General features: G+C 62.0%; 59 protein-coding genes, 1 tRNA gene, 2 pseudogenes and 1 riboswitch (1 of these 63 running past the window's edge). Of the genes and pseudogenes, 23 read left to right on the forward strand and 39 right to left on the reverse strand.

Translation table 11 applies throughout. From position 1 onward, the window contains the following. The first annotated feature begins 231 nt into the window (after window positions 1–231). The 4 genes from ACWTU9_RS14800 to ACWTU9_RS14815 all read left to right on the forward strand — a co-directional run bounded on the left by ACWTU9_RS14800 (window position 232) and on the right by ACWTU9_RS14815 (window position 1,524). Window positions 232–513 (forward strand): helix-turn-helix domain-containing protein, encoded by a 282-nt coding sequence (locus tag ACWTU9_RS14800; protein ID WP_455858918.1) that lies wholly within the window; start codon window positions 232–234, stop codon window positions 511–513. Between the two features lie 164 nt (window positions 514–677). Beyond that, entirely contained in the window at window positions 678–800 is a 123-nt protein-coding gene (locus ACWTU9_RS14805) for a hypothetical protein (RefSeq protein WP_455858919.1), read from the forward strand. A gap of 228 nt (window positions 801–1,028) precedes the next feature. Beyond that, window positions 1,029–1,280 carry a hypothetical protein gene (locus ACWTU9_RS14810; RefSeq protein ID WP_455858920.1) on the forward strand — a complete coding sequence of 84 codons (252 nt, stop codon included), beginning with the start codon at window positions 1,029–1,031 and terminating at the stop codon, window positions 1,278–1,280. A 10-nt stretch (window positions 1,281–1,290) separates the two neighbouring features. After that, complete coding sequence (locus tag ACWTU9_RS14815; RefSeq protein ID WP_455858921.1) at window positions 1,291–1,524, forward strand: hypothetical protein; 234 nt, start codon at window positions 1,291–1,293, stop codon at window positions 1,522–1,524. Window positions 1,525–1,561: 37 nt separating this feature from the next. Here ACWTU9_RS14815 and ACWTU9_RS14820 read toward each other — a convergent pair whose 3' ends face one another. The 4 genes from ACWTU9_RS14820 to ACWTU9_RS14835 all read right to left on the reverse strand — a co-directional run bounded on the left by ACWTU9_RS14820 (window position 1,562) and on the right by ACWTU9_RS14835 (window position 4,641). After that, window positions 1,562–2,623, reverse strand: a complete 1,062-nt coding sequence (locus ACWTU9_RS14820) for a glycosyltransferase family 2 protein (RefSeq protein WP_455858922.1) — start codon at window positions 2,621–2,623, stop codon at window positions 1,562–1,564. Continuing rightward, the gene (locus tag ACWTU9_RS14825; protein WP_455858923.1) at window positions 2,617–3,135 is read right to left on the reverse strand and encodes a cupin domain-containing protein; all 519 of its coding nucleotides are present in this window, start codon (window positions 3,133–3,135) and stop codon (window positions 2,617–2,619) included. The genes ACWTU9_RS14820 and ACWTU9_RS14825 overlap by 7 nt, the downstream gene beginning before the upstream one ends. Before the next feature lie 642 nt (window positions 3,136–3,777). Further along, complete coding sequence (locus ACWTU9_RS14830) at window positions 3,778–4,248, reverse strand: GNAT family acetyltransferase (protein WP_455858924.1); 471 nt, start codon at window positions 4,246–4,248, stop codon at window positions 3,778–3,780. Between the two features lie 39 nt (window positions 4,249–4,287). After that, on the reverse strand, window positions 4,288–4,641 hold the full coding sequence (locus tag ACWTU9_RS14835) for a hypothetical protein (RefSeq protein ID WP_455858925.1): 354 nt from the start codon (window positions 4,639–4,641) through the stop codon (window positions 4,288–4,290). Between the two features lie 581 nt (window positions 4,642–5,222). On the opposite strand from ACWTU9_RS14835, the gene ACWTU9_RS14840 reads away from it, so the two are divergent. Further along, window positions 5,223–5,576, forward strand: coding sequence for a hypothetical protein (locus tag ACWTU9_RS14840; protein WP_455858926.1), 354 nt, complete (start codon window positions 5,223–5,225; stop codon window positions 5,574–5,576). 24 nt (window positions 5,577–5,600) lie between these two features. On the opposite strand, the gene ACWTU9_RS14845 is transcribed toward ACWTU9_RS14840, so the two are convergent. The 3 genes from ACWTU9_RS14845 to ACWTU9_RS14855 all read right to left on the reverse strand — a co-directional run bounded on the left by ACWTU9_RS14845 (window position 5,601) and on the right by ACWTU9_RS14855 (window position 7,057). Beyond that, window positions 5,601–6,269 (reverse strand): DUF2161 domain-containing phosphodiesterase, encoded by a 669-nt coding sequence (locus ACWTU9_RS14845; RefSeq protein WP_455858927.1) that lies wholly within the window; start codon window positions 6,267–6,269, stop codon window positions 5,601–5,603. A gap of 69 nt (window positions 6,270–6,338) precedes the next feature. After that, on the reverse strand, window positions 6,339–6,614 hold the full coding sequence (locus ACWTU9_RS14850) for a DUF6074 family protein (RefSeq protein WP_455858928.1): 276 nt from the start codon (window positions 6,612–6,614) through the stop codon (window positions 6,339–6,341). Between the two features lie 146 nt (window positions 6,615–6,760). Beyond that, window positions 6,761–7,057 carry a DUF982 domain-containing protein gene (locus tag ACWTU9_RS14855; RefSeq protein WP_455858929.1) on the reverse strand — a complete coding sequence of 99 codons (297 nt, stop codon included), beginning with the start codon at window positions 7,055–7,057 and terminating at the stop codon, window positions 6,761–6,763. 326 nt (window positions 7,058–7,383) lie between these two features. Between ACWTU9_RS14855 and map the strand changes: the two genes are divergently transcribed. Together map and radC are read left to right on the forward strand one after the other, a co-directional pair. Continuing rightward, window positions 7,384–8,211 (forward strand): type I methionyl aminopeptidase, encoded by an 828-nt coding sequence (map, locus tag ACWTU9_RS14860; RefSeq protein WP_455858930.1) that lies wholly within the window; start codon window positions 7,384–7,386, stop codon window positions 8,209–8,211. A 35-nt stretch (window positions 8,212–8,246) separates the two neighbouring features. Next, window positions 8,247–9,029 (forward strand): RadC family protein, encoded by a 783-nt coding sequence (radC, locus tag ACWTU9_RS14865; protein ID WP_455858931.1) that lies wholly within the window; start codon window positions 8,247–8,249, stop codon window positions 9,027–9,029. A gap of 497 nt (window positions 9,030–9,526) precedes the next feature. Here radC and ACWTU9_RS14870 read toward each other — a convergent pair whose 3' ends face one another. The 6 genes from ACWTU9_RS14870 to ACWTU9_RS14895 form a co-directional block, all read right to left on the reverse strand. After that, window positions 9,527–10,093 carry a HupE/UreJ family protein gene (locus tag ACWTU9_RS14870; protein ID WP_455858932.1) on the reverse strand — a complete coding sequence of 189 codons (567 nt, stop codon included), beginning with the start codon at window positions 10,091–10,093 and terminating at the stop codon, window positions 9,527–9,529. A 62-nt stretch (window positions 10,094–10,155) separates the two neighbouring features. Next, on the reverse strand, window positions 10,156–10,695 hold the full coding sequence (locus ACWTU9_RS14875) for a hypothetical protein (protein WP_455858933.1): 540 nt from the start codon (window positions 10,693–10,695) through the stop codon (window positions 10,156–10,158). 2 nt (window positions 10,696–10,697) lie between these two features. Continuing rightward, window positions 10,698–11,906: an agmatinase family protein gene (locus tag ACWTU9_RS14880; RefSeq protein ID WP_455858934.1), complete on the reverse strand. Its 1,209-nt coding sequence runs from the start codon at window positions 11,904–11,906 to the stop codon at window positions 10,698–10,700. Window positions 11,907–11,918: 12 nt separating this feature from the next. Continuing rightward, complete coding sequence (locus ACWTU9_RS14885) at window positions 11,919–12,728, reverse strand: ATP-binding cassette domain-containing protein (protein WP_455858935.1); 810 nt, start codon at window positions 12,726–12,728, stop codon at window positions 11,919–11,921. Then, entirely contained in the window at window positions 12,725–13,612 is an 888-nt protein-coding gene (locus ACWTU9_RS14890; RefSeq protein ID WP_455858936.1) for an ABC transporter permease, read from the reverse strand. The genes ACWTU9_RS14885 and ACWTU9_RS14890 overlap by 4 nt, the downstream gene beginning before the upstream one ends. 33 nt (window positions 13,613–13,645) lie before the next feature. Beyond that, window positions 13,646–14,710 (reverse strand): putative urea ABC transporter substrate-binding protein, encoded by a 1,065-nt coding sequence (locus tag ACWTU9_RS14895; protein WP_455858937.1) that lies wholly within the window; start codon window positions 14,708–14,710, stop codon window positions 13,646–13,648. A 99-nt stretch (window positions 14,711–14,809) separates the two neighbouring features. Then, window positions 14,810–14,924: riboswitch (guanidine-I (ykkC/yxkD leader) on the reverse strand. A gap of 681 nt (window positions 14,925–15,605) precedes the next feature. On the opposite strand from ACWTU9_RS14895, the pseudogene ACWTU9_RS14900 reads away from it, so the two are divergent. Beyond that, a pseudogene (locus tag ACWTU9_RS14900) lies at window positions 15,606–15,762 on the forward strand (JAB domain-containing protein); the annotation flags it as partial. A gap of 54 nt (window positions 15,763–15,816) precedes the next feature. Here ACWTU9_RS14900 and ACWTU9_RS14905 read toward each other — a convergent pair. The 6 genes from ACWTU9_RS14905 to ACWTU9_RS14930 all read right to left on the reverse strand — a co-directional run bounded on the left by ACWTU9_RS14905 (window position 15,817) and on the right by ACWTU9_RS14930 (window position 21,055). After that, window positions 15,817–16,197, reverse strand: coding sequence for a cupin (locus ACWTU9_RS14905; RefSeq protein ID WP_455858938.1), 381 nt, complete (start codon window positions 16,195–16,197; stop codon window positions 15,817–15,819). A gap of 7 nt (window positions 16,198–16,204) precedes the next feature. Then, window positions 16,205–17,692, reverse strand: a complete 1,488-nt coding sequence (locus tag ACWTU9_RS14910) for a 4-hydroxyphenylacetate 3-hydroxylase family protein (protein WP_455858939.1) — start codon at window positions 17,690–17,692, stop codon at window positions 16,205–16,207. 14 nt (window positions 17,693–17,706) lie between these two features. Further along, on the reverse strand, window positions 17,707–18,237 hold the full coding sequence (locus ACWTU9_RS14915; RefSeq protein WP_455858940.1) for a flavin reductase family protein: 531 nt from the start codon (window positions 18,235–18,237) through the stop codon (window positions 17,707–17,709). Window positions 18,238–18,328: 91 nt separating this feature from the next. Then, entirely contained in the window at window positions 18,329–19,039 is a 711-nt protein-coding gene (locus ACWTU9_RS14920) for a GntR family transcriptional regulator (protein WP_455858941.1), read from the reverse strand. Between the two features lie 105 nt (window positions 19,040–19,144). Beyond that, on the reverse strand, window positions 19,145–19,921 hold the full coding sequence (locus ACWTU9_RS14925) for an alpha/beta hydrolase (protein ID WP_455859139.1): 777 nt from the start codon (window positions 19,919–19,921) through the stop codon (window positions 19,145–19,147). Between the two features lie 216 nt (window positions 19,922–20,137). Then, window positions 20,138–21,055: a LysR family transcriptional regulator gene (locus ACWTU9_RS14930; RefSeq protein ID WP_455858942.1), complete on the reverse strand. Its 918-nt coding sequence runs from the start codon at window positions 21,053–21,055 to the stop codon at window positions 20,138–20,140. Window positions 21,056–21,230: 175 nt separating this feature from the next. Between ACWTU9_RS14930 and ACWTU9_RS14935 the strand changes: the two genes are divergently transcribed. The 7 genes from ACWTU9_RS14935 (at window position 21,231) to ACWTU9_RS14965 (ending at window position 27,508) form a co-directional block, all read left to right on the forward strand. Continuing rightward, window positions 21,231–22,157 carry a DMT family transporter gene (locus ACWTU9_RS14935; protein ID WP_455858943.1) on the forward strand — a complete coding sequence of 309 codons (927 nt, stop codon included), beginning with the start codon at window positions 21,231–21,233 and terminating at the stop codon, window positions 22,155–22,157. A 157-nt stretch (window positions 22,158–22,314) separates the two neighbouring features. After that, on the forward strand, window positions 22,315–23,199 hold the full coding sequence (locus ACWTU9_RS14940; RefSeq protein ID WP_455858944.1) for a cytochrome c oxidase subunit II: 885 nt from the start codon (window positions 22,315–22,317) through the stop codon (window positions 23,197–23,199). 24 nt (window positions 23,200–23,223) lie between these two features. Then, the gene (gene ctaD, locus ACWTU9_RS14945; protein WP_455858945.1) at window positions 23,224–24,993 is read left to right on the forward strand and encodes a cytochrome c oxidase subunit I; all 1,770 of its coding nucleotides are present in this window, start codon (window positions 23,224–23,226) and stop codon (window positions 24,991–24,993) included. Further along, window positions 24,990–25,694, forward strand: a complete 705-nt coding sequence (locus tag ACWTU9_RS14950) for a cytochrome c oxidase subunit 3 (protein ID WP_455858946.1) — start codon at window positions 24,990–24,992, stop codon at window positions 25,692–25,694. The genes ctaD and ACWTU9_RS14950 overlap by 4 nt, the downstream gene beginning before the upstream one ends. A 13-nt stretch (window positions 25,695–25,707) precedes the next feature. Next, window positions 25,708–26,430, forward strand: coding sequence for a heme-copper oxidase subunit III family protein (locus ACWTU9_RS14955; protein WP_455858947.1), 723 nt, complete (start codon window positions 25,708–25,710; stop codon window positions 26,428–26,430). A 9-nt stretch (window positions 26,431–26,439) separates the two neighbouring features. After that, a complete protein-coding gene (locus ACWTU9_RS14960) occupies window positions 26,440–26,838 on the forward strand; it encodes a cytochrome C oxidase subunit IV family protein (RefSeq protein ID WP_454574190.1) in 399 nt (132 codons plus the stop codon). A gap of 196 nt (window positions 26,839–27,034) precedes the next feature. Then, entirely contained in the window at window positions 27,035–27,508 is a 474-nt protein-coding gene (locus ACWTU9_RS14965) for an aminoacyl-tRNA deacylase (protein WP_455858948.1), read from the forward strand. Window positions 27,509–27,562: 54 nt separating this feature from the next. Here ACWTU9_RS14965 and ACWTU9_RS14970 read toward each other — a convergent pair whose 3' ends face one another. The 4 genes from ACWTU9_RS14970 to tig all read right to left on the reverse strand — a co-directional run bounded on the left by ACWTU9_RS14970 (window position 27,563) and on the right by tig (window position 31,860). After that, window positions 27,563–28,381, reverse strand: a complete 819-nt coding sequence (locus ACWTU9_RS14970) for a DUF2189 domain-containing protein (RefSeq protein ID WP_455858949.1) — start codon at window positions 28,379–28,381, stop codon at window positions 27,563–27,565. A 378-nt stretch (window positions 28,382–28,759) separates the two neighbouring features. Beyond that, entirely contained in the window at window positions 28,760–29,692 is a 933-nt protein-coding gene (locus ACWTU9_RS14975) for a heme o synthase (protein ID WP_455858950.1), read from the reverse strand. A 48-nt stretch (window positions 29,693–29,740) separates the two neighbouring features. Further along, a complete protein-coding gene (locus tag ACWTU9_RS14980) occupies window positions 29,741–30,094 on the reverse strand; it encodes a c-type cytochrome (protein WP_455859140.1) in 354 nt (117 codons plus the stop codon). Window positions 30,095–30,384: 290 nt separating this feature from the next. Continuing rightward, window positions 30,385–31,860 (reverse strand): trigger factor, encoded by a 1,476-nt coding sequence (gene tig, locus ACWTU9_RS14985; RefSeq protein WP_455858951.1) that lies wholly within the window; start codon window positions 31,858–31,860, stop codon window positions 30,385–30,387. Between the two features lie 339 nt (window positions 31,861–32,199). Here tig and ACWTU9_RS14990 point away from each other — a divergent pair. After that, window positions 32,200–32,282: transfer RNA gene (locus tag ACWTU9_RS14990), tRNA-Leu, on the forward strand. Between the two features lie 100 nt (window positions 32,283–32,382). Here ACWTU9_RS14990 and ACWTU9_RS14995 read toward each other — a convergent pair. The 3 genes from ACWTU9_RS14995 to ACWTU9_RS15005 all read right to left on the reverse strand — a co-directional run bounded on the left by ACWTU9_RS14995 (window position 32,383) and on the right by ACWTU9_RS15005 (window position 35,602). Further along, on the reverse strand, window positions 32,383–33,831 hold the full coding sequence (locus ACWTU9_RS14995; RefSeq protein ID WP_455858952.1) for an aromatic amino acid lyase: 1,449 nt from the start codon (window positions 33,829–33,831) through the stop codon (window positions 32,383–32,385). Between the two features lie 77 nt (window positions 33,832–33,908). After that, window positions 33,909–34,493 (reverse strand): GDYXXLXY domain-containing protein, encoded by a 585-nt coding sequence (locus ACWTU9_RS15000; RefSeq protein WP_455858953.1) that lies wholly within the window; start codon window positions 34,491–34,493, stop codon window positions 33,909–33,911. Then, window positions 34,490–35,602, reverse strand: a complete 1,113-nt coding sequence (locus ACWTU9_RS15005; protein ID WP_455858954.1) for a DUF2157 domain-containing protein — start codon at window positions 35,600–35,602, stop codon at window positions 34,490–34,492. The genes ACWTU9_RS15000 and ACWTU9_RS15005 overlap by 4 nt, the downstream gene beginning before the upstream one ends. A 235-nt stretch (window positions 35,603–35,837) precedes the next feature. Here ACWTU9_RS15005 and ACWTU9_RS15010 point away from each other — a divergent pair, with 235 nt between their 5' ends. Next, complete coding sequence (locus ACWTU9_RS15010) at window positions 35,838–35,978, forward strand: DUF1127 domain-containing protein (RefSeq protein WP_455858955.1); 141 nt, start codon at window positions 35,838–35,840, stop codon at window positions 35,976–35,978. 51 nt (window positions 35,979–36,029) lie between these two features. Then, window positions 36,030–36,173 (forward strand): DUF1127 domain-containing protein, encoded by a 144-nt coding sequence (locus ACWTU9_RS15015; protein WP_142865062.1) that lies wholly within the window; start codon window positions 36,030–36,032, stop codon window positions 36,171–36,173. A gap of 392 nt (window positions 36,174–36,565) precedes the next feature. Here the strand turns inward: ACWTU9_RS15015 and ACWTU9_RS15020 are convergent, their stop codons facing one another. Then, the gene (locus tag ACWTU9_RS15020) at window positions 36,566–37,465 is read right to left on the reverse strand and encodes a LysR family transcriptional regulator (protein ID WP_455858956.1); all 900 of its coding nucleotides are present in this window, start codon (window positions 37,463–37,465) and stop codon (window positions 36,566–36,568) included. A 128-nt stretch (window positions 37,466–37,593) separates the two neighbouring features. On the opposite strand from ACWTU9_RS15020, the gene ACWTU9_RS15025 reads away from it, so the two are divergent. The 3 genes from ACWTU9_RS15025 to ACWTU9_RS15035 all read left to right on the forward strand — a co-directional run bounded on the left by ACWTU9_RS15025 (window position 37,594) and on the right by ACWTU9_RS15035 (window position 39,661). Next, complete coding sequence (locus ACWTU9_RS15025; protein ID WP_455858957.1) at window positions 37,594–38,073, forward strand: carboxymuconolactone decarboxylase family protein; 480 nt, start codon at window positions 37,594–37,596, stop codon at window positions 38,071–38,073. A gap of 67 nt (window positions 38,074–38,140) precedes the next feature. Continuing rightward, window positions 38,141–38,563 carry a cupin domain-containing protein gene (locus ACWTU9_RS15030; RefSeq protein ID WP_454587729.1) on the forward strand — a complete coding sequence of 141 codons (423 nt, stop codon included), beginning with the start codon at window positions 38,141–38,143 and terminating at the stop codon, window positions 38,561–38,563. Between the two features lie 69 nt (window positions 38,564–38,632). Further along, a complete protein-coding gene (locus ACWTU9_RS15035; RefSeq protein ID WP_455858958.1) occupies window positions 38,633–39,661 on the forward strand; it encodes a mechanosensitive ion channel family protein in 1,029 nt (342 codons plus the stop codon). Here the strand turns inward: ACWTU9_RS15035 and ACWTU9_RS15040 are convergent. Further along, window positions 39,644–39,793: pseudogene (locus ACWTU9_RS15040) on the reverse strand (Rrf2 family transcriptional regulator); the annotation flags it as partial. The gene ACWTU9_RS15035 and the pseudogene ACWTU9_RS15040 overlap by 18 nt on opposite strands. Window positions 39,794–39,875: 82 nt before the next feature. Here ACWTU9_RS15040 and trmFO point away from each other — a divergent pair. Next, entirely contained in the window at window positions 39,876–41,294 is a 1,419-nt protein-coding gene (gene trmFO / locus ACWTU9_RS15045) for a methylenetetrahydrofolate--tRNA-(uracil(54)-C(5))-methyltransferase (FADH(2)-oxidizing) TrmFO (protein WP_455858959.1), read from the forward strand. Between the two features lie 5 nt (window positions 41,295–41,299). Here trmFO and ACWTU9_RS15050 read toward each other — a convergent pair whose 3' ends face one another. The 7 genes from ACWTU9_RS15050 to yajC all read right to left on the reverse strand — a co-directional run bounded on the left by ACWTU9_RS15050 (window position 41,300) and on the right by yajC (window position 48,244). Beyond that, window positions 41,300–42,250 (reverse strand): sterol desaturase family protein, encoded by a 951-nt coding sequence (locus ACWTU9_RS15050; protein WP_455858960.1) that lies wholly within the window; start codon window positions 42,248–42,250, stop codon window positions 41,300–41,302. Further along, window positions 42,250–42,684, reverse strand: coding sequence for a hypothetical protein (locus tag ACWTU9_RS15055; RefSeq protein ID WP_455858961.1), 435 nt, complete (start codon window positions 42,682–42,684; stop codon window positions 42,250–42,252). Before ACWTU9_RS15055 ends, ACWTU9_RS15050 begins: the two co-directional genes overlap by 1 nt. A gap of 76 nt (window positions 42,685–42,760) precedes the next feature. Then, window positions 42,761–43,582 carry a phytoene/squalene synthase family protein gene (locus ACWTU9_RS15060; protein WP_455859141.1) on the reverse strand — a complete coding sequence of 274 codons (822 nt, stop codon included), beginning with the start codon at window positions 43,580–43,582 and terminating at the stop codon, window positions 42,761–42,763. A 25-nt stretch (window positions 43,583–43,607) separates the two neighbouring features. Beyond that, entirely contained in the window at window positions 43,608–43,997 is a 390-nt protein-coding gene (locus tag ACWTU9_RS15065) for an Mth938-like domain-containing protein (protein WP_455858962.1), read from the reverse strand. An 11-nt stretch (window positions 43,998–44,008) separates the two neighbouring features. Next, on the reverse strand, window positions 44,009–46,558 hold the full coding sequence (secDF, locus tag ACWTU9_RS15070) for a protein translocase subunit SecDF (protein ID WP_455858963.1): 2,550 nt from the start codon (window positions 46,556–46,558) through the stop codon (window positions 44,009–44,011). A 185-nt stretch (window positions 46,559–46,743) separates the two neighbouring features. Further along, a complete protein-coding gene (locus ACWTU9_RS15075) occupies window positions 46,744–47,844 on the reverse strand; it encodes a SecDF P1 head subdomain-containing protein (RefSeq protein ID WP_455858964.1) in 1,101 nt (366 codons plus the stop codon). Window positions 47,845–47,896: 52 nt separating this feature from the next. Next, entirely contained in the window at window positions 47,897–48,244 is a 348-nt protein-coding gene (gene yajC, locus ACWTU9_RS15080; RefSeq protein ID WP_454574209.1) for a preprotein translocase subunit YajC, read from the reverse strand. A 270-nt stretch (window positions 48,245–48,514) separates the two neighbouring features. Between yajC and ACWTU9_RS15085 the strand changes: the two genes are divergently transcribed. Further along, entirely contained in the window at window positions 48,515–49,390 is an 876-nt protein-coding gene (locus ACWTU9_RS15085; protein ID WP_455858965.1) for an ATP-binding protein, read from the forward strand. A 116-nt stretch (window positions 49,391–49,506) separates the two neighbouring features. Here the strand turns inward: ACWTU9_RS15085 and ACWTU9_RS15090 are convergent, their stop codons facing one another. The 4 genes from ACWTU9_RS15090 to serS all read right to left on the reverse strand — a co-directional run. Continuing rightward, the gene (locus ACWTU9_RS15090) at window positions 49,507–51,009 is read right to left on the reverse strand and encodes a peptidoglycan DD-metalloendopeptidase family protein (protein WP_455858966.1); all 1,503 of its coding nucleotides are present in this window, start codon (window positions 51,007–51,009) and stop codon (window positions 49,507–49,509) included. A 238-nt stretch (window positions 51,010–51,247) separates the two neighbouring features. Then, on the reverse strand, window positions 51,248–51,901 hold the full coding sequence (locus ACWTU9_RS15095) for a protein-L-isoaspartate(D-aspartate) O-methyltransferase (protein ID WP_455858967.1): 654 nt from the start codon (window positions 51,899–51,901) through the stop codon (window positions 51,248–51,250). A 26-nt stretch (window positions 51,902–51,927) separates the two neighbouring features. Continuing rightward, window positions 51,928–52,689: a 5'/3'-nucleotidase SurE gene (gene surE / locus ACWTU9_RS15100; protein ID WP_455858968.1), complete on the reverse strand. Its 762-nt coding sequence runs from the start codon at window positions 52,687–52,689 to the stop codon at window positions 51,928–51,930. After that, on the reverse strand, window positions 52,689–53,786 hold the 3' portion of the coding sequence (gene serS, locus ACWTU9_RS15105; protein WP_455858969.1) for a serine--tRNA ligase. 207 nt of this gene lie beyond the right edge of the window; only the last 1,098 of its 1,305 coding nucleotides appear in the window; its start codon lies beyond the right edge, outside the window — the gene reads right to left on this strand; the stop codon is at window positions 52,689–52,691. Before serS ends, surE begins: the two co-directional genes overlap by 1 nt.

A 53,786-nucleotide genomic window follows, 5' to 3' on the forward strand; every position in this document is an offset into this window, starting at 1 on the left:
ATCGAGAAGGATCGGGTCCGGAGAGACGTTGACGACTGGTACTCGATGCAAGGTTGGTAGGCTAGTTTTCGCAGGGGGCGCTTCGGCGCCCCTGATTTTTTCCGCCTAAAACCAAGCTAGCGAGCTAAATCGCGGCGACAAACGTGGTGAGGCGCCCGCAAACGGTCAGGCAAATCCGCAAAATTGACTGGCAGCCGGAACATTTTAGGGAACTCGAATGTTCGACTCCTTATGGACAGCCTACTCTCAGCAGAACAATTGAGGGCCGCACGGTCTCTATTGAATTGGTCGCGAGTGCGACTCGCTGCCAAGGCCAATCTTAGTGAAATGACGATCAGGGAATATGAAAACGGGGTTAGGAGCCCGAGGCCCGGCAATATCACCGCTATGCGCCGGGCTTTGGAGGGCGGAGGAATTGTCTTCACGGAAGGGAGCCCATCGCTCGCACGCTCTGAAGGTCCGAATAGTGATCCCCACGGCAATAGAACCTGGCGCCGCCGGCACCGCCTCTAATTGAGTCGTCGACCGAAGACCCATATTAACAATTTCTGGTATATTGCTAACCTGGCCGGCTCTCATAACTGGCGGCGGTGCTCGCCTATGCGCGCGCCCGCCCGACCCTCTCGCGCCACTCTCCGCTCGCACGGCCACTCCGAATAGGGCGCGGACATCGTGTGATGTATGAGGCCGATGCGCTTGTCATCGCGGCCCGCGGCTCGGCATTTCGGGCAATGGAAGAACGGCTGCAGGTCGTTCACCATGCAGGAATCATCCAAGCCGCGATGGCCGAGCGCGACTAGGTTGAGCCGGCTCTGATGATTGCAGCCTGTGGTCGGGCAATGGATAGTGGCCTCGTGCCCATGGTCGCCCTCACCGGGTTAGGGCGGGAATTTCTCATCTTCGTCGACCAGGAAAAATCAGGCTTCGTTCGCAGCAACTAGTATGGTCCCGCTCTACATCGCCGCTATAGGCGCCTCAATGCCCGCTTGGCGCGGTCTGGCGCTACCGGCGGCGGTAAGGAGACCACAATGGACGATCAGATCGAAGCGTTTCTAAAAGCCTATCTCGCGAGATTTCCGGATGCCTTGGGGCGCATGGAATACGTGATGTTGCACCCGTTCGACGACAATGACGAATGGATGTCGCGGAACTTCCGGGAGATCTATGAGGTCCCGCAGTCAATGGAATTCTTCACGACGTACGCCCAGAGCGAGCCGAGCGCGATCCACCATTTAGTCAGGGATGTCGCGAGACGTGTGTCGGACGGGCTGGGCCTATGAGGAAGGGCAGATGATGATGGCAGATGATGCCTATGTACAAGCCTACCGGGGCGGCGGCTTAAATGCCGTCAACGCTCTTCTCAAGGAGCATTTCCCGGCCGACCGCGATCGGGTGTTAGTCATGGAAGGTCTTCAGGACACCGGCTATTGGGCGATCACCTGGCATGAGAAGAAGCACCCGGACGGCGGAATGTACCGCGATTTCGGACTTGTGAAAGCGTACCTCGGCGACGAGGACGAATAGGATCATCGGGCCGCTTCATGCCCTTTGGCGCCGGCCCCTATCGGCCGATACGCCTTCGCAATTGCCTTAGAGGGGCAGTCCAACGCCAACTCTTCGAGCGCTTGAGCGCCTCCATCTCCACCTTCAAAGCCTCCCTTTCTATCGCGAGAGCCCGTACTTCTGCCGCAAGAGCCTCCGCTCGGCCGTTATCTGGGGCAGCGGGCGGAGGTGGTGTGGGCGGCGGGTCGGGTCTAACCAGGTTTTCGAGACGGTCGACCGCAAGTCGGTTAACGGCGTCGGCTGCTGCTTCGCGAATGATTGCGGTCCAGCCATCGGGATCGACAGACATGATGTCCCAGAAGACCTTTTGTTCCAGCTGTCCTGTCGGAATGGCGACCCGCAGCGGCGCTGGATACCAGATCGATTTCTCACACGCGTTGATAAATCCCGTCAGCCTCGGGTTCCCGGAGTCTCTGAGGTTTCTCCACTTGGCGGAGAAATGCAGGCACGTTGGAAGGCGAAGGTAGCGCACGGCGGCGAAGCCCTTGGTGAGCACGATGCGACGCCAGATCTCCCAGTCTCCCGCCCCGTTCACATCTTCTGGCCACACTGTCCGCTCCGCAAGAGCGCTGGCGCGATATACGACGCCTGAGGCCGCTATCGTGTTCCCTCTCGCCATGAATTGACGCCGCTCTTCGGGAAAAAACAGGTTGGTAAGATCAGGACCGCAAATGCCATCGGTCGAGACCCAGAGGACCTGCCCGTAGACAAGTGCCACCGACGGATCGACGAACTGCCCGCGCATGAGGGCAAGATGATCCTGCATCATCAAGTCATCGTCGGCGGCGAAGGCTATCAATTCCCCGCGTGACGATCGAAGCGCCAGATTTCGATTGGCATAGCCAAAGTGAGGCGCCTTGGGGAAATCAAACCAACGAATGCGCGGGTCGGAAAAGCTTTTCACGACCGCTTCGGTCTCGGGTGCTGCGCCGTCGCCAACGACCAGAAGCTCGAACGATTGCTCCGTCTGCGCCAGCACCGACTGGATGGCATAGGCAAGAGAGTCGGGACGATTATGGGTCGGCATCAGGACGCTGAAGACCGGCGGCGCGTCTACCATCCCTTGAGGTCGCCAAAGTCGACCGGGATCAAATCGGTATCCAGCGGCAGCCGGTATTTGTCGGGATTGGCGTGGTCATATTGCATTGTAGGAAAATTGATCGCTCTAACGTCCCTCGTGCCGATGTTGTGGTCCGCGTGCCAGACGAATCTAGGGATGTTCATCAGGCGTGGCCGGGCTGAAGACAGAACAATCCGAAATACCTGTCCGCAGGTGCTCGACTCGGGCCTTGGGTCATACAGGACCACCTCCATTTCTCCATCGACAACGAAGTATCGATCCTCGTGAAGCTTATGCAGCCCCCAACCCTTCACCGTTCCCGGTCGGATGGTAAACATGTAGCAAAAGACCAGCGGATCGGGGTGCCAATTCCATCGGGTGTCGTAGATTTCGGTGACGCTTCCCCTGTCGTCGATGTGAGCGGTCATGTCGTGGAACGACAGGCCATCGGGAACCTTGGCAATCGGCTTGCCGGATCGAACCGTCTCCTGATCCTTCGTCGCCCCGGCCAACGTCTTTTCGAGAATATTCTGTATCATAAGACTCTTCCAATCTAACTAGCATTGGCGGTGCCTCTCATTGCCCTTCTTTTAATTGTCTTTCAACGGCAGCCGTGGAAGGCCACGTGACGATATGTGCGCGAATGCCCGCGCCCGGTATCCCGAGGTGGTAAGCGAGAATGTCGTCGTAGCGCCCGCCGTTTCCATCTTTCTGCGATTGGAGAGAGGCGCGGAACTGCCACTTGATTTTCGGGCGGCTGACCTTGCCCGACTACGCAAACAGATTGACGAGGTAGTGACACTCGCAGAAGACCCGCCACTGAACATCTCTGTCGACATCGGCGCCCTTGTCGTGCTCCTGCTCGCTGCCGGCGGCTGGCGCTGCCGTCGCACGATATGCTGAGAAAATCTTATGAACGCCCGGCCTATGCACGCGCCCGTCCGACGCTCTCGCGTCATTCCTCCCGATCGCGCGGCCGAATGGGGCGCGGAGAGCGTGTGATGTATGAGGCCGATGCGCTTGTCATCGCGGCCGGCGGCGCGGCATTTCGGGCACGGGCAATAGAAGAACGGCTGCAGATCCTTTACGGGAGCCTCTTTGCGACTTGCGCGCCACGCCATTGTTCGCTCCGCGCCGCGACGATGCGAGCGCAGTCAGTGCGAAGCGTCCCCGGAATGGTCGCGGTCCGCTCCAAGCCAGGTAAAAATAGCCAGCGCTATGGTCATCGCGACGCCGACGAGGAGAAGAAGCACCGGATAGATCAGCAGTTTGACGTCGTCCTGCGTAACCTTGAACACCAGAACCAACCCCTCCAGAAATACCGCGATCGAAATGATCGTGACGAATCTCGCGAAATTGCTCCGGAACGTCGACTTGCTGTGAAGGCCTTGCTCCAGCACCTGCTCCTCGAACAGATGCTTGGTGACGTCGAGGATTGCGACCGCGATCACGACATAACCAACCGCGTCGATGATGGTGTACCCGAAGTCACCGGCGGCGAGCAGCTGAGGCGCCTGGATGATCGCTTTCACGATCTGATAGCCGGCATAGCCGACCAAGATTGCCGCCAGCAGAAGAAGAATAAAAGCTGCGACCGCCATCATCCAATAGCCCAGTTGTTTCATCGGTTCCCCCCTCGGCTTTGCAAAACCACTGGTGTCCGGTCAATTCGGAACCAATGGCGACGCCTCTTCGCACCGGTAGACCATGCATTGCCCGTCGGTGGTCGGCACATACCTGACCCTCGGCACCGAAGGGGCGTCGCACTCGTTGCCAAACTGGCGGACATAGCGGTCATAGGTATTCGGCCCGGTGGTCAGCACCGCGGCCTTCTGGCTCTGGATCAGTGCCTGCGTCTGTGAACACGTCATCTTGCGTGTGTCAGGCCGAGCGTCGGCGAAATTTGTAGCAACAATGATCATTGCTGCAGCGCTGAGCATTGTCTTGTGTAGAGGCATGGCGGCATCCAAACAGAACATCGTATCGCTAAATTCGCATCTTGCGATGCTGTTGCGCAACGGTCATTCGGTCACTAATCGGCGAGTAGGCCCAACCACTCCCACGTCTCCAGTACATCGACATCCCGAAGTCGGTCCCGGGTCGAAACTGCAAACCACCCTCGCCCAGCGTCAAGCATATGCTCCAATGGCTGGACGAGACTTCCCGAAGCAATCGCAGCCGCTGCCAACGTCAGGCTGCCCAGCGTAACGCCCTGCCCCTGCTCGGCGGCGGCAAGCCTGGGACCGCGCCAAGGGCCTTGAATAGGAACCGAGGAACAAGCATCCTGCCGTGATGCATCCGCCATACGTTTGGCAACGCCGTCTTTACCGGCGGATGTCAGGGTTCAGCCGTCATTGTGCCTTCATCGATGACGGCGGATTGTGGCGGACGCGCCACGGGTGGGATCGGCAGGATGCGGGCTTGGGAGACATCGCAGGCGGACCGGCGGCAGGCCAGCGGCGGGAATGGTCTGCAAGCGTGCTTTGCCTTCCTCGTCTTGACGGCCTTGTTGGTGCAGCGGGCAGAAGCGGGTGAGAAAATCTCGCATATACTCGATAACACCAGCATAGCCTCGGCCTACTCAGCCGGATCGGACCTTGTGACCGCCTACACATCGGGCATGGCCCGCAGCCGTCTCGCTCTTGCAGGGGGCGCCGGCCGGAACAGCCTGGCGGTCCCGCTGGAACCATGGTTCCTGCGCGCGGAATTCAGGGCCCGGACATGGCGCGCGGCCGATGGCAGCCTGCTGCAGGGGTTTGCAGGCACTGGCGGCTTCCGGGTAACGGTCGGAAATTGCCTTGCCCGCTTTTGCTCCGCCAGCGAATGCAGCGATGCCGGTTGGCCGCTCTACACCTGCAGCGACGGACGCAAACGAAAAATGTCGGCCACCGACTTTGTGACGGCAAGTTTCGATGGCGTCTCCTACCGGCGGTTGAGCGCCGCCAGGGAGTGACGCTGCAGGCAGTACGAAAAATCCTCACGGCTGGTCGTGCGCAACCTGTGGCCAGCGCTGCAGGGCGGCGTGGCCGCCTTCGGTCAGCGCATAGACGCCGCGCTCGGCCCTGGCGAACCAGCCATAGACATTGTCCACCAGGATGCTGGGCGCGCGCGGCGAAATCGCCTTCAGATCGCGCGGGCGTTTCGGGCCATCGGTCATGGCGGCGGCGCAGGCCAGCGCATCCTGCCGGTAGGCGGTCATGATCGGCGCGCGCGAACCGCCGCCGGCTACCGGATCGCCACGCCGGCGCTTGTGCTCTTCCATCAGCCGCGAACGGCGCTTCGGATCGCGGCGCGGCGGCAAGGCGGCCGGGCTGAGCGGCAATTCGACGTCGCCCTTGCCGCTGACGGCCAAAAGCCCGAAGCCGAGCCGCCGGCAGAGCGCGCGAAAACGGCGGTCGTGCTCGCGGCCCTTGCCGCGCGCCGACATGCGGGCCGCCAGCCACACTTCATCAGAGGCGGCTGCGCGATCGATGCCTTGCAGGACCAGTTCCAGGTTGAACTGCAGTTTCAATTCGCAAATGACCAGCACCGGCGGCTCGCCATCGCGCACCGCCACGATATCGCAGTTGCCGATTTCGCCCTTGACCGTGAATTCCAGGCTCTCGAGAAACCGCTTCACCGGGACGTAGAGAGACGTTTCCTGCATGGCGCAGGCATAGCCGATTCGGACCGCGTCGCGACAGATCGGCGTGGCGCAGCTCGATCCTTCAGACGGCTAAATGCGCTTGCCCATCTGGTACTGCGCCGCAGCCGCATCGTCGGCAAGCAGATGCATCTCGTCCTGAACGGCGGCAAAGAACCGGCGAACATCGTTGGCGGCCGAAGCCGCGTCGGTGCCGGCAGTGATGGCCTTGTCGAGGAGTTCGCGCGCGGTGGCCTTCCAGAACGATGTGGCCAACTCGCCATGCAGCCTGCCCAGCCTGGCTGCCACCTCGCGCACCAGCTTGGTCTGCCGGTCTAGCGGGAAGGCATGCACATTGGCTGAGGACATATTCTGCACCATGACACTGACGCAACGAATCAGACGCTGCTCTATGCCTCATGCCTAACCGTGAAGTCGGAAACGGAACCTTAACGCTGCGGAGTCCGCGAGTCGCCTTGGGCAAAGTCCAAACCGGAACTCGGCGGCTGTCGGCTTTAAATCCGCAGGCCCCTCGCCTCGCCGCCGCGCTTGACTGTCACCATCATGTCCCTGGCCAGCAGGCCGCTGACCCGGCAGAACGCCATGAAGGCGCGGCAAGCGTCCTCGGTCTTGACCACATCCACCGTGGCCCCGAAGCAGGCATTGAACGCCGCCTCAAAGACCTTGCCCTGTCGCTTCTTTGGCCAGCCGTGCAGGACATCCAGCGCCTGTTCGACGCTGTAGATCTCCTCTACCGGCTGCCCGGGCGCAGGCGCGATACGCACCGGCACCTCGAATTGCAATCTGTCCATGCTGCGTCTCCCGAACTGGCGCAGCCACAGCAACGCCGTTCGTTCCGAAAAGTTGCTTTGACCGCTTTTCGCGCAAAAATGTGTCGTCAGTGCGGTCTCGGCAGTCGGGGAGCGCTTGGCTCTATTGGTTCGCCGGATCGGTCTCGGCCTCATACGCCATGCGCACGGCTGTGAAGAGCACACAGGGCGTCGTAAGGCATGAATATCGTGGCGCCGGCCCCTCGCCGGCAGTTCTTCCTTGAACCTTGCGGCTTCCGGTGCCAAATCTGGGGGAAATTTCGAACGGGCTGATATGCATGGCCCGCTGACAGACAAAAACGGACACTATGGTCACCTATCTCGACGCCGCCACGGCACCCCTCAGGAACACCGGCCAGATCCGCCTTTACGGCGAAGAAGGCCTTGCCGGCATGCGCAAGGCCTGCGATCTCACCGCGCGCTGCCTCGACGAACTGGTGCCGATGGTCCAGCCGGGCGTCACCACCGAGACCATCGATCGTTTCGTCTTCGAATACGGCATGGACCATGGCGCGCTGCCGGCAACGCTGAACTATCGCGGCTACACCAAATCGTCCTGCACCTCGATCAACCATGTCGTCTGTCACGGCATTCCCGACAACAAGCCGTTGAAGGACGGTGACATCGTCAACATCGATGTCACCTACATCCTCGACGGCTGGCATGGCGATTCCTCGCGCATGTACCCGGTCGGCACCATCAAGCGCGCCGCCGAGCGTCTGCTCGAAGTCACCCATGAATGCCTGATGCGCGGCATCGCGGCGGTCCGGCCCGGCGCCCGCACCGGCGCCATCGGCGCCGCCATCCAGACCTTTGCCGAGGCCGAGCGCTGCTCGGTGGTGCGCGATTTCTGCGGCCACGGCGTCGGCCAGCTCTTTCATGACGCGCCCAACATCCTGCACTATGGCACGTCAAGCGAAGGCGTCGAGATGCGGCCGGGCATGATCTTCACCATCGAGCCGATGATCAATCTCGGCCGACCGCATGTGAAAGTGCTGTCGGACGGCTGGACGGCGGTGACCCGCGACCGCTCGCTGTCGGCGCAGTACGAGCACACGATCGGCGTCACCGAGACCGGCTGCGAGATCTTCACGCTCTCGCCAAACAAGCTCGACCGCCCGGGCCTGCCGGCCTAGTCTCCCAACCAAAGCCTGAAAGGGAAATGCGGGCTATGGGGAAAAGTGACGAAGACGAGCGGGGGTTCTTCTCCGAGCGATGGATTGAACCGCCGGCGACCTACAAGTCACCAAAGGACAAGGCGCCAGAAGACAAACCGACGGAGAAGCCGCATTATCACGGCCATCGTGACCGCTTGCGCGAGCGCTTCGTTGCCGGCGGCGCGGACGCCCTGCCCGACTACGAACTTCTCGAACTGCTGCTCTTTCGCCTGATCCCGCGCGTTGACACCAAGCCGATCGCCAAGGCGCTTTTGGCGCGCTTCGGCACATTCGGCGAAGTGCTCGGCGCACCGGTGGCGCTGTTGCAGGAGGTGAAGGGCATCGGCCCCGCGGTGGCGGTCGACCTCAAGGTGATTGCCGCTGCCGCGCAGCGCATGGCGCGCACGGAGGTTCGCGACCGCGAGGTGCTGTCCAACTGGACGCAGCTTCTCGCATACTGCCGCTCGGCCATGGCGTTCGAGAACCGCGAACAGTTCCGCATCCTCTTTCTCGACAAGAAGAACGTACTGATCGCCGACGAGGTGCAGCAGGTCGGCACCGTCGACCACACGCCGGTCTATCCGCGCGAAGTGATCAAGCGCGCGCTGGAACTCTCGGCCAGCGCCGTCATCCTGGTCCACAACCATCCTTCAGGCGACCCGACGCCGTCGCGCGCCGACATCGAGATGACCAAGCAGATCATCGACAGCGCCAAGCCGCTCGGCATCGCCGTCCACGACCACATCATCATCGGCAAGAAGGGCAATGCCTCGATGAAGGGCCTGCTGCTGATCTAGATTCCGGAACCCGGTACCTCACGCGTTGCCCCAACGTCTGGCCTTCCGAGCCAGTATCAACGGGCTCGACTTCACCTTCATGCTCTGGTTTCATGAGGCCAGTGAGGCGGGACGTTGAGACATTCCAATGACCGAGGAAAGTGGTGGACCAGAAGAAGATTTTGTTGCTAAGTATCTAAAAAATATAGACGCGGTATTATCTTGAGATATGCCAGATGATATTAAGAAGATTATAATCCAACATGTAACCGAAACGGACGTTGATCCGACTCAGCGGGTGATTGAAGAGCGCAGGTGGCGCTGGACGACACCAACAGCTATTGCGCTGTCGCCAATCCTTGTCCTCAATCACCATACAATTGAGGACGGTCAAAGTCGCTCAGCGCGGGCCTTCATTAGTTGATACAGCATGTCGCGAAAGCGACGAAGCCCTACGAGCCACTTCTGTCTCATCACTTTTTCATCCTCGTTAGAAGCAACGTGCTTCGCAGACTGATTCAGATGAACTCGGCGGCCATGGCCGCCCCGACCAGCGAAGTGGCGACACCGGCGGTGCGGATGGCTCCCGGCCAACCGGCGAGTTTGGTGGCGGACAACCCACCCACCGCATGCAGGACCGAGGTGGCGAGGACGAAACCGACGGCATAAGCGAGGCCGCTGGCGCTTTCGGGAATCTCCAGGCCATGGGCGTTTCCATGGAACAATCCGAACGAGGCCGTCAGTGACATGGCGACGGCAATGGGCAAAGGCTTCGCCAGACCGACCATCGCACCGAACACCACGAGCGACAACGCGATGCCGGTTTCAAGGGAGGGCAAGCCGATGCCGGCGACTCCGAACAGGGCTCCGACGATCATAGCGGAGACGAAGAACAACGGAACGAGAAGAACGGCGCGCCCGCCGGTTCTCGCGGCGATCATGCCGACAGCAACCATCGCGAGCAGATGGTCGATGCCGAAGAGAGGATGCTCGATGCCGGCCAGGAAGCCATTGATGTGATGGCCGCCCGGATGAGCGAACGCCAGCGAGGGCGTCAAGGCGGCTAAGGCCGAAAGGGTGGTCATGCCAAATCTTGGGAACGTTTTCATGATTGGATCTGTCCGATGAATGAGGTTGGCGGATGAGTTCAATGTCCCGGAACGGCGAATTGCGAGGCAGCGGAACGGTCGGCAAGCGCGCGCGCTGCGGCGAAGCCGAGATGTTTTTGCTGGGTGCCATCGTGATAGATGAAAGCAAGGCGACGGCGGTGCGATGTCAGGCGCGCCGGCAACGGATGATAGGCCACGCCGGTACCGCCGACGAGCGGCATGACCGCGCCGACATCGACCAGATCCTCGGTCTCGACGCGCAGCAGATGAAGCCTCACGCCGCCGTCCTCCATTTCACCGACAAAAGGTATGCCGGCGAGACGCAGGAAGCTGGACGGGTCCGGTGCCCGCGCAAATCCTTCCAGGAAGGCCGTTTCAACAAGATCGAGATCGACCGACGCGGGATCGACGGGCGACTCCTGGGCCTGGTCAGGTGGCAGATGCGGCGTCTGCCATTGCAGCGGCTTGCCCGCGGGCCCGTTGTGGCCGAGAGGGCGATCGTCGTGATGACCATTCGGCCCATGAGGATGGTGGCCGTTGCCATGGTCATGGCCATGGTGGTGATGATCGTCGTGCATGGTCAAAAACTCACCGGTTTGTCGATGATGGACTTATGCTTGCCGAGATTGCCGTGGGCGACCATCGAGCCGAGCGCCTCGACGACGACGCGCACGCCGAAGAGCGCCGTGATGTCTGAAGTGTCGTAGGGCGGAGAGACCTCGACCACTTCCAGCCCACAGATGCCGGGCGCCGTCACCAGCCCAAGCAGCTTGAGCGCCTCGCGCGGCAGGAAACCGCCAGGCTCTGGCCATCCCGTGCCGGGCACGAAACCGCAATCAAGGCTGTCGACGTCGAAAGAGATGTAGACGGCATCGGTGTCCTTCCAGGCGAGTTCGAGAGCGACTTCAGCCGCCTTCTCAAGCCCCATCTGCTCAATATCGGAAATGGTGAGCACGTTGGTGCCCCGCTTTCTCGCCTCCGCAACGCCGTAACGGGGAACCTGCCAGCCGCCAATGCCGAGTTGCACGAGATTGGTCGCCGAGACGTTCGGCAGATTGGTTGCCCAGTACCAGGGCGTGGTGTGCATGCGCTCGTCGAGATCCTTTTCCTGGATGTCGATATGGCGATCGAAATGGATGATGCCGATGCGCTTGGAGGTCACGTCGGCGATGCCGCGCACGCAAGGGAAGCCGATCGAGTGGTCGCCGCCCAGCATGATCGGCAGCGCGCCCGACGAGGCGACATGGCTGACGCCCTTGGTGATCTGGTCGAAGCTCTTTTCGAGGTTGGCCGGAATGGTGAAGACGTCGCCGGCGTCGCACAGCGTCATCTGTTCGCGCAGGTCGACGCCGAGTTCGTAATTGTAAGGCGTGTAGAGCGCCGAGATACGGCGGATGCCTTGCGGCCCGAAACGGGTTCCCGGCCGGTAGGTGGTGCCGCTGTCAAAGGGAACGCCGATGACGGCCGCATCATATTTGCCGACATCGCGGACGTTTTCGACATAGGGCGCCTTCAGAAAGGTGTTGATGCCAGCGAAATGCGGCAGCTCGCCGCGCGCGAATGTCGGGATCGACTTGTCGATGATCGAATCCGATCCCGGCAGGCCCATGTCCAGCGCCCATTGCTGCTCCTTGCGCCAGCCGCTTTCCGGCAGCTTCCCCTCGGCCTCGATCGACTTCCAGCCCTGCGTGCCGCGGGCATCAAAATCAGGATGGTGCAAACGCCGCGCCGGCTCCCTGGCGACCAGGCCCGCACGGCGATGGCTGCGTTCTGGAATGTCCGTGTGCATGAAAAACCTCCGTTACGACGCCGTCGTCGCAATTGCACTGCCCAGCCGGGTCGTCCCGACCATCGCGGCCACTTTGGCCACGTCTTGTGAGGAAGCCCGGTTCTTGCGGTCGAGCTTCAAATCGTAGGTGATCGTCGCGCCATAGGCGGACGGGAACTGGGGGTCGTGGCGCACCTTGTCGAAGACCAGCACGCGGGTGCCGAGCTTGAAAGCCTCGCCGATATCGTGGGTGACCATGACCACCGTCATGCCGTGCTCGGTCCATAGCTCGGTCAGCAGTTGATGCATCTCGACACGAATGCCGGGATCGAGCGCGCCGAACGGCTCGTCGAGAAGTAGGATCTGCGGACGGCCGAGCAAGGTCTGCGCAATTGCAAGCCGCTGCTGCATGCCGCCGGAGAGCGAGGCCGGATAGAGATCGCGCGCATGGGCAAGCCCGACCCGTTCCAGCATGGTTTCGGCCGCTTGTCTGGCGCTCTTGCGCCTGGCACCGAAGACGCGGCCCAGCGGCCCGCCAGAACGAAAATCTTCGACCAGTAGCAGGTTCTGCAGCGCGGTCAGGTGCGGAAACACCGAATAGCGCTGGAAGACGATGCCGCGCTGCGGCGTCGGCTCCGGCTCGATCAGCCGATCGCCGACGACGACCACACCGCCGCTCTGCTGTTCCTGGCCGAGCAGAATGCGCAGGAAGGTCGATTTTCCGCAGCCGCTGGCGCCGACCAGCGACAGGAACTCGCCGGGCTCTGCGGTGACATTAACCTGCTCCAGCACGCGGGCGTCGCCGTAGTTCTTCTCGAGCCTGTGGACGACGATGCGGCTCATTTGTCTTGCACCGGATGAGCCCAGGGGGAGATGATGTGCGAAAGTCGCACCAGCAGCCAGTCGGTGATGACGGCCAGTAGCGTGATCCAGGCGACATAGGGCAGGATGACGTCCATCGACAGATAACGGCGGACGAGGAAGATGCGATAGCCCAGTCCTTCGGTGGAGGCGATGGCTTCGGCGGCGATCAGGAACAGCCAAGCCGGCCCAAGTGCCAGCCGCACGCAGGTGATGAGGCGCGGCGTGACCTGAGGCAGCACCAGCCGCAGCACCATGGTCCAGCTGTTGCCACCAAGCGTCTGTGCCTTGGCCACCAGTTCGGTCGGCAACTCCATCACCCGGTTGGCAATGTCGCGCACCATGACCGGGGCGACGCCAAGGGCGATCAACGTGATCTTGGCCGTTTCTCCCAAGCCGAGTGTGATGAACAGGATTGGCAATAGCGCCAGCGGCGGGATGACACAGATAACGGTAATGAAGGGAAGCAGGAAGGCCTGCACCCGCGGGATGAAGCCGATGGCGATGCCAAGCGAAAGCGCGACAAATGTTGCCACACCTACGCCTGCGAACAGCCTGACGAGACTGGCATAGGTGTCGACCCACAGGATGAGGTCGCCTGAGCGCTTGTCCGGAACCGTGGCAAGGTCGAGGAAAACCGACCACATCTGTGTCGGCGAGGGCAGCAACTTGTCGGCAGGGTTGGCGGCCAGCCTTTTGCCCGACGCTATCAGATAGGCGACCACTACGACCAGAAATGGCAAAGCGCCGAGAAACAAGGCGCCACCTCGGGAGACCCTTGCGTTGATCAGGCGTAGCCGCACTTTCGACCGTGGCCGGCCGGCACGCGCGATTTCTTGGCCAGCGTGCTGTCCGGCATTCACCATACCGATTCCTCTGGCCAACATATCGCGCAAGCCTCAGAGCGATCCAGCCGCCGCCTGGGCCATAAAGGCCGGATCAAAACGCAGTTTGACATTCTTTGCGTCGCCCAGGGTCGAGCCATCGGGGAAACTCATGCCGATCACGTCGACGCTTGGCGCGTTGGTGCCGAGGATGCCGTGGGTGAACAGGAAGTTGCGAACGAGATCCATCGTCTTCGGCAACTCGGTGCCCTTGGTGAAATCGACCGCCTTGGCAGGCTCGAAGAACATCGCCGTCGATGCAAGCTGCGCATCGAAGCCGGCAAGATCCGTACCCGACGCCTTGGCCATTTCGTCCTTGGCCGCCTTGCCCTCGGGCGAACCCGAGGCAATCAGCGCCATCGCCTCGTACCATGCGCCGACCAGCGCCTTGCCCAATGCCGGATTGTCTTTCAGCGTCCCGGTGTTGACGACCATCATGTCGATGATCTCACCGGGGATCTGCGTCGAATCGAACACCTTGTGGGCGCCAGGCATGGCGACGATTTCCGCGACCAGCGGGTTCCAGGTGACAACCGATGTGACGTCGCTGGTGCCGTAGGCGGCGACCATGTCGGCATCCGAGGTGTTGACCACCGTGATGTCCTTCTCGGCAAGCCCGACCTTCTCCAGCGCGCGCGCCAACAAGTAATGCGAGACCGAGAGTTCGACGAGATTGACCTTTTGGCCGGCAATGTCCTTGAGCGCGGCCTTGTTCTTGAGGATGACGGCGTCGTTGCCGTTGGAGAAGTCGCCGATGATCAGCGCGGTCGTGTCGACGCCGCCACCGGCCGGGATCGACAGCGCGTCCATATTGGTCATCGCGCAGCCATCGAAGCCGCCAGCAGTGTACTGGTTGATGCTTTCGACATAGTCGTTGATGCGGGTGACCTCGACTTTGATGCCGTACTTGTCTGCCCATTTCTTCATGATGCCGCTGTCGGAAAGATAGCCCCATGGCATCCAGCCGACATAGATCGACCAGCATATCTTGAAGTCTTTCTTGGGCGCCGCGTCGGCGGCGGAAACCATGGCAAGGCTGACTGATGCGGCTAGGATGATTGCTGCCAGTTTGCGAAGCATTGCGTACCCCTGTTCGCGATCCGGATCGCGTCCGGACTTTTGTTGGGGTTCACAGAGCGCGCATCCGGGAGAGGTTCGCGCCAGCAAACCCGTGCAGGGTTCTCCCGGGATTTTGGCCCGCCGTGTTCCGCCGGATGCCTCAATGCATCCTGGGCGGTTGCATCTCTTGGACCAGCACCGCTCTAACGCGGTCGGAACCCTAGACGCTCTGCACCCAAAACAATATGCAAGGTGTGTGCCAGGTTCGAACGGCACGGTTTTGCACGACATATTCGCGTGCGCCGGCGCGTCGATGATAAAAAAATCATCGCAGCGCCTGAAGATTGGGCAGCCTCCACGGCGATTCTTCAGAAAAATGCCCCTGCTATCACCATAGGAAGTGCAGTTCGATTCGGTGAGGGTGGGGAAGACCCCGGGAAAGGTGAGCGCATGCAAGACAATGACGAGTGCAGTAAAAAGGTAACCGCTTGCCAGGGCAAGCAGGGACCAGCCGCTTTTGCTCAGGGCTGGCCGGCATGGTCGAGATCAGTAAAGGCCGCTCCTCCACTAATCTTCCCTCGCCTCGATTCTCTGATCGACTTTCTGAACGTGCGTGTGCACGTCGCATCCCTTCTACATCATCGATGGGCGAGCAGCTTGCATATGCTCTGCGAGGACGAGTCTCAAATCAAAGACATATCGGGCCTTGGTCAGGCGATCTCTCTCCCGACCGCAGCAATGAGCATTCGGAATCCGTGGTTAATCAGGACGCCAGAATACTGAGCAAATGCGATCGTGCCCAAACGTGAAAGATCACAAGGGATCACTTGAAACATACCCCAATTACCGGCACCGCCTTTTCAGGCGGAGATCACAAGTGATTGATAACTATTATGAATCTGGTCATAGTGCCATGATGCACAACCATCCTTCAGGCGACGCCGTCGCGCGCCGACATCGAGATGACCAAGCAGATCATCGACAGCGCCAAGCCGCTCGGCATCGCCGTCCACGACCACATCATCATCGGCAAGAAGGGCAATGCCTCGATGAAGGGCCCGCTGCTGAGCTAGGGCGGCGCCTCGCCAGACCTGGCGGCCGGACCATCTGCCGCTGCCAGTAAGGCGCTAAACCTCGTAGTAGTGAAGCTCGAGCAGCAGGCACCCTGTCTGCGACCGAAAGGGACCGTGATGGACGCCAGGTGGGCGGCAGGCATAGGTGTTCGGGGCAAAACTCAGCGACGGCTCTTCGACCGAATATCCGCCGACGATGAGGTCTCCCGATACCAGATAGACCTCTTCCCAGTACTCATGCACGAACGGCACCGTCGTATAGGCGCCCGGCGCAAACCGCAGCAGTCGCGTGCGGCTCCCCCTCTTGCCTGCCTCGTCGAGCCGGCCGGCAAGAATCTTCTGCTCGATGCCGGGCGGGTACCCTGGGGGCGCATGCCAGCCCTCCCCGTTCATGTCGATCGCGTGGAATTCCTCGTGTTCCTTGCGGATCGGCATGGCAACCTCAAGCGGCAACGAGAGCGCCGCGGGCCACTTCGTCGTCCAGCGAATAGCTGTCCAGCATGTGGTCGACGAGCTGCGTGCAGCGGTCCCAGTCGAAGGTGCGGAAGCTGTGCCCCTTGGTCACGAAGGTGGCGCCGGCATAGAACATCTCGTACTGCGTGTGGCGCGAGGCGAACTCCGAGCCGACTGCATCCCAAGCCAGCTTGAAGAATTTTACCCGGCCCTCCGACGAGGCGACCGGCGATTGCTGCGTCTTTTCAATCAGACTGCGCAACTCCGGATCGGCGAAATCCTGGACGGAGGATGGCAGCATGATCAGTCCCCCGCCCGCCAGTTCCCGCAAGGCGAGGATCACCCCACCATAGAGTTGCTGTGTCAGCACCTGAGCCGAATAGAGCGTATGCGCGTCGGGCACGAAATGGGCCCCATGCATGCGGCCCTTGACCTCCATGGCGTGTACCAGCGCGTCGACCATGGTGTTCTGCGCGGCGAGCGCCCCGAGCGTCTCGCGCACCTGCGGAAAGTTGATGACGCCATTGGTCTCGGCGATTCGCCGGGCGATGCCGACGAGGAAACGCATCTTCACCATCAGGCGGATCTGCGCCTGGTAGTTCTGGAAGACATGCGCCGGCGTGGCATGGAACTGCCGCTGGCACATGGCGATGTCCTGGCTGACGAAGACGCGGTCCCAGGGGACTTTCACATCGTCGAAATAAAGCACGGCATCGTTCTCGTCGAAGCGGCTGGCGAGCGGATTGTCGAAGACGCTGACGGCGCTCTCCTCGTAGGATTTGCGCGACAAGATCTTCAGCCCGCCGGCATTCATCGGCACGGCGAAGGACACCGCATAGGGCTCGTCCCCCTCGCGCAGCGGCTGAATGCAGGTGACGAACACCTCGTTTGCCATGATGCCGCCAGTCGCCAGCATCTTGGCGCCGCGGATTGTCAGGCCTGCGGCGTCCTGGTCGACGACGCCGGCGGTCAGGAAGCGGTCCTGCTGCTCACCCGCCGACTTCGAGCGGTCGGCCTGCGGATTGAGGATTGCATAGGTGAGATAGAGTTCATTGTCCCGGGCGTAGCGGTAATAATCGGCAAGTGCCGCGGCGCGCACCTTGTCATAGGCCTCGAAGACCTCGATCCCCATGAACATGCCGGAAATGCAGGAGGCGACATGGTCCGGCGCGCGGCCAAGAAAGCCGTAATGAAGCTCCGTCCAGGCTTCCAGCGCTTTGCGCCGCTCGACGAGGTCGGCATGGCTGCGCGGCAACTGCCAGATGCGGTTGGCCCGCTGCCCGCCACTTTCGGGCACCTCGAAGGTCATCAACTCCCGGTTTTCCGGCCGCGCCTGGAAGTCGTAGAGCGTGCCGACCGACCGGATCGTCTGGCGAAAGGCTGGATGCGCTGTCACGTCACCGGCCGCCTTGCCGTTGATATAGACCTGTCTGCCGTCTCTCAGCATCTCAATATGCTGCGCCCCGATCTTGATCATCTTGCCCTCCGCGATCAGTAGTGGATGTCGAGCGGCCAAAGCGGCGCCGTGAATTCCGTTGGCTGCAATGATGCGTAGCGTCCCTTGCTGAAAACCAGCGGCTGCCGTTCGGCGAAGGACCGGAAATGTTTCACCCTGGCGATGAACAGCACGTGATCGCCGGCTTCGTGCCTGGCCCACGGCTCGCAATCGAACAGTGCCGCCGTGCCGGGCAGCACTGGGGCGCCAGAGCGGCCCTGCTCGAACCGCACCCCTTCCCATTTGTTGGAAAGGGGCTTGGCGAAGCGGTTGGAAATGTCCTTTTGGTTTTCGGCAAGAACATTGACCGCGAAAGTGGCGGCCTGCTGCCACAGTGGCAGGCTCGGCGAACGACGGTCGATACTGAATAGGACGAGGGGCGGGTCGAGAGACAGCGAGTTGAACGAGCTCATCGTCATGCCGAGTTGCACCCCGTCGGCGAAACCGGTGATGACGCAGACGCCCGTCGGAAACTGTCCCAACGCCTGCCGGAACGCGCGCACGTCGAAAGCCGTCTCGATATTCATGCCCGACCCCTCTCGGCACCGATCTGCTATGTCATCAAAATCAATTCACCCAAATCTGTTGCAGCACTGCCTGCCCATTGCCGACCTGTTTCTATAACTGCCCGCGACTGCCAAACCCTGCACCCCAGCTTGCCGCCACCGGCAGCCGCAATGCAACGAGGGTCCGCGCCAAATGCTCTGCGACGGCTGCTGCCGCCTGGTCGGGCTGCCCGCAGCGTATGCCCTCGACGATCGCAGTGTGCTCGACGAGCACGCTGTCGCCGCGCCCGCCAGAGAGCATCATGGCGTGGACGCCCATTCGCAATTGGCGGTCACGCAGGCTCTCATAGAAGTCGGCGAGCACCGGATTGCCGGCGGCGCGTACGATCGTGCGATGAAACTCCCGGTCGCATTCGATGAATGCAACGGGATCGTGCAGCACCTCCGCCTGCCGGGAGATCAGCCTATCGAGTTCCACGGCAAGGGTGCCACCAAAGCCGGCTGCCTGCCCTGCGCACCACTCCTCCACCAGGCTGCGGGCCTGCATGATCGCTTCGATCTCCGCCTCGGTGATGGGCGGAACATAGGCGCCCTTCTTCGGCCAAATCTGTAGGAGGCCATCTGCTTCGAGCCGCAATAGCGCTTCCCGCACGGGCGTCCGCGACGTTCCCGTCTCGCGGCAGACCTCTGCCTCTGTAAGGAACGCCCCCTCGCGGCTGGGCAAGGTGAGCACATGCTGCTTCAGCCAACGGTAGACCACGTCCTGCGCAGCATCGGCGCGTTGCCCTATGGCAGGGCGTTGTGATTGATGTCGCTCCATCATAGACAAAATGTATACATGTTGTCGTCAAGAGACTCAAGCTTGAACTGCTGCTGGAAATGCGTCTCCGGGGCGGCTGATTTCCGTGCCGCCCTAGCGCTATCCTCGCTAGCTGAGCGATCCGGCTGCTTGCGAGATGAGCCCGGCGATCTCGTGCGGGTGGGAGATCAACGACAAATGGCTTGCCTTCACTTCGATGGTCTTTGCGTTCATGCGCTTTGCCATGAAGCGTTGGAGATCCGGATTGATGGTGCGGTCCTCGGTCGAGACCGCATACCAGCTTGGCTTCGAGCGCCAGGCCGCTTGCGTTGTCCGTCCGGTGAAAAGCTTGTCCGAGATCGGCCCTTGGACGGCGTAGAGGATGCGCGCCTTCTCGCGAGGAATACCACCGGCGAAATCCCGCAGGAAAGCCTCCTCGCCGAGCTTGCCATAGCCTTCGGACCAGACAAGCCCGGCGGAGGCGGGCGGCGCCGCAAAAGTCTTGGCGAGCGCCGTGTAATCTTCGCCCGCATCCGGCGCGCGCGCCGCGACATAGATGAGCGAGGAAACCTTTGGATCCATTCCTGCCTCGGTGACGATCATGCCGGCAAAGGAGTGTCCGATAAGGACTGTCGGTCCATCCTGGAGTGCGATGGCACGCCGCGTTGCCTCGACGCCAGCCTCCAGCGTGGTCAGCGGATGCTGGACGACGGTTGCGTTGAGGCCGGCACGTTGCAGCAGGCCGACCACCTCCGACCAGCACGAGCCGTCCGCATAGGCGCCATGGACCAGAACGACATTGCGAACCTTGGCGGCCGTCTGCGCTCGCGTCGCGCGAGAGCCGGCCAATAGGCTCGTCGCCACCCCAGCGACGAGCGCGGTGGAGAAAGTACGCCGATTTATCATGGTCATGGATTCCTTGAGAGGTTGGCGGATCGCGCCCAGACTTCCGCTGTGACGCGCCGCAAATGCTTCGCCCGGCGCCTACCTCCAGTCTTCGCAGCCTGCCGAGGCTCCGTTACGGCCGTCACCGCTTCGTGATCGCATGCCTCGGCTCTCGCCGAGCTCGGGGCCTTTTGCGGGGGCTGAATCCGAACGCGCGCTTTTCAGCTGGCATGCATCTCAAGCGCCGGCACCGAGCCTGCCTTCCAGCAGATCGCGCTGCTGCTGCAACTCGGTGGAGACGAATTTGGTGAAGGCGTGGACGCGCGCCGTGCGGCGCAAATCGTCATGCACGAGCACCCAGAGCGCCGAGCCGATCTCCTCGATCAACCCTCCGACCGGCACAAGCCCGGGCAGACTGTCGCCGAGATAGCAGGGCAATGCGGCGACCCCCATGCCGGCGCCGGCGGCATGAGACATCGTCACCAGGGAATCGGCGCGGAAGGCAATCTCGACATCGGGTAGCGACGACCGCATCCAGCGGGCGACGCCTGTGTTGGCCAGGCTGTCATCTGGCGCGATCCAGCGCAGCGAATCGAATGTCGGCTCCGCTGGCAGCGTCTCGGCATAGGCGCGCGCCGCATAGGCAGCGAAGGCGACTCCGGAAATGCGCCTGCCGACCAGAATTTCCTGCGGTTGCGACACCGGCCTGATCGCCACATCGGCATCCCGATGCGTCAGATCGGCGATGGTATTCTGCGTCATCGCCTCGACCCGGATGCCGGGATGAAGCTCATGAAACGCCGCCAGGATCGGCGGCAGCACCGACACCATCAGCGTGTCGGTGGTGGTCACCCGCAGCGTGCCTTCGAACCTGAGATCCTGCCCCGACAGTTTGCGCGTCAGTTCATTGACCGTCTCGGCCATTGCGCGCGCGGCACCCAGCAACTCCTCGCCGCCGGCGGTGAGCGTATAGCCCCTCGGCAGCCTGTCGAAAAGACGGATGCCCAGCCGCGCCTCGAACGCGTTGACGCGCCGCAGCACAGTGGTGTGGTTCACGCCCAGGATCCGCGCTGCCGCCGCAAGTGATGCGCCGTCGGCGACAGCGAGCACCATGCGGAGATCTTCCCAGTCGATGTGGTCGCGAGAGCTGTGCATTTTCGCAGATAGATAGGGAAAGAGTCGCGGCTTGCGAGCCAAATAAAGTCTTACCTGTGCAAAAATGCAGGATCAACCGGCAAATCGGCAGATCGATCTGCATCAGCGCGCACGCCATATGGAGCCGACGACGAAGAACACGCACGCTCACACGCTCCAAATTCAGAGAACAAAAATGGACATCCTTTTCATCCCCCTGGCGCTCGTCGCCGGCGCTCTGCTCGCGGTACAGGCCGGCGCCAACGCCCAGCTTTCAAAGGCAGTCGGCTCGCCCTTTGCCGCGACCACGCTTCAGCTTGCGATCGGCGCGGTCGTGCTGCTGTCGATCACGGCCCTCACCGGAACGACGCCAGCGCTGCTCGCCCTCGGCAACACCGAATGGTGGCACGCGATCGGCGGCATGGCGTCGGCCTTCTACGTCGTTTCGACCATTCTCCTGTTCCCTCGCCTCGGCGCCGTCGTGTCGGTCGGGCTGTTCATCGCCGGCCAGATGCTTGCATCCTTCGCCCTCGACACATTCGGCTGGCTCGGGATCCCCGAAGCCGGACTGCGAGCCGGACCAGCCTTTGGCATGCTCGTCGTGCTTGCAGGCGCTACCCTCATCGTTCTGGGACAGAAGGGCGCGGCCGACAATCTCGCGCCCTCGAAACTGGGCTGGATCGGACTGGCGCTGCTGGCAGGCGCCGTGCTTCCGGTGCAAGGCGCGGTGAACGCTCTGCTTCGGCACGATCTCGGCGGCGCGCCATTCGCGGTCGGCACCATTTCATTCCTGGTGGCGATGCTGGTCATGGCCGCCGTGCTTCTGGCCACGCTTTCCGTGACGAAGACGCCTCGCCCTCGCCTAGCGGGCCTGTCATCGATGCCCTGGTGGGCTTGGCTCGGAGGTTTTGCCGGCGCGACCTATGTCACGACCGTGTTCACCGCCATCCCCGTCATCGGCGCGGCGGTAGCCGTCAGCCTGACGGTGGCCGGCCAGCAGGTTGCCGGCATCTTCGTCGACACATTCGGCTGGTTTCGGCTGCCGCAGCGGTTCGTCTCAGGCGTGCGGCTCACCGGTGTCGTGCTGCTTTTGGCCGGCTGCATCGTCATCAAGGCGCTTTGATCCGGTGTCACCAGCCATGCATGGTCCACCGCCGCAAAAGCGATTTTTTGCCCCTTCCACAGCCGGCTCTAGAATTTCGATCGCAAATCACGCATGATGCACTCGGTATTTTCCCGGGACGGCTTCGCGCCCCCTGAAATACCGGGAGGAACGGGACATGCCCATCGTGGTTGTACTCGTTTTGATCGTCGTGGGCTCAGTGTTGTTCCACTTCCTGAGCCCATGGTGGTGGACTCCGATTGCCTCGAACTGGGACTATATCGACAACACCATCATCATCACCTTTTGGATCACCGGCGTTGTCTTCGCCGCCGTGGTGTTGTTCATGGCCTATTGCGTCTTCCGCTTCCGTCATCGGGAGGGGAACCGGGCGGCCTACGAACCGGAGAACAAGCGGCTCGAATGGTGGCTGACGATCGTCACCGGAGTGGGTGTCACCGCCATGCTGGTCCCCGGGCTGTTCGTCTGGAGCCAGTTCGTCAACGTTCCAAGCGACGCAACCGTGGTCGAAGTCGTCGGCCAGCAATGGCAGTGGAGTTTCCGCTTGGCAGGCAAGGACGGCAAGCTCGGCACATCCGACACCCGTGACGTCACCGCTGAAAATCCGCTGGGCGTGATCGCCAAGGACCCCAACGGCCAGGACGATGTCGTGGTCGAAGCGGCCGACCTGCATCTGCCGGTCGGCAAGCCGGTCAAGATGCTGCTGCGCTCGATCGATGTGTTGCACGATTTCTACGTGCCGGAATTCCGCGCCAAGATGGACATGATCCCGGGCTCGGTCACCTATTTCTGGTTCACCCCGACCAAGACCGGAACCTTCCAGGTCCTGTGCGCTGAACTCTGCGGCCAGGGGCATCCGATGATGCATGGCATCGTCATGGTGGACACCCAGGAAGACTATGTGGCCTGGCTCGACCAGCAGCAGACGTTCGCGCAATTGTCGGCGCCCCAGCAGACGGGCTCGGCAGAACAGGCGCCGGGCAACGCGACGGTGTCAGCTTTGAAAGTTGCGGCAAAACTCGAAACTGTCGGGTCCCGCTGAAAAAGGGCACGGAGGTGCTCCTAGATGGTCGATATCACGCCTGCAGATGCCGTCCCGCCCGCCGAAGTCGCGGAAATCGAACTCTACCATCCGCACAGTTGGTGGACGAAATACGTCTTCTCGCAGGACGCCAAGGTCATCGCCATCCAGTATTCGGCAACCGCAACGGCCATCGGCCTGGTCGCGCTGGTGCTGTCCTGGCTGATGCGGCTGCAGCTCGGCTTCCCGGGCACCTTCGATTTCATCACCCCTGAGGCCTACTACCAGTTCATTACCATGCACGGCATGATCATGGTGATCTACCTGCTCACGGCACTCTTCCTCGGCGGCTTCGGCAACTACCTGATCCCGCTGATGGTCGGCGCCCGCGACATGGTCTTTCCCTATGTCAACATGCTGAGCTACTGGATCTATTTGCTTGCGGTGCTGGTTCTGGTGTCGAGCTTCTTTGCGCCTGGTGGGCCGACCGGTGCCGGCTGGACGCTCTATCCGCCGCAAGCCATCATGACCGGCACGCCCGGCGGGCAGGAATGGGGCATCATTCTTATGCTCGTCTCGCTGATCCTGTTCATCATCGGCTTCACCATGGGCGGCCTGAACTATGTGGTGACGGTGCTGCAGGGCCGCACGCGCGGCATGACGCTGATGCGCCTGCCGCTGACTGTCTGGGGCATCTTCACCGCCACCGTCATGGCGCTGCTCGCCTTCCCGGCGCTGTTCGTCGCTTGCGTCATGATGCTGCTCGACCGCGCGCTCGGCACCTCCTTTTTCATGCCCGCAGTCGTCGAGATGGGCGAACAGCTGCAGCACAATGGCGGCAGCCCGATCCTGTTCCAGCATCTGTTCTGGTTCTTTGGCCACCCCGAGGTCTACATCGTGGCGCTTCCGGCCTTCGGCATCGTCTCCGATCTGATCAGCACGCACGCGCGCAAGAACATTTTTGGCTACCGGATGATGGTCTGGGCCATTGTTGGCATCGGCGCGCTGAGCTTCGTGGTCTGGGCGCACCACATGTATGTCAGCGGCATGCATCCCTATTTCGGCTTCTTCTTCGCCACCACGACATTGATCATCGCCATCCCGACCGCGATCAAGGTCTACAATTGGGTGCTGACGCTGTGGCGCGGCGACATCCATCTCACCATACCGATGCTTTTTGCCATGGCTTTCATCGTCACCTTCGTCAATGGCGGGTTGACCGGGCTGTTTCTCGGCAACGTCGTCGTCGACGTCCCGCTGTCGGACACGATGTTCGTCGTCGCCCACTTCCATATGGTCATGGGTGTTGCCCCGATCCTCGTTATCTTCGGCGCGATCTACCACTGGTATCCGAAGGTCACCGGCCGGATGCTGAACGAGACGCTGGGCCGGTTCCATTTCTGGGTCACCTTCCTCGGCGCCTACCTGATCTTCTTTCCCATGCACTATATCGGCCTGATGGGTGTGCCGCGGCGCTACGCCGAAATGACCGACGTGACGGTCATGACGGAGTCGGCGCATCACCTGAACTCGTTCATCTCGATCATGGCGTTCATCGTCGGCTTTGCCCAGGTCGTGTTCCTGTTCAATCTGATCTGGAGCATCCGCCATGGCCGCGAGGCTGGTGGCAATCCATGGCGGGCCACGACGCTCGAATGGCAGACGCCACAGACGCCGCCGGCGCATGGCAATTTCGGCAAGGAGCTGCCTATCGTCTATCGCTGGGCCTATGACTACAGCGTGCCGGGCGCCAAGGAGGACTTCATTCCGCAAAACATGCCGGGCACATTCGGCCCCTCCAGGGAGCCGGCATGAGCGTTATCCTGGTCTTCCTGCTCGTGATCGCCGGCTTTGCCGGCTGGTGGCTCTCGCATCAGCGGCTGATGGCCAAGCCATGGCTCGAGCAAGGTTTGGCGGAAGATTTTGTCCCCTTCGACCGGTCGGGCCTGCCGACTGCCAAGATCGGCCTGGGTGTCTTCCTCGCCGTCGTCGGTTGCCTGTTCGCGCTGTTCACCAGCGCGTACTTCATGCGTATGGCGCTGTCGGACTGGCAGCCGCTGCCGATGCCCCGCCTGCTCTGGCTCAACACCGGCATGCTGGTCCTGAGCAGCATCGCGCTGCAGTGCGCCTCTGTCGCGGCGCGCAAGCGCCAGATCGACACGGTCAGGCTCGGCCTTGCCGCGGCCGGGCTTACCGCGCTCGCCTTCCTCGTCGGGCAACTCCTGGCATGGCGGGATCTGAGCGCCGACGGTTATTTTCTGGCCTCCAATCCGGCCAACAGTTTTTTCTACCTGATCACCGGGATGCACGGCCTACATATAATCGGCGGGCTGGTGGGCCTGAGCAGGACAACCGCCGGCGCCTGGAACGGAGCGCGGCCGGAGCGGCTTAGCCTCAGCGTCGAACTGTGCGCCATGTACTGGCATTTCCTGCTTTTCGTCTGGCTCGCCATCTTCATTCTCCTGGCCGGCTGGGCCGCGACGTTCATCGACATTTGCCGGCAGTTACTGACCTAGGAGGTCTGAGAGCATGGCTGAGACGACACTGACGCATACCAGCCAGACGGAGCCGCGGCCGGCGGGATGGCATGGCATCGCCGCCGACTGGTCCTCGGATCAACGCGCGTTCAAGAACGTGTCCTGGGGCAAGGCCATGATGTGGATCTTCCTGCTCAGCGACACCTTCATCTTCGGCTGCTTCCTGCTCTCCTACATGACCGCCCGCATCTCAACGCGCGTGCCGTGGCCCAATCCGAGCGAGGTCTTTGCGCTTCGTATCGGCGGTTCGGACATTCCATTGATCCTCATTGCCATCATGACCTTCGTGCTTATCTCGAGCAGCGGAACGATGGCCATGGCCGTCAATTTCGGCTATCGCCGCGATCGCCGCAAAACGGCAATCCTCATGCTTCTGACGGCGGCGCTCGGCGCGACCTTCGTCGGCATGCAAGCCTTCGAATGGACCAAGCTGATCACCGAAGGGGTTCGGCCCTGGGGCAATCCCTGGGGCGCGGCACAGTTCGGTTCGACTTTCTTCATGATCACCGGCTTCCACGGCACGCATGTGACGATCGGGGTGATCTTCCTCATCATCGTGGCGCGCAAGGTCTGGCGTGGTGATTACGACGTCGGACGTCCCGGTTTCTTCACCAGCCGCAGGGGTCGCTACGAGAACGTCGAAATCATGGGGCTCTACTGGCATTTCGTCGACCTGGTCTGGGTGTTCATTTTCGCATTCTTCTATCTTTGGTGAGAGGCTGACATGGCTGAAGCAACCGCAAACGGCCTGGGGCAACCCGCACTGCACGCTGGTCATGCGCATGACGCGCCAGCGACCGGCGTCGCGGAGGTTCATCAGGAACACCCGATCAAGCTCTATCTGGTGGTCTGGGCGTGGCTGTTCATCCTCAGCGCTTGCTCCTACATGGTCGACTATCTAGGCATTCACGGCTATCTCAGGTGGTCGCTTATCCTGATCTTCATGATCCTCAAGGCGGGGCTGATCGTGGCCGTGTTCATGCACATGGCCTGGGAGCGGCTGGCGCTGGCATATGCGATCATCCTGCCGCCGGTTCTGATACTGGTGTTCGTGGCGATGATGCTCTTCGAAGCGGATTACACGCTTCTCACCCGGATGTCGTTTTTCGGGGCCGGGCCTTGACGCGCAATCCGGATTTGAGGCTTCGCCCGCGGCATTTCCAGTCAGGAACCGCAGGATCCTGACTGCGATCCAGGTCGAGCTGCTGCTGCCTTGAAACAAGCGGCGGCTGATCCATCTTGCTATTATCGGAAACGATCGGAGGAGAATGATTGCCTTCGTTTCCAATGCGCCGCGAACTCCAGCAGGGAGGCCGAAGATGACGATCGCAAACAGACTGAAGGACTACATTGACGGGAGAGGAATCTCCTACGACACCGTCGCCCATCATCGCACATCGACGAGCAGGCAGTCCGCCATTGCCGCGCATGTGCCCGGCAGCATGATGGCCAAATCGGTGGTCGTTCACCACGAGCTCGGTTATGCGCTGGCCGTGGTCCCAAGCACGCATAGAATCGAGCTCGGTACACTGCAGGACGTCATGGACAGGCGTATTGGACTCGCCTCCGAAGACGAGGTGGTCTCGCTCTTCGGCGATTGTGACACCGGCGCCATCCCACCGATCGGCGCGGCCTATGATGTCCCGGTGATCCTCGACGACAGCCTCGGCGAAGCCGCCGACATCTATTTCGAGGGCGGCGACCACAGGACGCTGGTGCATGTGAGCGGCAAGGATTTCCACAACCTGACCATGGACGCACGTCACGCCCGCTTCAGCCACGCTGCCTACTGAAAAAATCAACCGTCTGCACCAGCACTCTCGCTGGTGCAGGCCAGCCGGATATCGTCAACTCGTCGGCCTGACCGGCGACGGCGCTTCCACAACCTTTCGGTAGACATGCCAGGTGGCGTGACCGAGGATCGGCAGCACGACCGCCAGCCCGGCAAACACCGGCAGCGAGCCGATGATCAGGGCGACGGCGACAATCAGTCCCCAGACAGCCATGGGGATCGGGTTTACCAGCACCGCTCGCACCGAGGTGTGGATGGCTTCGTAGGCGCCGACATCGCGGTCGAGCAACAATGGGAAGGCGACGACCGTTGTGCACAACACCACCGCGGCGAAGACGAAGCCGATGGCGTGCCCCATGATAATCAGAGACCAACCGCGTCCGGTGGCGAATATTTCATTGATGAAGCCGGATATCGATTCCGGCGGAGCCGGGCCGAAGAGATATTGGTAGAAAACCTGCGCCGTCAAAAGCCAGGCGATGAAGATTGCAACCAGCATGATCCCGACCGCCGCGATGGCTGGCAGGGCCGGAGAATTCCTGACCTCGAAAGCGTGCTTCCAGGAGGTGTCGAGCCCGGCTTCTCGTCTGCGGCTGATCTCATAGAGGCCGATCGCCGCGAATGGACCGATCAGCGCAAAGCCGGACACCAGCGGAAACAACAACGGCAACGCATTGGCGCCCGAAGTCCAGGCAGCGAGCACGACGCCGACAAGCGGATAGATCAGGCAAAGAAAAACGATGTGCGACGGTTTGACCATGAAATCGTCAACCCCGCGCTTGAGCGCATCGAGAAGATCGGAAACACCGATTTTTCGAATTTTGGTGTGTTCCAGCGTTTCGCTGGCGCCTGCAATCACGTGAAAACTTGTCATGCCCGTTCCTCCAGACCAGGTCCGGCAAGGTCGCGGTTTCACGGTGCTGCCGTTCTGCATGACTGGCCACGCAAAACCGCGACCTGCACCGAAATCAACATACTCGATTGCCTGGAACTTGTCGCCCCTTTGTCACAAAGGCTCGCAAGGTCATGCGCTGGCTCTTGAGACCTTTCTTCGATATCCTCTCAAATCGATGGTGTCGGTCATGGACAGAAAAACCATTCTGCTACTCGGCCTTGGCGTCGTCGCTCTGCTGATCCTGGGATTCTGTGCTCTGCCATCGTGACCCGATCCTGATATGCAACGTTTTCGGTGCAGCGATCACCCACCTGCCGTCTCGATCCGGCAAGTATCCCAAGAACAGCGGTTATACCGTCAACCTCCGGCTGGGATGAACGCGCGCATCGCGATTGTGTCGACAAGCAGCACGGCAAAGATCGCGAAAAGATAGAAAATCGAATAGGCAAACAGCACCTTTGCCGGCTTCATCTGCTTGTCGGGGATGACCAGGGCCCTCCAGGCGTGCCAGATGAAACCCGCCCCCAATGCAGCCGAAACAAGCCCATAGAACGCGCTTGTGAGCCCGAATGCCCAAGGCAGCACGCCGATTGGTGCCAGGAGCAGCGAATAGGCGAAGATCTGCCTTTTGGTCGAGGCCTGGCCGGCCACGTTCGGCATCATCGGGATGCCGGCAGCGGCGTAGTCGCCGGCCTTGAACAGCGCGAGCGCCCAGAAATGCGGCGGCGTCCACAGGAAAATGATCAGGAACAGGATGAGGCTTTCGATGCCGACGGTGCCAGTGGCGGCCGCCCAGCCAATCATCGGCGGAAGGGCACCCGCCGCGCCGCCGATGACGATGTTCTGCGGCGTCGATCGCTTCAGCCACATCGTGTAGATGACGACGTAGAAGAAGATGGTGAAGGCCAGCAGCGACGCGGCAAGCCATCCCACCAGCACGCCGAGCGTCATGACCGAAAACGCCGAAAGCGCCAGGCCGAAGCCGAGGGCTTCGCCCGGCGTGACGCGGCCCGACGGAACCGGCCGCTTTGACGTACGCGACATCAGCGCGTCGATGTCTGAGTCGTACCACATGTTGAGGGCCCCGGCCGCTCCCGCACCGGTCGCAATCGAGCCGATTGCAATCAAGGCGATGACCGGGTTCATCGCGCCGGGCGCCACCATCAGACCGACGAAAGCAGTAAAGACGGCAAGAGCCATGACCCGCGGCTTCAAGAGCGCAAAGAAATCACCGGCCGTCGCTTCCGAGATGCGGACGCCGGTTTCCTTGAGGCTTTCCTTGACCGACATTTGAGATGACCAATGGAAAACGGCAGCCTGGCCGGCCGAAAAGCCAAGCTACTGGGAAAATTGCTTCAGGTAGGCGATGACGTTGGCGATGTCCTCGTCCTTCTTGAGGCCGGGAAACGCCATCTTCGTCCCTTTGACCATGGCCTTGGGATCGTGAAGGTACGTGGTCAGCGTCGGTTCATCCCATTTGACGCCGGATGCCCCGGCAGCGATCATGGCTTCAGAATATTTGAAATCCGGATGCGTGCCGGCCGTCCGGCCGATAACGCCGTGCAACGACGGACCGATCTTGTTCGTGTCCTGGTCTGCGACGTGGCAGACCTTGCATTTGGTAAAGACCTTCTCGCCTGCCGCAGCATCCTGTGCCCGCGATGGACTGGCGATGAAGGTTGCAACAGACATGACAGCGAAAAACGCAACCAAGCGCATGGCATTTCCTCCCTGATCGTCAAAATTTGCCCGAGACGATCTGCGCATGCCGATACCGCCAGCATGCGCGTTGCACAGTAGAACGGATTCTCACTCTTCCCCCAAATGGAATTGCAGAACCTACCTACCACAGAATCTGGCCGGCAGGTAGAACATGTCGACCGTACAAAGGTTTAGGTGGTCTGCGGTGGCTCAAAGGCACGTCCGCCACAACGAAAAAGGCCGCCTCAAGGGCGGCCTTTTCTGATTTTGTCGTCAGGCGCTTATTCAGCGTCCTTGGCGGCCTTCTTCTTCGGCGCAGCCTTCTTCTTCGGCTCTTCCGCGTCGTCGGCCTTTTCAGCCTTGTCGGCCTTCTTGGCAGCGGCCTTCTTGGCCGGCTTGGTTTTGGCGGTGTCGGCCTCCTCGTCGTCAGCCATCAGCTCTTCCTTGCTGACCTTGACGTCGGTGACCGAGATCTGGCCGAGCAGATGGTCGACGACCTTCTCCTCGAACATCGGCGCGCGCAACGTGTTCAGCGCTTCCGGGTTGCTGCGGTAGAACTCGAAGGCTTCCTGCTGCTGGTTGGCCGGGTAGCGGCGCACCTGCTCGAACAGGCCGCGCTGCAATTCCTCGTCCGAAACGGTGACGCCGGCCTTCTCGCCGATCTCGGCCAGAACCAGGCCGAGGCGCACGCGGCGCTCGGCAAGGCGCAGATATTCGGCGCGTGCCTCTTCTTCCGTCGTCTCTTCGTCGGCGAAGGTACGGCCGGCGGCTTCGAGATCGCGGTTGACCTGGGTCCAGATGTTGTTGAACTCGGCATCGACGAGCTTCGACGGCGCCTCGAACGAATAGGCCGCGTCAAGCTGGTCGAGCAGCTGGCGCTTGACCTTCTGGCGGGTCATCGAACCGAACTGGTTCTCGATCTGGCCGCGCACCACGTCACGCAGGCGCTCCAGCGATTCCAGGCCGAGATTCTTGGCCGTCTCGTCATTGATTTCCAGCGCGCCGGGCTTGGAAACTTCCTTGACGGTGACGTCGAAGGTGGCTTCCTTGCCGGCCAGATGCGCCGCCTGGTAGTTTTCCGGGAACGTGACCGTGACCTGCTTCTCGTCGCCGGCCTTGGAGCCGATCAGCTGGTCCTCAAAACCCGGGATGAATTCCTTGGAGCCCAGAACCAGCGGCTGGTCGGTGCCGGCGCCGCCGGCAAAAGCCTCGCCGTCGATCTTGCCGACATAGTCGATCGAAACGCGGTCGCCCTCGGCCGCCTTGCCGGTCTTCGGCTCGAAGCTGCGCGCCGATTCGGCAACGCGCTGGACCTGCTCGTCGATCTCTGAGTCCGGCACTTCGAACACCTGGCGAGTCACCTTGATGTCGGAGAAGTCCTTGATCTCGATCGCCGGGATGACCTCATAGTTGAGGCGGAATTCGAAGTCGGCGCCGCCGGCCAGGATCTTCTCGGCCTCTTTCTCGTCCTCGGTCATGATCACTTCAGGCTGCATGGCGGCTTTCTCGCCGCGGCCGGTGATGATCGAACGGGTCGAATCGTTGAGGATCTCGTTGACCACTTCGGCCATGAACGACTTGCCGTAGACCTTGCGCAGGTGCTGGACCGGCACTTTGCCCGGACGGAAGCCGTTGATGCGGACCTTGTCCCTGGCGTCGGACAGCCGCGCCATCAGCTTGGCTTCCATATCACCGGCCGGCACGGTGATCTTGATCTCGCGCTTGAGACCGGAGTTGAGCGTTTCGGTGACCTGCATCGTAAAACCTTTATCTTCACCAATGAGACTGCCACGGCCTCTGCCGTTCACAGCCTGCCGGTACAATCTTGCCGGGAATGGCTTTTGGTACGGAACCTGGCGATTTGACCGAAATTACGGCTCAAATTCTTCCAAACTGCGTTCCAAGATGTGAATAAGTTCTTGTTTTTCCTACTTCTTATCACATTCTGCAGAAGCGGATCGGCGCGTCCCGTCACATTTGACACGCCTTTTGTCACAGGCGAGGCCAATTTTCAACCATCTTCGCGTTGCAGCGGATGACCGCCATTTTCGCCCCGACATTGACAGAATGATGGCTACATGGGATTGCCGGCCGGCGCGGGTATGGCGGAATTGGTAGACGCACCAGATTTAGGTTCTGGCGAGAGATCGTGGGGGTTCGAGTCCCTCTACCCGCACCACCCTTCGCTCTATCGAGCTTCGGGTGGCAGGCCACCCGGGAGCTTGATAGAGCGAAGGGTGTCCTCCGAAGCCTTGGCGCAGGAGGACTGGCGCGACGCCCTACGCCTCAAACACCCGCCCGGTGAACCACTCCGCAAGCTTGGCCAGTTCAGGCCCCAGCACCCGATCGGCCTCGACGGGCGGCACGATCTTCCTGATATCGGCGACAAAGCCCTGCAGTGCCGGCGGTGCGGTGCGTTCGGTCACATACAGCGCCTGCGAGGCGATCATCGCCAGCATGGCCATCGCCGCATCGAGGCAGCGGCCGGCGGTCGCCTCCTTGGTCCAGGCGAAGAACGCCGTGGTGGCGACGTCGTCCTGGCCGGCGCCGGCCGACTCAGTTCCCGGAATGAAGGTCCGTTGCGCCGCGAGTTTGGCCTGTTCAAGATAGCCGGTGATCGCCATCGGCACATAGCCGACATTGCCGTGGCCGTCGCTGTCGGCCCAGTGCCGCCCGGTCATCAACAGGTCCGGCAGCAGCGACACCTTGCCGTTCAGCAGTTTCGAGGCGTGGCGGTCGCAGAGCAGGCACAGATCGGCCCAGATTGCCGCCAGATCGTCGAGCGCCGGCGTCGCCATGGCATTGTGATAGCCGCCGGTGGAAATGCAGCGTCCCAGCGGATGCGCGTCGTCAGGTGGAATGTAGACCGGATTGTCCGATATCGAAGCCAGCGACACGGTGGCCGCCTGCTCGGCGCCTGCCAGCGCGCGATGCGCATGGCCGATCACGCGTGGCACGATGCGGTAGCTGACCGGCGCCTGATAATTGCGCCGCCCATCGCCGGCGCCGACCAGAAACTGCCGCAAGCCGCGCAGGGCAGCCGCTTCGTGTTCGTCGCCCCAGAGCCTGTCGAGCGCTGCATCATAATGCTCGAGCGGGGCGCGAAACGCTTCGATCGACAGCGCAAACACCTTGTGCGCCATGTCGATGCGGCGGCGCGCCGCCAGCGCCGCATCCGCCACCAGCGCCGCCGCGCAAGGCGAGCCGTTGATCAGCGAACCCCGCTCCTTCACTTCGAGCTCCAGGCCAGCGGTAAGCCCGGCAAACAGCGGATAGAGCGCCAGGATCTCGCCGGCGCCGCCCTGCCCTCGCGACGGCACCAGCGGCATCGGACCGCCGTCGAGCATGGCGGCGACGGCCTGCGCGATACGCGGCGTGGTGGCGGCGTTGCCTTCGATGAAATTGGTCAGCCGGGCCAGCACGATCGCCCTGACGACACGGTCCGGCAGCGGCTCGCCGAAGGAAGTGGCGGCAGCATATGCCTTGATGCGCGCATGACGGTCGCGCTCGTCACGTTCGAGCTTGCGGCTCGCCAGTTCGCCCATGGCGGTGGTGACACCGTAGATGACCGGCGGCGGATCGGATTCGATGAGTTTCAGAAATGAAGCGCGGCATTCCCCTATGCGTTGCAAGGCCTTGTCGCTGATTTGAACCGTGTCGTTTTTCCACGCGACACGGAAGACCGCGTCGAGATTGATGTCGTCGCGCGTCGTCAGCGTAATGGTCATGGTTCTTCGCCGGTTCTGTTGCAGTTGGGCGAAGCGATCGATGTTTACCGAAATCCATGCCCTGAGTGACGTCTTATCTAGTAGAGCGGCTCCTCGAACAACGTCTTGTCGCCGTCCATCAGCGCCTTGATCTGCGCCTCGCCATCGCTGGCGAGCGCGATGCGCACCCCGAATGGCCGCACCCGCATGTCATCCTGGATCGCCATGCCCTTGCCTTCCGGCAGGTAGAAGCGGTCAATCCCGTACTGCGGCGCGATCGTCGCCTCGGGGTCGTCAAGCGTCCAGCCCGGCGCAACCTGGCCGACAATATCGGCCTCGTCGGCTGCCGGCGGCGTCGGCGCCTTGCCGAACCAGGCGGTTGTCGCATGCGAATAACCATCGGCGCCCGGCTTCAGCCGAACCACTATCGGCGTGTTGTCGCTGGTGTTCTGGCCGGCTGGAATGTTGGCAATCAGCTTCACCGGCAAGCGCGATATCTCGTAGCCAAGGATGATGTAGTCGCCACGCAGCAGATCGCGCGGATCGACCGGCTCGATCTTCAGCAAGACTTCCTTGCCATTGCGCAGGATCGCCGCGCGGCCGGCGATGATCCAGCTCAGGAAGCCGATCTGCACCAGCGCCAGCACCAGCGCCGAGATGACAAGTTTCTTTCCCGATATCATGCTGCCGCTCCTTCCGGGGCCTTCATGCGCTTTTCCACGCGGATGATGACAAGGGCCAGGATGCCGAAGAGCACCGCGGCGGCCAGGAAGAAGCCTGCCGTGTCGAGCATCGACTGCAAGGTCACCACGTAGATGATGGCGAGTTCGAAGGCAAAGCCGGCATAGGCGACCCAACGCAGGCCCCTGCTCTCGCGCCCGCCCAGCACGATCGCCGCGACAATTCCGGCCAGCGCTACGACCGAGGCGACGGCAAAACCGCTGTTGAAACTATAGTGATCGCCCAGATCGACCTGGATGGCCGCAAGCCCGGTCAGGAAGCCGATCAAGGCATGCAGCGGCAACCGGCCGCCGAGCTGCAAGATCCTGTCGGCCGGCTCGGCAGCGAAGATGCCGGCGGCGAAAAGCATCGCCGAAACCACGACCAGCGGGATGGCCCATTGCAACGTGTTGTGGTCGATGCCGCGTGCCGCGATATAGAAAACGAACGAAATCAGGATCAGGTGCCGGGCCGGTTGGCTGCGCGTCCAGAACGAGACGACGAACATTACCAGTGCCATGATGACGAAGAAATTGAGGAATTCAGCCCGGTCGTAAAAGTTGAATGCGCGCACGAAGAGCCAGGCAATGGCAATGCCGACGGCAGCGACGGTCAGCGGGTTCGAGCGCAACGCCACCGCTGCTATCGCCGTGCCGATGCCCCAGGTGACGATGGCCGAGGCCTCGTCACCCGTGAGATGATACATCTGGCCGATCAGCGCGATCGATCCGCCAAAAGCCGCGGCGGCAACGATCCACAGCGCCTCGCCGATCGCCGCATGGTCGCGCGTCTTCAACACCGCGCCGCCGACGTACCCAGCAAGAATGACGGCAAACAGTGCCGCAACCCGCACCAGGCGCGGGATTGCTTCCCAGTTAGAGGCGACGAAGAGCAGGATCGCCGCGCCGAGCAGGAGTGCGGCCATCATCGCCAATATGGTGCCGAAGCTCAGCGACTTACGTTCGTTTGCCTCGATATCGCGCGTCAGCGCATCGGCCGTCGGCGTATCGATCAGGCCGGCCTGCTGCCAGCGCCCGATATCCGCCCTGACCCGTGACGAATAGCTCGCCATCGTCGTCTCCCCCAAGTTCAGCCTGATGTCAGCCGATCCAGTCAAACCGCTGACGCTACGACATTTTCCGATTCTGGTTTCTTTATGTCGAAGCCGTGAACGCGCGTTAATGTTGCATTGCACAATTTGCATTGCTGCCATGCGCCAATAGCGCTTTTAAATCGATATGATCACACCTACTTTCTGTTCGTACACAAACGGAATGATCCGTACGAAAGACGAAACGAGCACTACCATGAACCTGATCCGCAACTACCGCAACTGGCGCCGCTACCGGGACACCGTCTCCGAGCTGAGCCGCCTGACGAACCGTGAACTGACCGACCTCGGCATCAGCCGCAGCGACATCCATTACGTCGCCCGCAAGGCGGTCTAATCCTCTTCGGGCCGCAAATGGTCCGAACCAGTTTAGAAAAAGAGACCGACAATGAACCTGATCCGCAACTACCGTAACTGGCGCGTTTATCGCGACACCGTTACCGAGCTGGGTCGCCTTTCGAACCGCCAGCTCCACGATCTCGGCATCGTCCGCGACGAGATCAAGATCATCGCCCGCAAGGCGACGATTTAACAAGAATTTCGCCAGGGTCGACCTCCTCCCCGACCCTGACGAATACGGCCAACCCTTACCTCCTCCCAAGGGTTGACCACCAAAACGGCGCCCGCCGCACCTCCTCCCGCGGCGGGCGCTGTTCCCCGAGCGAACGAAGTTCGTCTCGTAGCGAACGAAGTTCGTCTTTCCTGAGCGAACGCAGTTCGTCTTCCCAGGGGTTTCGCCCCCCTTTGATCCGGCGAACTGAATTTCGTCAAAGCCGACCTCCTCCCCGGCGATGACGAATACGGCCGATCCCCACCTCCTCCCGAGGATCGGCCCCCAAAACGACACCCGCCGGACCTCCTCCCCCGGCGGGTGTTGTTGTTTCCGGGCAGGCTTTCAGCTGAGCAAGCAGTCGACCAAGGCGCCTATGCCCCCATCAAAGCATCCTCGCGGACGGACTGGACAAGAAAGTCGAGCACCGTTGCAACCCGTAGCGGTATGTTCTTGCGCGATGGATAGACGACGTTGATCGGCAGCCGCGTCGGCGGGAAATCCAGCATCACCTTGACCAACCTGCCGGCTTCGATGTCCGGGCCGGCCAGGATATGGGGCAGCACTGCAAGCCCGGCCCCGGCCAGCGCTGCCCGATGGACAGCCATTGAATTGTTGGCGACCAGGCGGGGATCAATCCGCAGAACAATATCATCCGCCCCGTCGGAGAACGACCATGACCGGCCGTCGCCGGCGCGGCTGCAACAAATGCAGCGATAATCCTTGATGTCTTTCGGCGCTTGCGGTGGATCCCGTCCCTTGAGGTAACAGGGCGACGCGACGAGAAAGGCGGTCGTCCAGCCGATCCGGCGACAGATCAGGCTGCTGTCACTGACCGGCCCGAGGCGTACCTCGAGATCGATGGCATCGGCGACCAGATCTGACGGTTCTTCCCGCAAGATCAGGTCGACGGCAAGGAATGGATGGCTCTCCAGCAGCCCTGTCAGGCGGTCGCCGATAAACAACCCGAGCGGCGTGGGCAGGCTAAGCCGCACTTTTCCAGACACGGTTGCGCCTTCTGCGCCGCCGGCTTCGCTCAGCGCTTCGACCGCTTCGATGACGCGCAGCGCCATCGGCAGCATCTTTTCACCCTCGACCGTCAGGGCAAGTGCGCTCGTCGTGCGATGCAGAAGGCGCGTCTTCAGACGCGCCTCCAGCGCGGAAATCTGCCGGGATACGGCCGGCTGCGTCAGATTGAGGTCAATCGCGGCGGCGGAAAAGGACTTTGTCTGCGCCACCCGCAGGAACGCCCGCAATGCCGATACCACGTCCATCCTTGCCCTCATTCGATTTCGGCATAAGCCTTATGTCCGCATCCCATGTGCGCGGTGCTTTACTGTCCAGTTATTATGGATATTAATTGTCCTTAAGGATATAAAATATCCTCAACAAGGGACAAGCAATGACACAGCGCCTGAACGCAGCCCAACAATCGCCCGAGCTGTTCAAGAAACTTTCCGACCTCAGCATGGCGGAGGCACAGAGCGCCATCGAGGAGAAAATCCGCTATCTCGTCCATATCCGGGCATCGCAGATCAATGGGTGCGCCTTCTGCCTCGACATGCATGTCAAGGAAGCAAAGATCCACGGCGAGAGCGAGCTGCGGCTTTACCATGTCGCTGTCTGGCGGGAATCGACCCTTTTCATTCCCCGTGAACGCGCGGCGCTTGCCTGGACCGAAGCCGTCACCAAACTTCCCGAAGGCGGTATTCCGGACGAAATCTATGAGCGTGTGCGCGGGCAGCTGGCGGAAAAGGAAATCTCCGACCTGACCTTCTCGATCACGAACATCAATGCCTGGAACCGCCTCAGCGTCGCCTTCAAGGCCGTGCCCGGCTCCGCGGACAAGTTCTATGGCCTCGACAAGGCCGGCCTGAACTAAACCCCTTCCTCAGGCATCAATCGGTGCGGCGCCCGGCCGCAAACGGAGATCAAAAAGGAGTTTCGAAATGATCAAGCTAATCGTCGCTGCGCTCATCGCGAGCGCATCGCTGGCCGGCCCCGCCTCAGCCGCCGAGACCCGCTCCGGCGAGAAGGCCGCCAAGGTCACGCTCGTCTATGAGCATGAACTGCCGAATGTTCCCGGCAAGAGCATCAAGGGCATCCTGGTCGAATATGGCCCCGGCGGCTACTCGGAGGCGCACACCCATCCAAGCTCGGCCTTCATCTATGCGACGGTTCTGGAAGGCTCCATCCGCAGCCAGGTCAATGACGGCCCGGCCACGGTCTACAAGGCCGGAGAGAGCTTTTCGGAGCTGCCGGGCGATCGCCACAGCGTGAGTGAGAACGGCAGCGAGACGGAACCGGCAAAGCTGCTGGCCGTCTTCGTGGTCGATACGGCTCAGAAAGAACTGACTTATCCCGTCAAGTAGGCCGGACAGGGCCGGACGCCGTCTTGGCGTCCGGCCGGGCCAGCAAGCTCAGAGATCCTCTCGGTGTCCATGTTTGGCGATCATCACTTCCTGGCTCTGGTCCTGATCAACATTCTTGGCCTTGCCGGGATCGTCGTGTGGTATTTCCAGGGTCGTGGGCGTCCGATGGCGCGCCTGATCGTCCAGATCATGTTCTTCGCCGGCATGACCGCGGTGCTTTGCCTCTACGGTATCCTGCCGTACCGGGTGGCGGAGACAGACCTGGAAGGTGTCGCAGCGTTTTTGGCGAGGTCCGCGCGCGTCCTCTGGTGGACGCACCTCGCCTGGACGCTTGTCGGCTTTGTGCGCCTCTACATCGTCCTCGAACATCGGCCGCGAGAAGCGCGCATGCTTCAGGATCTGGTCGTTGCTGTCATTTATCTCGGCGTGACGCTATCGATAACAGGCTTCGTCTTCGGAGCGCCCATCGGAACGCTGACGGCAACGTCGGGCGTGGTTGCGATCATTGGCGGCCTTGCGCTGCAAAACACCCTTGGTGACGCCTTCTCCGGCATCGCGCTGACGCTGGGGCGGCCTTACACTCTTGGTGACTGGATCATGCTGGGCGACGGCACGGAAGGACGCGTCGTCGAAACAAACTGGCGCTCCACGCATCTGCTGACGGCTGCCTACAACATCGTCGTCGTCCCCAACAGCGTGTTGGCGAAGCTCAGCCTGACCAATGCCCGCCGCCCCGACCCCATGCAGATGATGACCCTGACTGTGCGGATCGCGGCCACGCGCACACCACACTTCATCGAGGAGGCTATGTCTGCGGTGCTCCGGAACTGCAAGCGGGTTGCCCAGGAGCCGGCACCGCTCGTCGCACTCAAGGACATCGATGCCACGGCCATCGGGATTGATCTGTTCTTCTGCGTAGCAAGCCTGAGTGACCGCATACCGGCCAGGAATGAAGTGATCGACCTTGTCCACAGGCACTGCGAGGCGAACGGTCTGTCGCTTGCGATGCCGCCGCAAAGCTATTCCGGCATAATGTCCGCGATGAAGGACCGGCCACCGCAGCCTGTCACGCGTGCGCGTTCATCCGGCACGCTCTAGCACCCACTCGAAGCTGTTCCTCCAGAGGTCTGCGGGGATCTCCTGCGCCCGGGCAGCGGTGAGGTCGGAAAGCCTGACGCTGCGCAATTTTGCACGCCAGGCCTCGTCGGCTTCCCACATGATGCGCGACATCCGGCGCGGGCGCGGTGGGTTCACAAACCCAAAACCCGCTCGGCAATTGCAATCGCCGAGCCAAGCGATTATTCCGGCGCTCATGAGCAAAAATCCCATCCACATCATCGGCGGCGGTCTCGCCGGCTCCGAAGCCGCATGGCAGGCGGCGGAAGCCGGCGTCCCTGTCGTGCTGCACGAGATGCGCCCGGTGCGCGGCACCGATGCCCACAAGACCGACGGGCTGGCCGAACTGGTCTGCTCCAACTCCTTCCGCTCCGACGATGCCGACAACAACGCCGTCGGCCTGCTGCACGCTGAAATGCGGCTGGCCGGCTCGCTGATCATGAGCGCCGGCGACGCCAACCAGGTGCCGGCCGGCGGCGCGCTCGCCGTCGACCGCGACGGTTTCTCCGACGCGGTGACGAAAAAGCTCGAAGCGCACCCGCTGATCACCATCCAGCGAGAGGAAGTGCCCGGCCTGCCGACGGCGGAATGGGACCAGGCGATCATCGCCACCGGCCCGCTGACCGCGCCTTCGCTTGCCCAGTCGATTGCCGAGGCAACCGGCGCCGATGCGCTGGCCTTCTTCGACGCCATCGCCCCGATCATCCATTTCGACACGATCGACATGGACATTTGCTGGTTCCAGTCGCGCTACGACAAGGTCGGGCCTGGCGGTACCGGCAAGGACTACATCAACTGCCCGATGGACAAGGATCAATATCTCGCCTTCGTACAGGCGCTGATCGACGGCCAGAAAACTGAATTCAAGCAATGGGAAGGCACGCCCTATTTCGACGGCTGCCTGCCGATCGAGATCATGGCCGAGCGCGGCGTCGAAACGCTGCGCTACGGGCCGATGAAGCCGATGGGGCTGACCAATGCCCACAATCCGACTGTCAAAGCCTATGCGGTCGTGCAGTTGCGCCAAGACAATGCACTGGGCACGCTCTACAACATGGTCGGTTTCCAGACCAAGCTGAAGCATGCCGAGCAGGTGCGCGTCTTCCGCACCATACCGGGACTGGAAAACGCCGATTTCGCCCGCCTCGGCGGCCTGCACCGCAACACCTATATCAATTCGCCGACCCTGCTCGACGCCTCGCTGCAGCTAAAATCGCGGCCCGGCCTGCGCTTTGCCGGCCAGATCACCGGCTGCGAAGGCTATGTCGAAAGCGCTGCCATCGGCCTGCTCGCCGGCCGTTTCGCCGCCGCCGAGCGGCTCGGCCATGCGCCCTCGCCGCCACCGCCCACCACCGCCTTCGGCGCGCTGCTCAACCACATAACCGGTGGCCACATCGTCTCCGACGATGAGCCGGGCAAACGCTCCTTCCAACCCATGAACGTCAATTTCGGCCTGTTCCCGCCGGTGGAGGCGCCGAAGACCGAAGGCAAGCGCCTGCGCGGCAAGGACAAGACGGTTGCCAAGCGCCACGCCATCACCTCGCGTGCGCGGGCTGATTGCCGGGAGTGGCTAGGGTTGCCGGCGCAACCAGAAACTGCCGAAGCCGCGGAGTAAACCCGCTACTCCGCTGGCTCCGCACCCGACATCGGCAACCCCGGCTTGCCCGCCTCCCCCGGATTTCGCCTGACATAAGCCGCCTTCAGCGTCTCCGACGTCTCGCGCGACCCGTCATGGCTCCAGCCCGGCGGCTTGAGCAAATAGTTGACGCGGTCGCTGAGCGTCAGCCTCGGCGCGAAGGCATCCCGGAACATGCCGATCCATTCGTGGAACGCCACTTTCAGCGGATTGAAGGTGCCGAGATTTTTCACGATGCCATAGCGTGGCCGGTCCTCTTCCAGCTCTTCGACAAAAGTGCCTAACATGCGGTCCCAGATGATCAGCGTACCGGCATAGTTGGCGTCGAGATAGCGCGGATTGGTGGCGTGGTGGACCCGGTGATGCGAAGGCGTGTTGAAGATGAATTCGAACCAGCCCCACATCTTGCCGATCGCCTCGGTGTGGATCCAGAACTGCCAGACCAGATTGAAGCCGAAGGTGAAGGCAATGACCGCCGGATGAAAGCCGAGCAGCACCAACGGCGCCTGCAAAACGAACATGAAAGTGAACAGCCCGGTCCAGCTTTGCCGGAGCGCCGTCGACAGATTGTAGTGCTGGCTGGAATGGTGGTTGACGTGCTCGGCCCACACCCAGCGCACCCGGTGCGCGATGCGGTGGTAAACGTAGTAGCGCAGATCATCGAGCAGGAAGGCCGCCAGGAACACCCAGACCGACAGGCCGAGATTGAAAAAGCGGAACTGCCACAGCCACAGCAACGCCCAATAGGAAACGACGCCGAACAAGAGGCCGGCAACGACATTGCCGGTGCCCATCATCAGGCTGGTCAGCGTGTCGCGCGTTTCGAACGATCCCTTGGCGCGACCGGTGCGCACCAGCCACAGCTCGATCAGGATGGCGGCTACGAAGAATGGAATGGCAAGCTGCGTCACTTGCGGGAAATTGTAGTCGTCCATCACGCCGCCTCCCTGGCAAGATTTGGATTGCGCAGCCCGAGCGTCTTCGCGACCGCGCAGGCGTCCGCTTTGTCGGCGAAGGCGAACCGGCCGCCTTTCCAAGTGAAATCGGCGAGCCTGAGCGAGATCACGCCGGCTTCGTCGAGGTCAAGCGCGCTGATATCGTGCGGCGTGACGATCCGGGTCAAAAAGCAGTCGCCGACGCTGTGCACGATGCCGATGTGCGCTGGACCGAGATCGAGGAATGCCGTCCTGCCATCCGCCGTCAGGCGCACCGCCGCCACCTTTTCGTCAGGAAAATCATCGGCAAATCGGCTGAGCGCCTGATCGGCGCCGGCAAGCGTCGCAATCTTGCTGCCGCCGGTGAAATGCACCGCCAGCACCGACAGCGCAATGCCGACAGTGACGAGGGCGACCAGCACAGGCAGGCTCATGGAATCTCCTCCGGACCGGCCGCGTCTTCGGCGGCAATTTCAGTCCAACGGAGTCCTAGCACGATTGACGTTTACGTCAAATGGTTGGCCCGCCGCGCGTCGCGCGCCTGAAGAGCAGCCAGTGCCGGCGCAGAGCCGAAAGCCGTGCCGTGCCCGCTAGCGGCGCGCTACGGCCGCTCGCCATCTTGCCGAGATAGGCGCGGGTCAAGGCAAGCGGCAGAAACGCCGGGCGCAGCGTCTCCGGCAGCGCCGACGCCCCCTTCTCGAAAGCGCTGAGATGCTCCTGTGCCAGCGCCACCATCGCGGCCACCGCCCGCGCAGCACCTGGTCCGCCATCGCCGCTGACAAACTCTTCCGGCGACGAGCCCGCTGCCGCCAGAAGATCGGCCGGCACGAAGCATTGCCCGCGCCGGCGATGCAGCGGCAACAGCAGCAACAGGCCTGTCATCGCCTGGGCGCAGCCGGCCCTGCCCGCCAGTTCGGCAAAACGCGGCGCCTCGACGGGATCAAGCACCATTGCCGCCAGTTGGATCAGCGCCGCCGCCGTCTCGCCGCAATAGCCTTCGAGATCGGTACGCGACGGCATCGGATCGTCGTAGAGGTCGAAGATGCGGGCTTCGAGCATGTTGTCGAAAGCAGCTTTCGGCAGCCCATGGGCGGAGATAGTCGCCTTCAACGCGTCGGCAAGCGGGTTGCCGGAGACTGCTGCCTCAGTGGCGATGACGTCGCGCCACCATTGCAGCCGCACTTCGCCAGGCAGCGCCTCATGGATACGATCACGAATCGATGCGATCTCGGCATTGAAGGCGTACAGCGAGAACAAGGCTTCGCGCTTGTCGGCCGGTGCGTAGAGTGCGCTGACATAGCGGTCATGGTCGCCGGCGCGCACCGCCTCCATGACGATGTTGGCGACGCCGGTCACGTCAGTCGACGGCGATGAGCGCTGCAGCCACGGCGCGGTCTTCGGCAAGCAGCACATTGTAGGTCCGCACCGCCGCTCCTGTCGACATCGGGTCGGAGGCAATTCCGGCCGCTTTCAGGGCCGCCCGAAGTGCTGCCGGCAAGGGCCGCAAATCCTTGCCAGTGCCGACCAGCAGGATCTCGACCTTGCTGGCCTCGGCCAGCAGCAGGTCAAAATCCGCCGCCGACAGCGCCAGCGGATCGGCCGGCTCCCAGCCATGGATGCCGGAGGGCAGGCACAGAAGCGAGCCGCGATGCGACATGTCGGCGAAGCGAAAGCCGCCATTGCCATAGGCCTCGATCGGCGCGCGTCCGGGGAAATGCGCTTCGCGAATGACGATGCCTTTTGCCACGTGAGTGGCCGTCAGGTCGCCACGGCCTTGCCGCCACCAACCGGCTTCTCCTCGTCGGCCGTCGCCTGCGGCCTGAGCCGGAACAGGATCAGCAGCGGCGCGGCAATAAAGATCGACGAATAGGTGCCAAAGACGACACCGAACAGCATCGCCATCGTGAACGAGCGGATCACTTCGCCGCCAAACAGCACCAGCGCCAGCAGCGCCAGGATCGTCGTCACCGAGGTCAGCGTCGTTCTCGACAGCGTCTCGTTGATGGCGTTGTTCAACAACTGCGGCAGCGGCATCTTCTTGTATTTTCGCAGATCCTCGCGGACGCGGTCATAGACGACGATCGTGTCGTTGAGCGAATAGCCGATAATGGTCAGGATCGCCGCCAGCGACGATTGGTTGAACTCAAGCCCGGTGATGACGAAGAAGCCCAGCGTCATCACCACATCATGCACTGTCGCCACGATGGCGCCCACGGCGAACTGCCATTCGAAGCGGAACCAGACATAGACCAGGATACCGATCAGCGCGATCAGCATGGCGAGAGTACCTTGCTTGGCCAGTTCGCCGGAAACCGTCGGCCCCACCACTTCGACGCGACGGAAATCATAGGTATCCTGCAGCTCGCCGCGCACCTTGTCGATGACGGTCTGCTCGGCGTTCTCGCCGCCATCCTGGGTGCCGACGCGGATCAGCACGTCATTGGGGGCGCCGAACTGCTGCACCTGCACCTCGCCGATGTTGAGTTCCGACAGCCGGCTTCTGATATCGCCAAGATTTGCGTCGCCGGACTTGGACTGCACCTCGATGATCGAACCGCCCTTGAAGTCGATGCCGTAGTTGATGCCAAGGGTCAGGAAGCCGACGACCGACAGGATCGACAACGCGCTCGACAACGCGAATGTCCAGCGGCGAATACCCATGAACGGGATTTTCGTGCCCGGCGGGATGAAGGTCACCGGCGCGCGCGGCAATTCCTTCGGACGGGCGCGGCGCAGCCAGATCGACACCAGCAGACGGGTGAAGGTGAAGGCGGTGAACACCGTGGTCAGGATGCCGATCGCATATGTGATGGCAAAACCCTTGACCGGACCAGTGCCGAGATAAAACAGCACCACGGTGGCGATCAGCGACGTCACGTTGGAATCGACGATCGTCGCCAGCGCTTTGGTGAAGCCGGTGTCGATCGCCTGGATCACCGAGCGGCCAAGCCGTCGCTCCTCGCGGATGCGCTCATAGATCAGCACGTTGGAATCGACCGCCATACCGATGGTCAGCACGATACCGGCAATACCGGGCAAGGTCAGCGTCGCGCCAAGCAGCGACAAAAGCCCGACGATCATCGCCACATGGACGGCGAGCGCAATATTGGCGAGAAAGCCAAGGAAGCCGTAAGCCACGAACATGAAGGCGACGACGAGGATGGAGCCGATGATACCGGCGACCTTGCCGGCATGGATCGAATCCTGGCCGAGGCCCGGGCCCACGGTGCGCTCTTCGATCACGGTGAGCTTTGCCGGCAGAGCGCCGGCGCGCAGCAGCACCGCGAGGTCGTTGGCGCTTTCGGCGGTGAAATTCCCGGAAATCTGGCCGCTGCCACCGAGGATCGGTTCGCGGATCACCGGCGCCGAAATCACCTGGTTGTCGAGGATGATGGCGAATGGCTTGCCGACATTCTGCTGCGTCGCCTGGCCGAACCGGGTCGCGCCGCGCGAATTGAAGGTGAACGAAACCACCGGCTCGTTGGTCTGCGAATTGTAGGTTGCCGTCGCCTTGGCGAGATCCTCGCCCGAAACGATGACGCGGTTCTCGACCAGATACGGAACCGGCGGATCGTCCTGCGAATAAAGCACTGACGAGCCTGCCGGCGGGCGGCCATTCAGCGCATCCTGCACCGACATCGACGTATCGACCATCTGGAAGGTCATCTTGGCGGTCTGGCCGATGATCTCCTTCAGCCTTTGCGGATCCTGCAGGCCCGGCACCTGGACGAGCACACGGTCGTCGCCCTGCCGCTGCACGATCGGCTCGGTGGTGCCGAGTTCGTTGACGCGACGCTCGACGACTTCGATCGATTGCGCCAATGCGGCCGAGGTGCGGTATTTGATGCCGGCGTCGGTGACGGTGAATTTGAGCAGGCCGGCTTCGGAATCGTCCAGCGACATTTCCTGGATGGAACCGCCGGTGAACAGGCCGGCGGCAACAGGAGCCGTCAGCGGCTGCAGCGCCGTCTTGGCGGCATCGATCTGGGCCGGGTCGGTGATGCGCACCTGCACGGTCCTGCCGGTACCGCCAAGCCCGGTGTAGCCCACCTTGGCATCGCGCAGCAGTGTGCGGATTTCGTCGCGCGTGGTCTCCAGCTGCGCCTTGACCAGATCGTTCTGATCCATCTGCAAGAGGATATGCGAGCCGCCCTGCAGATCGAGGCCAAGCGTCATCTGCCGCTTCGGCACCCAGCTGGGCAGCCGGGCCAATGTGCCGGCAGGGAAGAGATTGGGCGCGGCCAAGATGAACGTGGCGGCCACGGCCAGCCAGATCAGGATCATCTTCACGCGCGAAAAATACAGCATATGGCGTTGTCCGTCAGGGCGTAACGGCGGATCGTTCCGCCGACAATTCGGTTATTTCTTGGCGTTCTGGTTCGCCGCTGGCTCGCCCTTAACCTGCACATCGTCGATTGTCGAGCGCGTCAAGGTCAATTTGGCGCTGCCGCCGGATCGGTTGCGGCGGCAATTGGTTGCTATCCGGCCTTATTCTAATTCTGAACGCCGCCCGGCGCTATCGTACGTACCTCGACTATATTGAGCTTTGCCGGCATCGGACCCGAACGCAGAAGCAGGGCTAGATCGTTCGCGCTCTCCTTGGTGAAGTTGCCCGATATCTGACCGGAGCCGCCAAGGATAGGTTCGCGGACAATGGGCGCCGAAATCACGTGATCGTCGAGGATTATTGCAAAGGGCCTACCGACATTCTGTGAAGTCGCCTGGGCAAAACGCGTCTTGCCCTTGGAGTCGAAGGTGAACGATACAACCGGCTCATTCATAGCCGAGCCGTAGGTTGCCTGAGCATTGACGATGCTTTCGCCGGAAACAATGACGCGGTTTTCGACAAGGTATGGGACCGGCGGATCATCCTGCGAATAAAGCACCGAAGAGCCTGCCGGCGGGCGGCCATTGATGGCGTCCTGTACCGACATCGTCGTATCGACCATCTGGAAGGTCAAATTGCCGGGCTTCCCAAGAATGTCGGTAAGCCGAGCTGGCGTCTGTAAGCCCGGCACCTGAACCAGGATTCGGTCACCGTCTTGCGGCTTCAAGATCGGTTCAACGCCGATGCCGTCGCTGACCCGGCGTTTGACAACTTCCATCGATTGCGCCGACGCCATCGACGTCCGCAGCTTCACGCCCTCATCCGTCAGCGTGAGCCTGAGCAGTCCCGGTTCCGGCTCATCAAGCAGCATCTCCTTGACCGGATTATCCCCGGCGACCGGATCGGTGAATACCTTCAGGGCCGCCTTGGCGGCGTCGACTTGTGCTGGATCTCTAATCTCGAGATGTGCCTCGCGGCCCGACTGACCAAGCCCCTTGTAACCGACCCGAGCGTCGCGCAGCAGCGTGCGAATGTCGGCAAGCACCGTCTCGAGACGAGACTTGATCAGCTCGTCCTTATCCACCTCGAGCAGCAACTGCGAACCGCCCAGCTGCTCAAAGCTCGCGTGCCGTTTGGGCAGCCAGGCAAGAAGATCGTCGAGCGTGCCGGCCGGCTTCAGGGAGCGCGCGCCAAGCAGCACGCCGAACACCACCACGACCGCAACCGCCAGCCAGATCAGGATCTTCGTAAGGCGCGAAAACCGCATGTGGCGTTGCCCGTTGGTCGACCCTGCCCCGAAATCCGGTTCTGTTCTGGACCTACTTCTTGGCGTTCTGGTTCGCCACCGGCTCGCCCTTGACCCGCACATCGGCAATCGTCGAGCGCAGCGCCGTCACCTTGGTGCCGCCGCCGAGGTCGATCTCAAGCTCATGGTCGTCGATCACCTTGGTCACCTTGCCGACAAAACCGCCGCCGGTGATGACCGTGTCGCCACGGCGAATTGCCGAGATCATCTCCTGGCGCTTCTTCAGCTGAGCACGCTGCGGCCGGATGATGAGGAAATACATGATCACGAAGATCAGCACGAACGGGAGTATCATGCCGATATCCCCGAACGGACCAAGCGGAGTTCCGGTGGCTTGGGCGTATGCCGGTGTGACGAACATCAAGAACTCCTGGTTACGAAGGAGGCCATAAGGCGGCCTCGCCAAATTTGGCCGGAATATAGTGGGTAAAGTTGCCAATGCAACTGGACGGCCCGGCTTTCGGCTGCTTTTCCGGCCGGTTGACCCGTGTTAGAGCATGCTCCCGGATAGCGGGCGTGGTTTTCGCAAAAGATCATGCTCAAACAAAAGCTTGGAACCCGTTTCTATCTCGCCCGGATCAGGACGATTTCCGCTCCGCACGTTCGTGCAGGACAAACAAAAGACCGAGACATGACCGACAGCACCATCGAGGCCCTGAACGAAAAGCTCGACCGCCTGATCGAGGCGGTCACCCGCCTCGCCCCGCCAACAGTGCCGCAGACCGATCTTGCCGTGGCCGACTGCTTCGTCTGGCAGGCCGATCCCGGCTATCTCGAGCCGGTGCGCAAGGTCAACCGCGTCGACATCGGCCTGATCCGCGGCGTCGATCGCGTGCGCGACATTCTGGTCGAAAACACCGAGCGCTTCGCCGCCGGCCACGCCGCCAACAATGTGTTGTTGTGGGGCGCGCGCGGCATGGGCAAATCCTCGCTGGTCAAGGCCGTGCATGCCGAGATCAACGCCAAAGCCAAATCCGACCTGCCGCTCAAACTGATCGAGATCCACCGCGAGGACATCGATACGCTGCCCAGGCTGATGGGCCAGTTGAAGGCGGCGCCCTTCCGCTTCATCCTGTTTTGCGACGATCTCTCATTCGATCATGACGACACGTCCTACAAGTCGCTGAAGGCAGCCCTCGAAGGCGGCGTCGAGGGCCGCCCGGCCAACGTCATCTTCTATGCGACGTCGAACCGCCGGCACCTGTTGCCGCGCGACATGATCGACAATGAGCGCTCGACCGCCATCAATCCGTCCGAGGCGGTCGAGGAAAAGGTTTCCCTGTCCGATCGTTTCGGCTTGTGGCTTGGCTTCCACAAATGTTCGCAGGACGAATACCTCGACATGGTCAATGGCTATGCCAGCCATCACGGGCTCACCATCGACCCGGAACAACTGCGCGCCGAAGCGCTGGAATGGGCGACAACGCGCGGCAGCCGCTCGGGCCGCGTCGCCTGGCAGTTCACCCAGGACCTCGCCGGCCGCCTCGGCAAGCCGCTCAACGACTGACGTCGATCCGGCAAAGCTGAAAAAGCCCGCCCCTTGCGGAGCGGGCTGAGCCGGCGGGCCGGACTGGAGGTCAGACGGCCTGCAATCTTTTATTGTTCTATTCGAGATCGCCCGCTCTATTCGAGGTAACCAGACGGATCGACCGGAGCCGAGTTCTTGCGCACTTCGAAGTGCAGTTTCGGCGAGTCGGTGGTGCCGCTCATGCCCGACAGCGCGATTTCCTGGCCGCGCTTGACCTTCTGGCCGCGCTGAACCTCGATCGAACTGGCGTGGCCGTAGACTGTGACCAGACCGTTTTCGTGACGCACCAGCACCGTGTTGCCGAATTCCTTGAGGCCGTCGCCGGCATAGATGACGACGCCGTTTTCGGCCGCCTTGACCGGCGTCCCTTCCGGCACGGCGATGTCGACACCGTCCTTGCCGCCGCCAAAGCTGGAGATCACACGGCCGCGCACCGGCCAGCGCATCTTGCCGATGCCGGTGGCATCCGGCGCGACAGCGTCGTCGTCCTCGGCCTGCTGGATGACCTTGGCGTCCTTCTTCGGCGGCGTGTAGGTGGCGAGCGTCTCCGTCGGCTTCGCCGCCGGCTGGGTGGTCGCCGTCGTCACCGGATCGACCTTGGCCGGCTTGGCGGCCGCAACAGTCGCGGTCCCGCCGGCCGGGACCTTCAGCGTCTGGCCGATCTTGAGCAACCCGTCCTTCATGCCGTTGGCCTGCTTGAGCGCCACGACGCCGACGCCGGTCTTCCTGGCGATGGAGGACATCGTGTCGCCTGACTGGACCGTATAGGTGCCGGCACTCGGCGCGGCCGCAGCCGTCGACGCTGGCTTGTCGGTCTTCGGCTTGTTCGCGGCCGCCGAAGCGTCCACCTGCGCCGCGGATTTGCTGTCCTTGAGTTTCGGCTGCTGCGGCAGCACGGCGACCTTCTCCGGCGCCGGCGCCTTGGGGCTCTTCGCCGGCTTGCCGTCGGCAAGTTTCGGTTCGGTACCCTTGCTCGAATAGGCATAGGCCGGGATGACCAGCTTCTGGCCGGTCTTCAATCCTTTGGTGGCGCTTAAGCCGTTGACCTTCATGATCACGTCGGCCGGCACGTGATAGTGCTGGGCGATGCCGGACATGGTCTCGCCGTCCCTGACCACGATCTCGGTCGCATGCGGCGTGCCGGCAACAGCCGGTCTCGTCGCATCGGACTCACCAGCATTCTTGAACGGCCTTGCCGGCTGAACGGTGCCGGTCGTCATGGTCCGGTCGACATGCGGTGCGGGCGCAAGCGCCGGCGCGGAAGCGGTGCGCATCGGGGCCGCCGTCGGCTGGCTCGGTGGCGGCAGCTCCTGGACGGTGACCGGCTCCAGGCTGGAACGGCTGACCGACTGGCTATGGCTGCCATCGACGGGCGCGGCGGCGATCGGTGCGGGCGCCACATCGCCCGGATAGGGCTGCGCAGTGCTCTGCTTGTCGATAATGGCGCGCTGGTTGTTGGTCGAAGAGGTGAAGACGTCGTCGACACCATTGAACCGCGAGGCCTGGGAGCTACACCCCGCCGCCACTCCGGCTAGCATGAGAACAGCGCAACCCCGCGACAGAGTACGCCCGTTTGCCTTCAAAACACTGAATTGCATCGCACTAACCCGCACAGACCCGGTACACACTGGTCATGATTAAAGCGCGTTAATGTTACTGGCGAGTTAACCCCATAGAATCAGACGCAAATTTTCTTAAAACATTTTCTATGGCACTTTCATCAACGTCATCCCTGGGCGACGCAGGCGCAAAGCGCCGTCGCGAAGACCCTGGGATCCATGCCATAACTGTTGGAGTGGAGTGCAGCGGTGCAGAATTCTGCGCGAGGCGCGCGGATCAGATCACCGCGGCGACGCTGCGCAGGATCGGCTGCAGACGCACCGTGCCGATATCCTCGCGCTCGAAACGGCTGCCGACCTTGGTCAGCTTGGCAAGCACCTGCTCGCCCTCCTCCGGCCCGATCGGCGCAATGACGATGCCGCCGCTCGACAGCTGGTCGAGCAGGAAGCGCGGCAGGTTATCGAAGGCCGCCCAGGCGACGATGCGGTCGAACGGCCCTTCATTGGCGAGCCCGTTGGAACCGTCGGCCTGGCGCACGATGACATTGCCGATGCCGAGCGCTTCGAAGCGCTGCCTGGCCTGCTCGGCCAGCGTCTTGTAGCGGTCGATGCTGACGATGCGCGCCGCCAGCCGCGACATTACCGCCGCCGTGTAGCCCGAACCAGTGCCGATTTCGAGCACCCGGTTGCCCGACTCTATTGCCAAGGCGGCAATCACCGCCGCCTGCAGGTCGGCGCCCTCAATCGCCTCACCGCACTCGATCGGCAGCATGCCATCCGACCAGGCGATGGAATGGTACTGTCCGTTGAGGAAGCCGCGCCGCGGCGTCGCCTCGAAGGCCGCGATCAGTGCCTTCGGCACCGCGCCGCGACCACGCAGGCGCAGCAGGAAAGCGGCAAAACCCTCGCGGTCGTCGAGCGGCAAGTTCATGCAAAAACCTTGTTCATGCCAAAGCCTTAATCAGACAGAGCCTTGGTCAATTGGTCACGGATTTCATGCGCAGTGAGGTCGAGTTGCAGCGGCGTTACCGACACCAGCCGGTTGCGCAAAGCGTGGAGATCGGTGCCTTGCTTGCCCTCGACCGGCTCGCGGCCGAAGCGCAGCCAGTAGTAAGGCAGGCCGCGCCCGTCGCGGCGTTCGTCGACCCACAGGCTGTGCACCAGCTTGCCTTGCGAGGTGACGACCGTGCCGGCGACCTCGTCAGGCAGGCAGTTCGGAAAATTGACGTTGAGCAGCACGCCGTCCGGCAGCGGCATGGCCACGAGCTTTTTCAGCAGCGCCGGCGCTAGCGTCTCGGTGGTCTCGTAGGGAACGACACGATCCTCGCCGACATAGGAATAGCCCTGGCTGAGCGCGATCGAGCGGATGCCGAGCAGCGCGCCTTCCATGGCGCCGGCAACTGTGCCCGAATAAGTGACGTCGTCGGCGATGTTGGCGCCGGAATTGACGCCCGACAGGATCAGGTCAGGCCCGCCGGGCAGGATCTTCTTGACGCCCATGATGACGCAGTCGGTCGGCGTGCCGCGCACGGCATAATGTTTTTCGCCGATCTTGCGCAGCCGGAGCGGCTCCGAGATCGACAGCGAATGCGCATAGCCCGACTGGTCCTGCTCCGGCGCCACCACCCAGACATCGTCCGACAGCGTGCGGGCGATGCGTTCGAGCGACGCCAGGCCCTCGGCATGGATGCCGTCATCATTGGTCAGAAGAATGCGCATTATTTCGATTCGATCTTCGCCAGACCACCCATATAAGGCCGCAGCGCTTCAGGAATGGTTACGCTGCCATCCTCATTCTGGTAGTTTTCGATGACAGCTATGAGAGCGCGGCCAACAGCGGTGCCCGAACCGTTCAGCGTATGGACGAAGCGATTGCCCTTGCCGTCCCGGTCCTTGTAGCGGGCATCCATGCGCCGGGCCTGGAAATCGCCGCAGACCGAACAGGACGAGATTTCGCGGTAGGCATTCTGGCCGGGCAGCCAGACTTCGATGTCGTAGGTCTTGCGCGCGCCAAAGCCCATGTCTCCGGTACACAGCACCACGGTGCGGAACGGCAGCTCCAGCCGCTTCAACACTTCTTCGGCGCATTGGGTCATCCGCTCGTGCTCGGCGAGCGAAGACTCCTGGTCGGTGATCGATACCAGCTCGACCTTGTAGAACTGGTGCTGGCGCAGCATGCCGCGTGTGTCACGCCCGGCCGAACCCGCTTCCGAGCGGAAGCACGGCGTCAACGCTGTATAGCGCAGCGGCAGTTTTTCATGCGCCGTGATTTCCTCGCGCACAAGATTGGTGAGCGGCACTTCGGCAGTGGGGATCAGACCCAGCCGGCCATCGCCATGCGGCGTGAAGAACAGATCGTCCTCGAATTTCGGCAGCTGGTTGGTGCCGAACAGGACTTCGTCCTTGACCATCAGTGGCGGGATGATTTCCTCATAGCCGTGCTCGGTCGTGTGCAAATCGAGCATGAACTGGCCGATGGCGCGCTCCATCCGCGCCAGCCCGCTCTTCAGCACAGTGAAGCGCGAGCCTGACAGCTTTGCCGCACGCTCGAAATCCATCATGCCGAGCGCTTCACCGATTTCGAAATGCTCCTTCACCCAGTTCGGCCGCGTCGGCGCCTTGCCGATAATGTGTTTGACGACATTGTCATGCTCGTCTTTGCCGACCGGGACATCGTCGAGCGGGACATTGGGCAGCACCGCAAGCGCGTCGTTCAGCGCCTTGTCGAGCTCGCGTTCGCGCGCCTCGCCATTCTGGATGAAGGTCTTGATGTCACCGACTTCGGCCTTGAGCTTCTCGGCGAGTGCCGCGTCGCC

The organism is Mesorhizobium sp. 128a (genome assembly GCF_053848025.1).

Bases quoted from the DNA above. Each gene is read 5' to 3' on its own strand.
- ACWTU9_RS14920 (WP_455858941.1), bottom strand. From the start codon at position 19,039: ATGATGGAGCGACATCAATCACAACGCCCTGCCATAGGGCAACGCGCC.
- ACWTU9_RS14980 (WP_455859140.1), bottom strand. From the start codon at position 30,094: ATGTCTGTTGCAACCTTCATCGCCAGTCCATCGCGGGCACAGGATGCT.
- ACWTU9_RS14925 (WP_455859139.1), bottom strand. From the start codon at position 19,921: ATGATAAATCGGCGTACTTTCTCCACCGCGCTCGTCGCTGGGGTGGCG.
- ACWTU9_RS15075 (WP_455858964.1), bottom strand. From the start codon at position 47,844: ATGCGGTTTTCGCGCCTTACGAAGATCCTGATCTGGCTGGCGGTTGCG.
- ACWTU9_RS15000 (WP_455858953.1), bottom strand. From the start codon at position 34,493: ATGATATCGGGAAAGAAACTTGTCATCTCGGCGCTGGTGCTGGCGCTG.
- ACWTU9_RS15060 (WP_455859141.1), bottom strand. From the start codon at position 43,582: ATGGAGGCGGTGCGCGCCGGCGACCATGACCGCTATGTCAGCGCACTC.
- ACWTU9_RS14940 (WP_455858944.1), top strand. From the start codon at position 22,315: ATGCCCATCGTGGTTGTACTCGTTTTGATCGTCGTGGGCTCAGTGTTG.
- ACWTU9_RS14950 (WP_455858946.1), top strand. From the start codon at position 24,990: ATGAGCGTTATCCTGGTCTTCCTGCTCGTGATCGCCGGCTTTGCCGGC.
- ACWTU9_RS15090 (WP_455858966.1), bottom strand. From the start codon at position 51,009: ATGCAATTCAGTGTTTTGAAGGCAAACGGGCGTACTCTGTCGCGGGGT.
- ACWTU9_RS15005 (WP_455858954.1), bottom strand. From the start codon at position 35,602: ATGGCGAGCTATTCGTCACGGGTCAGGGCGGATATCGGGCGCTGGCAG.
- ACWTU9_RS14915 (WP_455858940.1), bottom strand. From the start codon at position 18,237: ATGAATATCGAGACGGCTTTCGACGTGCGCGCGTTCCGGCAGGCGTTG.
- radC (WP_455858931.1), top strand. From the start codon at position 8,247: ATGGGGAAAAGTGACGAAGACGAGCGGGGGTTCTTCTCCGAGCGATGG.
- ACWTU9_RS14905 (WP_455858938.1), bottom strand. From the start codon at position 16,197: ATGCCGATCCGCAAGGAACACGAGGAATTCCACGCGATCGACATGAAC.
- ACWTU9_RS15010 (WP_455858955.1), top strand. From the start codon at position 35,838: ATGAACCTGATCCGCAACTACCGCAACTGGCGCCGCTACCGGGACACC.
- surE (WP_455858968.1), bottom strand. From the start codon at position 52,689: ATGCGCATTCTTCTGACCAATGATGACGGCATCCATGCCGAGGGCCTG.
- ACWTU9_RS15095 (WP_455858967.1), bottom strand. From the start codon at position 51,901: ATGAACTTGCCGCTCGACGACCGCGAGGGTTTTGCCGCTTTCCTGCTG.
- ACWTU9_RS15050 (WP_455858960.1), bottom strand. From the start codon at position 42,250: ATGGACGACTACAATTTCCCGCAAGTGACGCAGCTTGCCATTCCATTC.
- ctaD (WP_455858945.1), top strand. From the start codon at position 23,224: ATGGTCGATATCACGCCTGCAGATGCCGTCCCGCCCGCCGAAGTCGCG.
- ACWTU9_RS14805 (WP_455858919.1), top strand. From the start codon at position 678: ATGTATGAGGCCGATGCGCTTGTCATCGCGGCCCGCGGCTCGGCATTT.
- ACWTU9_RS15085 (WP_455858965.1), top strand. From the start codon at position 48,515: ATGACCGACAGCACCATCGAGGCCCTGAACGAAAAGCTCGACCGCCTG.
- ACWTU9_RS14995 (WP_455858952.1), bottom strand. From the start codon at position 33,831: ATGACCATTACGCTGACGACGCGCGACGACATCAATCTCGACGCGGTC.
- ACWTU9_RS14955 (WP_455858947.1), top strand. From the start codon at position 25,708: ATGGCTGAGACGACACTGACGCATACCAGCCAGACGGAGCCGCGGCCG.
- ACWTU9_RS14870 (WP_455858932.1), bottom strand. From the start codon at position 10,093: ATGACCACCCTTTCGGCCTTAGCCGCCTTGACGCCCTCGCTGGCGTTC.
- ACWTU9_RS15015 (WP_142865062.1), top strand. From the start codon at position 36,030: ATGAACCTGATCCGCAACTACCGTAACTGGCGCGTTTATCGCGACACC.
- ACWTU9_RS14855 (WP_455858929.1), bottom strand. From the start codon at position 7,057: ATGGACAGATTGCAATTCGAGGTGCCGGTGCGTATCGCGCCTGCGCCC.
- ACWTU9_RS15030 (WP_454587729.1), top strand. From the start codon at position 38,141: ATGATCAAGCTAATCGTCGCTGCGCTCATCGCGAGCGCATCGCTGGCC.
- ACWTU9_RS14800 (WP_455858918.1), top strand. From the start codon at position 232: ATGGACAGCCTACTCTCAGCAGAACAATTGAGGGCCGCACGGTCTCTA.
- ACWTU9_RS14970 (WP_455858949.1), bottom strand. From the start codon at position 28,381: ATGACAAGTTTTCACGTGATTGCAGGCGCCAGCGAAACGCTGGAACAC.
- ACWTU9_RS14880 (WP_455858934.1), bottom strand. From the start codon at position 11,906: ATGCACACGGACATTCCAGAACGCAGCCATCGCCGTGCGGGCCTGGTC.
- ACWTU9_RS14965 (WP_455858948.1), top strand. From the start codon at position 27,035: ATGACGATCGCAAACAGACTGAAGGACTACATTGACGGGAGAGGAATC.
- ACWTU9_RS14935 (WP_455858943.1), top strand. From the start codon at position 21,231: ATGGACATCCTTTTCATCCCCCTGGCGCTCGTCGCCGGCGCTCTGCTC.
- ACWTU9_RS14895 (WP_455858937.1), bottom strand. From the start codon at position 14,710: ATGCTTCGCAAACTGGCAGCAATCATCCTAGCCGCATCAGTCAGCCTT.
- ACWTU9_RS14830 (WP_455858924.1), bottom strand. From the start codon at position 4,248: ATGAAACAACTGGGCTATTGGATGATGGCGGTCGCAGCTTTTATTCTT.
- ACWTU9_RS14930 (WP_455858942.1), bottom strand. From the start codon at position 21,055: ATGCACAGCTCTCGCGACCACATCGACTGGGAAGATCTCCGCATGGTG.
- ACWTU9_RS15020 (WP_455858956.1), bottom strand. From the start codon at position 37,465: ATGGACGTGGTATCGGCATTGCGGGCGTTCCTGCGGGTGGCGCAGACA.
- ACWTU9_RS14845 (WP_455858927.1), bottom strand. From the start codon at position 6,269: ATGCAGGAAACGTCTCTCTACGTCCCGGTGAAGCGGTTTCTCGAGAGC.
- ACWTU9_RS14975 (WP_455858950.1), bottom strand. From the start codon at position 29,692: ATGTCGGTCAAGGAAAGCCTCAAGGAAACCGGCGTCCGCATCTCGGAA.
- secDF (WP_455858963.1), bottom strand. From the start codon at position 46,558: ATGCTGTATTTTTCGCGCGTGAAGATGATCCTGATCTGGCTGGCCGTG.
- ACWTU9_RS14960 (WP_454574190.1), top strand. From the start codon at position 26,440: ATGGCTGAAGCAACCGCAAACGGCCTGGGGCAACCCGCACTGCACGCT.
- ACWTU9_RS14810 (WP_455858920.1), top strand. From the start codon at position 1,029: ATGGACGATCAGATCGAAGCGTTTCTAAAAGCCTATCTCGCGAGATTT.
- yajC (WP_454574209.1), bottom strand. From the start codon at position 48,244: ATGTTCGTCACACCGGCATACGCCCAAGCCACCGGAACTCCGCTTGGT.
- ACWTU9_RS15025 (WP_455858957.1), top strand. From the start codon at position 37,594: ATGACACAGCGCCTGAACGCAGCCCAACAATCGCCCGAGCTGTTCAAG.
- ACWTU9_RS15035 (WP_455858958.1), top strand. From the start codon at position 38,633: ATGTTTGGCGATCATCACTTCCTGGCTCTGGTCCTGATCAACATTCTT.
- ACWTU9_RS15055 (WP_455858961.1), bottom strand. From the start codon at position 42,684: ATGAGCCTGCCTGTGCTGGTCGCCCTCGTCACTGTCGGCATTGCGCTG.
- tig (WP_455858951.1), bottom strand. From the start codon at position 31,860: ATGCAGGTCACCGAAACGCTCAACTCCGGTCTCAAGCGCGAGATCAAG.
- ACWTU9_RS14885 (WP_455858935.1), bottom strand. From the start codon at position 12,728: ATGAGCCGCATCGTCGTCCACAGGCTCGAGAAGAACTACGGCGACGCC.
- ACWTU9_RS14815 (WP_455858921.1), top strand. From the start codon at position 1,291: ATGATGATGGCAGATGATGCCTATGTACAAGCCTACCGGGGCGGCGGC.
- map (WP_455858930.1), top strand. From the start codon at position 7,384: ATGGTCACCTATCTCGACGCCGCCACGGCACCCCTCAGGAACACCGGC.
- ACWTU9_RS14910 (WP_455858939.1), bottom strand. From the start codon at position 17,692: ATGATCAAGATCGGGGCGCAGCATATTGAGATGCTGAGAGACGGCAGA.
- ACWTU9_RS14890 (WP_455858936.1), bottom strand. From the start codon at position 13,612: ATGGTGAATGCCGGACAGCACGCTGGCCAAGAAATCGCGCGTGCCGGC.
- trmFO (WP_455858959.1), top strand. From the start codon at position 39,876: ATGAGCAAAAATCCCATCCACATCATCGGCGGCGGTCTCGCCGGCTCC.
- ACWTU9_RS14850 (WP_455858928.1), bottom strand. From the start codon at position 6,614: ATGTCCTCAGCCAATGTGCATGCCTTCCCGCTAGACCGGCAGACCAAG.
- ACWTU9_RS14820 (WP_455858922.1), bottom strand. From the start codon at position 2,623: ATGGTAGACGCGCCGCCGGTCTTCAGCGTCCTGATGCCGACCCATAAT.
- ACWTU9_RS14875 (WP_455858933.1), bottom strand. From the start codon at position 10,695: ATGCACGACGATCATCACCACCATGGCCATGACCATGGCAACGGCCAC.